We start from the raw sequence: 57671 nt of genomic DNA on the forward strand, positions 1-57671 counted from the left end.
TCCAAGTCGCTGAAAATGGTGATCTTGCAAACTGGCATACCGGTGCACCTGATGCCATCCCTGCTGTGGGTGGTGCAATGGACTTAGCCGTGGGTGCGAAAAAAGTCTTTATTACCACCGATCATGTCACTAAAAAAGGCGAACCTAAAATCGTTGCTGAGCTGACTTATCCTGCGACAGGTTTGAAATGTGTAGACCGCATTTATACGGACCTTTGTGTGATTGATGTGACGGCAGATGGCATGAAAGTCATTGAGAAAGTTGAAGGCTTATCTTTTGAAGAGCTTCAATCGATGACGGGTGCCAAACTCATTGATGCCACTCAGGCTTAAGACTGGTTTTAGGATCTTACACTATGAAAAACGCATACATCATTGATGCCATCCGTACGCCTTTTGGTCGTTATGCCGGTGGTTTAGCCCCTGTCCGTGCGGATGACTTAGGTGCAGTGCCATTAAAAGCGTTAATGGAACGTAATCCTTCTGTGGATTGGAATGTCGTCGATGACGTTTTATTTGGTTGTGCCAACCAAGCCGGTGAAGATAATCGTAACGTCGGTCGTATGTCGGCGCTTTTAGCAGGTATTCCTTATACAGTACCTGCAACCACAGTCAACCGTTTATGTGGTTCATCACTCGATACCGTAGCAATGGCTGCGCGTGCCATTAAAGCTGGTGAAGCTGATGTGATTGTGGCAGGTGGTGTTGAATCTATGTCACGTGCTCCATTTGTGATGGGTAAATCTGAGAGTGCATTTGGTCGTAGTCAAAAGATTGAAGACACCACCATGGGCTGGCGTTTTATCAACCCAAAGCTTAAAGAAATGTATGGTGTTGAAACCATGCCGCAAACGGCTGAAAACGTGGCTGAACAGTTCAATATTAGCCGCGCTGATCAAGACCAATTTGCTTTAACCAGCCAACTACGTACGGCAGCAGCTCAAGCACGTGGTTTCTTTGATCAAGAAATCGTACCTGTGACTATTCCACAGCGTAAAGGTGATGCGGTTGTGGTGGCAAAAGATGAACATCCACGTGCATCAACCACTTTAGAAGCCTTAACCAAGTTAAAACCTGTTGTAAAAGCAGACGGTACAGTAACCGCAGGTAATGCATCAGGCATTAACGATGGTGCTGCTGCGATTCTGATTGCTTCTGATGCAGCTGTAGAAAAATATGGTTTAAAACCTCGTGCCAAAGTGATTGGTGCAACCACTGTTGGGGTTGAACCTCGCATTATGGGCTTTGGTCCTGCACCTGCGATTAAAAAACTGTTAGCACAAACCGGTTTAACACTAGAGCAAATGGATGTGATTGAGCTGAACGAAGCATTTGCAGCACAAGCATTGGCGTGTACACGTGACCTAGGTTTAGCCGACGATGATGCGCGTGTAAACCCAAATGGCGGTGCAATTGCACTGGGTCATCCATTGGGTGCATCAGGTGCGCGTTTGGTGACGACTGCTCTCAACCAACTAGAGGCAACTGGTGGCAAATATGCATTGTGCTCTATGTGTATCGGTGTGGGTCAAGGTATCGCTTTAATTATTGAACGTGTTTAACTATTAAAAACCCCCTCCCTTTTCTCAAGGGAGGTCGGGAGGGATTCTATGCCTACTTTTTCTTCAAATGATGCGCAAATCAATTATCAAACTTTTGGTGATTCAAGCAAGCCTGCTCTTATTTTCTCTAACTCTTTAGGGACAAATTTCAGCATGTGGCAATCACAAATTGAGTTTTTTAAAAGCTCTCATTATGTGATTTGTTATGACACGCGTGGTCATGGTGCATCGGACGCGCCTCAAGGTCCATATACCATTGATCAACTTGGTCAAGATGTGGTGAATTTACTCGACCATTTAAATGTTGAAAAAGCTGCATTATGTGGTATTTCGATGGGTGGTTTGACAGGTCAATGGTTAGCGATCAATCATCCTCAACGCTTTAGTCATGTGATTGTGTGTAATACCGCCGCTAAAATTGGCAATGAAAATGCTTGGAATGATCGTGCCGTATTGGTTCGTGAACAAGGTTTAGCACCGATTGCATCAACGGCTGCAGGTCGTTGGTTTACAGATCCCTTTATCCAAAGCAACCCAGCAGTGATTGAAAAACTTTCAAACGACTTAGGAGCTGGCAGCCCTGAAGGTTATGCAAGCTGCTGTGAAGCTTTGGCTAAGGCGGATGTGCGTGAACAACTCAAACAGATTTCGATTCCTGTATTGATTATTGCAGGTCAACAAGATCCTGTGACCACTGTGGCAGATGGTCAGTTTATGCAAGCAGCGATTGCGGGTAGTCAACTTGTTGAGATTAATGCTTCGCACATTTCGAATGTTGAACAACCACAGGCGTTTAACCAGGCTGTGGCTGAATTTATTCAGGCTTAAGTTCGGAACAACTCAAGCCTGAACTCAGCAAACATCACCTGTCACGGGTGACTCATCTTGACGCTTTGCCAGATTGCTCCACCAGTCTGGCTTTTTTTCACAGTAATTAGACCATGAACAACGACAATTAAATATCAGTCTCGTGATTCCTTAAAACGGCGATAGTTATGTCATAAGTGATTGAAACGATGTCACTCATCATTCTCAAAGATTCAGATGATTCTTCTAATTTTATCTTAAATCAATTGTTTAAGTAAATTTTTAAAGCGTTGTTTTAGAAGCTAAAATCCGCTTAATTGTGCCTATATCATAGTTTCTATTACCCAATTATGATCAACAACGATTAGTCGTTAGTATTTAAATTAAAAACCCATCACCTAGATGATGGGTTAATTGTTGATGTCTAAAGATTTAGATTAATACGCCCACTGGATGAGCAATCGAAATAGACCAGCAATCAATAATAGACTTAAAAAACCACCGAGCCATAAAACAATAAACCACCCTGCTTGATTCAGTTTCATTATCATTCTCCTCAGTGATAACCTTCGTCACCAACACGAACCTTGTCTCTAAATACCCAATAAGATAAAGCGGTATAAAACAATATAATTGGGATTAGAATGAGTGCACCAATGAGAGCAAATAATTGACTACTTTGAGGTGCAGCAGCTTGCCAAATCGTTACACTTGGCGGAATGATATTAGGCCATAAACTAATTAAGAAGCCCGTATACGCAAGAAATACCAAAGCCAATGTATAGATGAAAGGCGCAAACTCCTGACGACGTTTACAAGCTCTGAGCGCTAGGAAAGTGAAAATCAATACCAGTATTGGTACGGGACTGAAATACCACATTTGTGGCTGACTAAACCAACGCTGTGCAATATCGTCATGTACAAGGGGAGTATAAATACTGACAGCGCCAAATATTAGAAATAACGCGATCATAAGCTTAGGCATCAGACGGTACATATGATCTTGTACACGCTCATCCGTTTTAAAAATTAACCATCCGCAACCGAGTGTCGCGTATAAAACAACAACGCCTAAACCTGTAAAGAGTGAAAATGGAGTGAGCCAATCCAGACCACCACCCGTGAACACACCATTGGTGGTCTGTATTCCTTGAATATAAGCGCCTAAAATCACACCTTGTAAAAATGAAGCTAAAATTGAACCCCAAATAAATGCTTGGTCCCAAAGTGCTTTAGTCCGATTAGCCTTAAAACGAAACTCAAAAGCGACTCCACGAAATATAAGCGCGATCACCATTAAGGTAATGGGCATATATAATGCGGACAATACAGTCGAATAAACCAGTGGAAAAGCGGCAAATAAACCAGCTCCACCAAGTACCATCCAAGTCTCATTGCCATCCCATACGGGTGCTACAGTATTCATCATGACATCACGCTCTTGGCGATCTTTCACAAATGGAAATAAAATACCAATTCCCAAATCAAAACCATCAAGAACGACATAAATCAACACACCTAGTGCGATGATCACAATCCAAATCAATGATAAATCAATCATTTCAAATTCTCCTGATCATTCACCTTGTTTGATGCTTCAAGTTGTTGTTCATTATCAATGGTACTCATCGGGCGTTTAGACGCTCGGATCACTTCGCCATCTGAATGTGGTGTTGAATAAATAAATTCTGGTCCTTTCACCATCATTTTCAACATATAAAAGATACCGATACCAAATACGATGCAGTACACCACAACAAAAATAATCAGCGTCAGCCCAACCTGTTCCGCAGAGACAGGAGATAACGCATCTTTCGTACGCATTACGCCATAGATAATCCAAGGTTGACGTCCCACCTCAGTGGTAAACCAGCCTGCCAATAATGCAATAAAACCTGAAGGCCCCATCCACAAAGCAAACTTGTGCAACCATTTAGACTCATAGAATTTGCCTGTCTTACGTAGCCATAGACCAAATACAGCCAGTAAGATCATGAGCATGCCCATACCCACCATGATTCGGAAACTCCAAAAAACAATGGGTGAATTAGGTCGATCCTCAGGTGCGAATTCTTTTAAGCCTTTAACCTCACCATCAAGGGTATGTGTCATGATCAGGCTACCCAGATTTGGAATACCAATCGCATATTTAGTTTCTTCAGCTTCCATATCTGGAATACCAAATAGATACAACGGCATACCATGATCTTTATTGGTTTCCCAATGACCTTCGATTGCAGCTAATTTAGCAGGCTGATGTTCTAAGGTATTCAATCCATGTAAATCACCCACGAACATCTGTAGTGGAGCTAAAGCAAGGATCATCCACATTGCCATCGAGAATGACTTTTTCACCAACGCATCACGACGTCCTTTGAGTAGATGCCATGCAGCAGTTGCGGCAACCAATAAACCTGAAACCAAGAAAGCGGCCAGTGCCATATGCGCTAATCGATAAGGAAAGGATGGGTTAAAGACAATCGCGAACCAATCTTGAGGAACGATTATTCCATTTTCAAATGCAAAGCCTTGAGGTGTTTGCATCCAGCTATTAGATGACAGAATCCAAAACATGGATATACATGTTCCTATTGCCACCATTAAGGTTGCAAAAAAATGCGTCTTTGGTCCAACTCGCCCCCAGCCAAACAACATGATACCGAGGAAACCAGCTTCTAAGAAAAACGCACTGAGCACTTCATAAGTTAGCAATGGTCCAGTGACACTACCAGCTATACGTGAAAATTCACTCCAATTGGTTCCAAACTGATAGCTCATTACCACGCCTGAAACGACACCCATACCAAATGAAAGTGCGAATATTTTTATCCAAAATTTAAACAGATCTCGATAAACAGGATCATTCGTTTTAAGCCAACGCCATTCGAGCACAGCCAAAAAACTTGCCAATCCAATCGAAATTGCTGGAAAGATAATGTGAAATGAAACAGTGAATGCGAATTGAATACGCGCCAATTCGAGCGCTGTTAGTCCTAGATCCATGACGTCACCTTATCGTTGAGTTTTGTGGTGAATGTTGTTCTTCACTGAGTTTAAAACTACAGTTAGAGTTACATTGTAGATGTCATGTATCACTCCGATAACACGCGATTTTAAATTCACTTTTTTGAGGATGAGTGAATACCGTCTGTTGGCTACAGACTGTTTAAAGATTTTTTTCATAATATTGAACTCTACATAAATTGATTAAGATCAAAATGATCCAAGGTTTAAATCAATTAGAGTCCAAAAGGTGGCGCTCGGCCTTGAGGCAGAAGATAGAGCTTCTGTAGAGAAAAATAAACGTGCCAAAAAGAATTGCGGTAGAAACTCAGCTTAACTTGTAAGCGATCAAAAATTTCTTTTACACCAAAATCAAATGGTAAGACGAGGTCTCCATAAACAGTGCAATATTGGCATTGGTGAGTAATTTGATTATGGTCGTGATGATGTTCGTTTTCACTCAAATGGTGGACGAGATCGTGATAAGTCTCATGAACATGCTGATGGCGTTCTGGAGAAAGTAAATTATGCATAATAGACATGCATACCGGAGCGATATGAAATTTCTCCGGTAAGATCGGTTGTAAATAAACCGCTAGTTGTAATAACACCGTTGCAAATGCAATGATGAGTCCACTAGATCTTAGCAAAATTTCCTCTCAACTCTTATCGATAAAGAGTGTTTAGAAACATAGAAAAAAATCAAGTTAATAACCGACTAGGCTGATCAACTTTCATACTTAACTATACGCCTATTGAACTTGTTTTTAAAGCCTTTTTCAATTTTATACATAACATGTATTTATAATATTTATAAAAATAAAAGTAGCTAAACTTTAAGGTTTAAAAAAATTTAAAGGGATTTTCAAATAAGACACTCCATTGTGTTCAATGGGCGGAAATTTGCCACCATTTATATTAATTTGAATGGCTGGTAAAATGAGCTTTGGCATCCCCAATGTTGCGTCACGGCTATTGCGCATTTCCACAAAATCATTCTTTTTTGAATCAATTCGAATGTGTATATTCGATTCTTTTTGCGTTTTTATATCTGTTTGACACATATATTGATGTCGATTTTCTGGTAAATAATCGTGACATAGATATACACGCATATGATCAGGCAGTTGATAAAGCTTCTGAACTGAATCAAATAATTCTGCTGCACTGCCCCGTGGAAAATCACATCGTGCTGTACCATAGTCTGGCATAAATATAGTATCACCCACGAAAACTGCATCACCTATCACATAACTAAGACAAGCAGGTGTATGACCAGGCGTTGGAATGTTGTAGGCTTCAATTTCTCCAATTTTGAAACACTCATGATCTTTAAATAAATAATCGAATGGTTGCTGTGCGTTTATTGCTTTAATATCCAATTGATAAATCGAGCCAAATGTTTCTTGTACAATTCCGATATGATGACTCATGGCAATTTTGCCACCTAGCTTTGATTTTAAATATTGCGCAGCGGTCAAATGATCAGCATGCACATGTGTTTCTAAAATCCACTCAACCTTGTAATGCTGTTCATGTATGTATTGAATAATCTGGTTAGCATGTTCCGTCGTTGTTGTCGCAGAAGCAGCATCAAAATCTAAAACACTATCGATAATGGCACAACTTAATGTCACAGGATCAGCCACGACATAACTAAATGTATTGGTATTTTGATCAAAAAAATCTTTAATTAGCGGCTTGATTTGATCTTGAGTGGCGTCTTTCATCACTAGTTTCATAACTATGCCCCCATCCATTTACGGTGAATTAAAACTCCTATCAACATCGCAATCACAAAATAGAGTGATTGATAATGCCCTAAACCAATCAATGTTAATCCTGGTGCTGGACAGATGCCTGCGATGCCCCAGCCTATCCCAAACAAGCTAGCACCTATAATGAGCTTGTTATCAAGCTGATTGCTCTTTGGTAGATCAATAGTCTCATTGAATAGAGTTAAAGGTTTTTCACTTCTGGTTACGATCTGAAAGGGTATGAATGCCACGACAATGGCACCCATCATGACAAATGCCAAACTTGCATCCCACTCACCGAATAAATCAAGAAAATTAAGAACTTTTTCAGGGTTCGACATTCCAGATAACATGAGCCCCACGGAAAAAAGTGAGCCAAACAAAAAAGCAAAAAGGTTTTTCATTTAGAATGCTCCTGTGACATGTCGAATTAAATAAACCGTTATAAAGCCTGTCAGCATAAAACTTAGTGTTGCCACAATAGATCTTTTGGACAATCTACTTAAACCACAAATGCCATGCCCACTTGTACAGCCAGAACCTAAACGTGTTCCAAATCCAACTAAAATACCTGCCATGATCATCATGAATGGACTTGCTTCGAGTTCAATTTCAGGCTGAACCCAAATACCATAGATAAACGGTGTGATGATGAGACCCATTAAAAACAACAATGCTGGTGTTTTGAAAACTGTATGCGGATTTAGTACTTGACCGATTAAACCACTAATCCCTGCTATTCGACCATTCACATATAAGTATCCAACCACAGATAAACCGAGTAGTGCTCCACCTAAAAAAGCAATCACAAAATCATGCATAACAATTTACTTATTTACAATATATTTTTTTATATTATATTATTTTGAAAAATAATCAAGATGCTTTAACATACGCATCCTTCTGTTTCAAAGGAACATCCAATGCCGTCTGATGTTAAATTCAATCAAATGGATTTTTCACAAGTTGATCAAGTCAGCGATCGACTTAAAGTCCTGTCGAATCCTGATCGATTAAAGATACTTTGTATTTTAGTAGATGGTGAATTGAACGTTCAGGAAATTGAGAATCGAACTCAAATTTTTCAACCCACGCTTTCACAACAGTTAACCGTATTACGTAAAGCTGAAATGGTGGTGACTCGTCGTGAAGGTAAACAAATTTTTTATCAAGTGAGTGATCCTAAAGTCCTCACCATTATGCAAACGCTTTATCGCTTATATTGCGATCCTACTTCATAATCTTGCAATTCTTTCAGTTATGGATATGAGACTCAAATACAATCATATTCTCCATGCAAATGATCATGTATTAAATTTTAAAGTTTTGTATTCAAGAGTACTAAAGACCAAAAAATTCTATTTTTCAAAAACTTCTTGCAAGTCTTTTGCCATTCCTTGCATAGACTTGAACTCTCCTTGTTGATTTTTCCATACCATAGCTGGCGTGGAAAAAAATCCATATTTATCCATGAGTGACTCGTTATAGTCGATTTTTTCATGTAAATATTTTGATATATTTTGTGTAACAACTAATCGCTCTTTACCTTTCTTTTTATTGTAGTCATTAAATACTTTAGCAGGATCACTTGAGTTAAGTATGGTGGCAATTTGCCCTCGACTTTCTTCTCGAATCACACCAACTTGTATATGTCGAAGTTGAACTTTTCCCAAGTTTACCCATGGTCGTGCAGCTTCCCAAAATTGATGGCAATATGGGCAGTTAGGATCTGAAAATACATAAACAACGCTTGCTGCTGTATTTTCACCATCTTGAATCCAAGTCGACTTTTCAATGCTCTTCCATACATCATCTAATACGGCGTCTTTGACATGTGTATTTAATGCTTCAATAGAAATATTTTCACCTTGAGCATTATATAAATCACCCATAATGTAATATTTCTGATCATTAGAAATAAAAACCGTGCCTGGATGTTGGTTCATATGCCCTGCCCATCCTATCATACCTGCTGGTGCTGGAATTTCTTTTACAAACTCAAAGCCCTCTGCTGAAATCTGCTTTTTTAAATCCGCATAACTGACGCTACTTATTAAAAATACGCTAGACAACAATATTAATTTATTTATATCTTTCATAACCTTTAGCTCTACTCAGCTGTCATTTTAATTAAATACTCTTGCAATTTTGCAGCGCTTAACTCACCCATATGTCTATCCACCAATTTACCTTTTTCATCGTAAAACAATGTAGTTGGCAAGCCAAAACTATTGCTCTGCTTGGGCATTTCCCCATTTACATCAAGTCTGACATTTTTAAAGTTGAAGTTGTGTTTTTGTAAATAGTTTTGAACCGTTGTGATATCTTCACCTTGATTGAGCATCACAAAATGAATATTGGAATGAGCCTTTTGTGCTTGAAAAAGTATTGGCATCTCTCTATGACATGGCGGGCACCAACTCGCCCACAAATTTACGACTGTAGGCTGACCCAAAAAATCTGTGAAATACCCTGCATTCTTATTTTCACTATGATCAGTTGGGAGTATCTGAAAACTTAGATCAGGATAAAAACTTTCAACCTTGTATTGAGTTTTTATCATTACGCCAATCGCTACCCAAAATAAAAACACCCCAACTAAAATGATTTTCATTTTTGTTCGTAAGCTTCGATTGAGAATGATATAGCTTAGCCCACCGAAGAATAATCCACTCCATAAGCTAAATCCTTTATCTTGGATTTTGAGTATATCTAAAGGATTTTCAATATAAATCTCCCAATAGAACATAACAAAGATGACTCTAGCGGCAACTGCTCCAATAATGATGCTTGTCCACACTGAATCTTTACTGATTTTGACTTGGGTATCTGTCCATTTATAGTGATGACCTAAAACATTGATCAGGATACTGATGAACAGTATCCCACTGAATAGAATCAATAAAACCCATGGAAACATGAGTGATCCAAGTTGAATCCCATCAAATGAAATCATTACTGAACCATCCCGACAGATTGTTCCTGCAATCGATTTAATAACTGTGTTGCAGTAAAAGTGCCAGTCAAGCGCAGATCACGTATTTCATCATGTTGCGTATTTAAAAAAATAAATGTAGGCGGTCCTAAAATTTGCCATTTTTTTAACAGTTCATCTTGGCTTGGTTCAAAATGAGTGAGATCTAATTTAATTAAAACCAACTCATTGAGTTTGGCTTGAACATCTTCACGCGGAAGTACCTCTTTTTCTATCGGTTGACATGCAACACACCAATCTGCGTAAACATCAATTACTACGGCTTTACCTTGATTTGCTTTCAAAACATTTGAAAGCTGCGCGGCAGATTTGACTTTATGCCATGTATGTAATGTTTTGGCCTGCGTTACAAGGGAGTGCGTATACCCTTGCTGCACATAATTCACTCCTAAAAACATCATGCCAAGACTGAGTAATATGATGATGCTTTTAACCACTATTTTTTCGACATAAGGTCTCATTTTCCAGAGTAAATATACAGCGAATCCAAGAAGTAAAAGACCCATCAGAATTTGATAAATACTGGTTGGAATAAGTGGCCGTACAAAATAAATGGCCACAAGCAACATCACGAAACCAAAACAGACCTTGAGTCGATCCATCCATACCCCAGGTTTAGGTAAAAAATGCGTCCCGAAAACTGCCGCAATAAAAAGCGGCAAACCAATCCCAATGCCCAAAACAAAAAGATAAGTCACCCCTAATAAAGGTTGGTTCATCTGTGAGACAAATATCAATGCTCCAGCCAACGGAGCACTCATGCAGGGTCCAACTATCAGTGCAGAAATCATCCCCATGAGTCCTGCACCGATCAATGTTCCGCCTTTTTGTTTTTGTTGCCAAAGATCTAAGCGTTGTAATATTCCTTGAGGTAAAGAGATTTGAAATGCACCGAAAAGATTAAGGGCAAAAGTAATAAATAGGAGACTAAAAATACTAATGAAGATCGGACTTTGAAACCAACGCTGAAAATTATAGCCCAGTTGAGAAACAACGAATCCCATTAACGCATAAACGATAGCCATCCCTGTGACAAAAATAAAAGCTATTATCGCGGCACGATAACCTTTGTGATTTTGCACAAGAATGCCTGATAAAATCGGAATTAAGGGCAATGAACAAGGCAAGAATGCCAACAATATTCCAAGTCCTAAAAACACCAATAAATTAAGCCATACACTTTGTTGAGAGAGCAAATTTAAAAAAAATTGATCGTTGTTCCATACACTCAAAAAGCTGGCTGGCCTGTTCAGATTTTCTTTAGATAAATTTGCATCTAGCGTGGATTGATCCTCACTGATTAAATTATTTTCCCCAAATTCGGTTTTATCTAGCTCAAGCGCAGTAGCGTTAAAATTTTTACGATCTGCGACTGTATTATTATCCTCTGAAATGAGTTGTTTTTCTGTTTTTGGTGAAGCATTTTCTTGTGCATCTCGAGTATTCACAACTCCATTAGATGCCGCTGAAATTTCTTTGAGATTTAAAACTTTCTTAGCTTGTGTAGTTTGCTGCGCTGGGAATAAACCTGTGCTGTCAGTTGTTATCGTTGTTCTTTGAATCGGATAACATAAACCACTTTCAGCACATCCTTGCCATTGAATCTTAAATTCTTGATTTGGTTTGACTGGAATATTGCTGATTACATCCTGATAATGCACTTGGGTCATACCAAAGTTTGGATCATCTTTCTCTTTTGGGCGTGGTAGAGATAACTTTACAGGACCTTGAATGTCTGAAACTTTGATTTGATCATGATAGAGATAGTAACCATCTGCGATCTTCCATTTTAGTTCAGCTTGATGATGACTGACTGATACTGCCTCAAATTGAAATGCTTGATCTGGTGGTAGAAAATCTGCAAATGCAAAATTACTCACCAAAGAACCAATCAATAAACTACCCTTAAACCACTTATTCATATTTACTGTATCAGTTCCTGTCTAGTCGTTCAAAGTTCAACGAATGAATTAAGAAAGCGTGATAAAACAAATGCCGCTTCAACGCCCATCGTCACTCGAAATCGCTCATACATTTGTACTCGCCCTAACATGAACTTTATATCGCAAAAAATCTCATTATTCCGTTGGAATTCTTTAAATATTTCTGTTTATCACCTTGGCAAAGCGTTTGTGATTAAGATTTTACTCGAACCAAAAAAGAAACCCTCATTTGATTCACCAAGTGCTCCACATCAAGATTAATCCTTTTTTCAAAATACGATGCGATTGAATGACGAGTACTGAAAACTCAAGTTCAGGTTAAACATCTTTGAAATTGAACGAATTGATACTTATATTGACTGAAGACAAAATAAGTTTAGATGAATTTATTTTAAAGTGTTCTGTTGTATCGATTGGCTAGGATAAGCAGCATGCGCATATTAATGATGCTCAGACCTTGTCAAAAATCAAACAGACCTTATAACACTGTGATCAAAAAAATTCGTGGTTTAAAAATCATATAATTAGCCCACCCAAATTTAATTAAAATACCCAACGATAGTATGTGTGAATTAAATCACAAAATACACCAAATCAACATGTAAGAAAAACTTCACAATATAAGAATTAATTTTTAATAACTTTGAATAAAATTCCAAAATATTTCGTTATGAGTTATTTATCAATATTCAACTAAAATAGTGAGAATTTATTCTCATATTAAATTAAATTCAAAAACAGAATCACACTTAAATATTTAAATAAAACAATAATAAAACATAAAATACTGATTTATATATACTATTAATTTTAATAAATATTAATCCAATCACAAATAATATAAAAAAAATATAATAAAATACAAAATATATATAAATAAAATAATTTATCTAAATAACAAAATAACAAATAAAAAAAATATTATTGTGACTCAAATCTCATTATAAACACCATGTTATTAATTCGTTCAAATTAATAATTAAAATAATGTTTGTTTAATTAATCTAAATATTGAACAATAATTGAACACGAAATCTAGCTATTAAAAATCAAGCTAGATCTCAAATAATATCCCATCATTAAGGTGTAATTATGAAATCCTTCGCGTTTGGTATTATAAGTTCAATTGCATTAATCTCGACTGGCTGTGTTTCAACCACATCATTAGGCACTGTAGCTTCCGAACGCAAACAACTCATGATTATTCCGGAATCAGCTTGGAATAAAATTTCAAACCGTAGCTATAATAAATTTGAAAAGAAAGCGAAAACTAAGTCTTTATATCTTGAAGATCCACGATTAAATCAAATTTTGGCACGTTTAATCCCACATGCTAATCAATATTTACGTGAAGGTCGTCAACCAATTCAATGGCGAATTAACGGTGTGCTCAGCAGCAAACCGAATGCCCAATCCTTTCAAAGTGGGCAAATTGTAGTTAATTCGGCTGTATATATGTTTGAAAACTTATCTGATGACGAGTTAGCCACCCTAATTGCGCATGAAATGGCACACATTATCCGTAATCATAGTCGTGAAAAGGCTTCTCGTTTCGCAGCAATGAATTTGGGTCTAATGGGTGCAACCATGGGAACTGGGGCTGCCATCGGGCTTGCAAGTGGTTTATCAGGCAATCAAACCAATATGTCTCATCGCCGTCATCTAGAAGAAGAAGCTGATTTGATTGGTTTAGATTTGATGGTGAGAGCGGGCTACAATCACAATGCAGCACTCTCATTTTGGGATAAATTCGAAGCAAATCTCAACAAACGTAAAATGAATAAAGATCAATCAACTTTGTTTGCAAGTCATCCGAGCAATGACCAACGTAAAGCATTCTTAACTGAACAAGTCATGCAGATCGAGATGTATCAAAAGGATGTCAACCTTACTGCATTACGATAATTTAGTATAAATAATAAAGCCCAACGCTATGTTGGGCTTTCTCATTTATGGATCAACAAATAAATCGACCATCAATTCCTCATCTGATGGCTCAACTCGATATTTTTCGAAATCAGTTTCACCTTTCTCTCTTAATATCTCTTCATCGATCATCATACGACCCGTGATCGAACGTTTCTCACTCGTCAAGATTGCATACGCTGCATCAGCCATGATTGCCGGTGTCCGAGCCTTGCTAAATAACTCACGTCCACCGAGAGAAAATTCTATCGCTGCAGTTGCAATAATGGTTCTAGGCCACAAGGCATTAACACTTATCCCATAACGTTCGAATTCTTGATTCATTCCCATGGTCAACATACTCATGCCATATTTACTGATGGTGTAAGGAGAATGAACCGCAAACCACGATTCTTTTAAATTTAAAGGTGGAGAGAGACTAAGAATATGTGGATTTTGACTTTGTTTTAAATAAGGCAAGGCAGCTTGACTACAGACCATAACGGCGCGAGTATTAACTTGATACATGAGATCAAAACGATTTGGATCAAGCGTTTCAACCCCACTCAAATTAATCGCACCAGCATTATTAATGAGGACATCTATCCCACCAAAATGTTCAGCAGCCTGTTTCATTGCGGCTGCGACAGCATCTTGATCTCGTACATCAAGTTGGATCGCTAATGCTCTCCCACCAGCTGCTTCTATTTCTTTTGCAACAGAATGAATCGTACCACTGAGTTTCGAATGTTCAGTGCTCGTTTTTGCAGCAACCACAATATTTGCACCATCTTTTGCAGCTTTAAGTGCAATCTCACGACCGATACCTCTGCTTGCACCTGTAATGAACAGTGTTTTTCCTTGTAGTGACATAATCCCTCTGTATTATTTTGTTTTTGAGTTTTCAATGTACAAAAAAAAACCACTTATGCAAAATTTCTTTATGAACCTCTAAGTCGTAGAAGCATACATTTTGCAATTACAAAAATAGAATTATTTTGATAGCATGCTAAAAAATATAAATAACATTCTGTTTTTATTAATTTTTCAAAAACCAACTATAGTTGCATTTTGTGCCAAAAAATCAACTTTGATTTTCAATCTTATTTTGTGTGAATTTAAAAAAGTGAAAATCGCGCTCATACGACTATTATTATTCTGAGATAAAAAAAAGCCCAAGGAGGAGTACAATCTTTGGGCTTAGTAAACTGAATATTTACATTAAAATAATATACCTAATTGATATAAAATAGAAAGCACTAATTTATTTTTTTTATATTATTTTAAAAATATTTTTATAATCAACAATATAATTAGATTAACAAGTATAATTTTCTAGGATTTAATCTTGTCTATCTCGTATCAACTGCGTTGATGCAATATTTTCGTAAATCGTTTGCTGCAATTGATCTCTGAATTCAATCAAATCCTGTTCTGTTTTGATATTTGAGATTGATTGTCGTGGTAAAAATTTGAAATAGAATGGGACTCTTTTAGGAATAATATTTTTGGGAATTGAAGGCAAGACATCACCTTGACGGAGTAATTTTCCAATTTTAGGAACAGCTAAAAGCTTTTTAAACCACTTTTTTTCAAGCAAATAATTGGCATCAAGTGCCAAATCGAATACTTCATCACCACCTACAGCTACAAAAGGTGCAATGTCGTAGTCAAATTCTTGAGCTAACTTTAAGAATCCGTAGCGCTCTTTCCATATGAGTTGATATTCTTCCCCTTTGCGCTTTACTACCTCACGCCCACCACCTGGAAACACTAGGATAGAGTATCCTTGTTGCATTGCATCTCTGGCGTATTCTCTTAGACCCTCAATTGCACCCATTTTATGAACCATATCTTTCCAATACGGTATTTTGAAATGAATGTGATCACCTAAACTCACAATTTTAATTTTGTGCTCTGTATATAGATAATCAATCAAAATTGGCGTATCAAATACGCCATAAATTGTATGATTACCCACATACATGGCAGGTCGATCAGCATTGAGATGTTCAACACCAAGAAAGGTCGGTTTAAAATAAAAACGTTGCAACAAACTACCATATCGGATCATTTTAGAATGGTGTTGGATTTGCAACGCTTTATTTTCCATTGAACATCTCTTTATCTAATTAAGCTACTCGCTTCTGAACCAGTATCGAACCAACAGAATAACCCGCACCAAATGAACATAATACACCGTATTCACCATCATTCACTTGATCTGCAGTTCGGTGTAACGCAATGATGACCCCAGCTGAAGAAGTGTTTGCAAACTCGTCTAAAATGATTGGAACTAAGTCTGGATCTGCTTCAGCAACAGCTTTACCCACCACGAGCTTTAAGATTAACTCGTTCATGCTGGCATTGGCTTGATGTAACCAGAAACGTTTAACATTCGTCGGTTCGATTTGGTTTTTCTCAAGTTGCTTTGTAATCATTTTCGCAACCAATGGGCATACTTCTTTAAACACTTTACGACCATCTTGACGGAAGCGTTTATCATCCGCGTTGGTTGTTTCACTTGGATTCAAGAAGCCAAAATTATTACGAATGTTATTAGAGAATTGCGTAAACAATTGCGTATCTAAAATTTCGAATCCAGTTTTAGAATCTGTATCTTCGATAATTGAAGCTGTCGCCACATCACCAAAAATGAAATGACAATCACGTGAACGATAATCTGTATGACCTGATGTGATCTCCACATTGACCAAGAGCACACGACGAGCACCAGACTTAATCGCATCATAAGCTTGTTTTAAGCCAAATGTTGCAGCAGAACAAGCAACATTCATGTCATAAGCATAACCTTGAATGCCTAATGCAGTTTGAATTTCAATAGCAACCGCAGGATATGCACGTTGCATATTTGAACAAGCCAATATTACAACATCAATGTCTTCAGCAGTTACACCGGCATTTTCCATTGCTTGTTTTGAAGCGATCACACCCCACTCAGCTTGAAGTGAAATTTCATCATCTGATCGTTCTGCTAAGTTTGGACGTAAACGATTAGGATCTAATACGCCTTCCTTCTCTACAACATAGCGTGCTTTAACACCTGAAGCCTTCTCAATAAATTCTGCACTTGAACCACGGCGTGCTTCGATTTCACCCGCAGCAATTTTTTCAGCATTCTCTTGATTAAACTTTTCTACATAAGCATTTAAACTTTCAACCAATTCTTCATTGGTGATGACATGTTCAGGATGGAATAAGCCAGTGCCTGTAATACGAATGCCCATGCAAAACTCCTTTTTTGAGTAACTCAATATTTCAAATTAAAGCTATATTAACTGATTCCGAGACGTTCCCATACTTTTTGAATACGGTTTGGCGAAATTGGCATCTTGGTTTTCATCGGTTGAGAGAATAATGAGATTCTCAGCTCTTCAACCATAAAATATAACTCTTTCAATTTCTGATCATTTTTATATTTAAATAATTTATCCATCCAAGGATCGACTTGAGCAATCGCATCATCATCTCGTTTTAGATTATGAGGCAAACGATCAATCCTGATCAATAAAGCTTTAAGATAGCGTGGAAATTCAATCCACACGTCTACAGATTTACTATAAGCAAAATCCGCTAAACTCATTAGATCAAGTTGATCTTCAATATCATCGATATTTTTACCAAATACATTGGCATCAATCATCATCAACTCGCGTCGAATTTGTTGCCATTGTACATAAATGTCATTAAAGGCAGCCAAGACCTTTTGACCATGCGTTAGGAAAGACTGCTTGACAGCCTGCAGAATTATTTGGAAATCTTGCGCATCTACAGGCTCTTTCTCTAAAGCCATTTGCAATGTTGCGTAAACTAACATTTGTTCTAACTGAGCTTTATCACCCAAAGGGGAATAGGCTAATGCGAGTGGTTTAGAAATTTGTTTTTTAAGCTGTCGAATCAAATCACCTAGCTGCATATGAATCAGGCGAATAATACCAGCACGATGATGGCGTATTGCTTCGTGCTGATCATTAAACGTTTGAATGACAACACCTGACTCATCCTTTTGCTCAAGCTTAGAAAATTCCTTGCATGGTACAAGTGCTTGATATTGTTTGACGACGACACCTGTGACTTTTTGCGATGCTTCAAACACAAAATGCTCAGGGAAAGTTTGATACTCACCTTTTAACTGCTTGACTGGACTATGCGTTTCAGTACGACAGCGTGCTTTTAATTCTGATAAATCGCGACCTTGCTCAATCACTCGCCCTTTTTCATCGATGACTTTTATGAGCGGTAAAAGATATTGTTCAATTCGATCTACATTAAAATCTTTATCAGTGATCTGTTCGCCTCTCAATTGAAAAGCTAAAAAACTAAAAATATGCTTTTGTAAATCTTGCGCATCTATTTTGGACATCAGTTTACGCGCAGTATCTGGTATAGGTACCAAGCCACGACGCTTATCTTTTGGAAGAGCTTTTAATAGTGCTTCAATCAAATCAAGACGCCAACCTGGAATGCCCCATGACCATAAGTTTTCATCTACTTGTGGCAGGGCCTGTAGTGGAATCTTGACCGTCGCACCATCTTCATCATGACTTGGATCAAATCGATAACTTGCTGCTAAACGAAGATCCCCATTACGTAAGTAATCAGGGAACTGTTGGGTGGTTGGACGATCGTTAAGCCATAAAGCATCGTCATCGATGAACAAATAACGTGGATTTTGAGGCTCAACAGTCGCACGCCAATCTTCAAAACTGCGCCGACTCGCAACATCTTCAGGCACTTTTGCTGCATAAAACTGATAAATCGTCTCTTCGTCTACAACCAAATCACGACGTCGCAATTTGTCTTCAACTCGCTCAACCTCTTCTAGTTTAAGTAAGTTATGTTTTAAAAATGGCGGCGTAATCCCCAGATGACCCGTCGTTAAAGCATCGCGAAGGAAAATTTCATGCGCCGCAGTTTGATCCACCTTTTCATAATTGATTTGACGCTTAGGCTCAATAATCAAACCAAACAGTGAAATTTGATCATATGCGTTAACCACACCTGCTTTTTTCGACCAATGCGGTTCAAAGTAATGATGTTTGACTAAATCACGTGCGGCTAGCAAAATCCACTCAGGCTCAATTTTTGCCAGTGTTCGTAAATACACCTGCGAGGTTTCTACCATCTCAAATGCCATGACCCATGGTGTATTGGTTTTGTGTAAGGTCGATGCAGGAAATATACGTGCCTTTTGTTGACGCACTGCCATGAATACATTGCGTTCATCTGTTTTATTTGCAATGAATGACAATAGTCCCGTGAGTAAAGCTCTGTGAAGATTTTCGTAACTGGTTTTCTTTTCATTAAAAGAAAGCTTTAAGCCTTGAGCAAGATCAACCAGTTGCTCATGTGTTTTTTTCCATTCTCTCAAGCGTAACCAACTCAAGAAATGATTACGTGCAAATGTGCGACGCTTATTTTCACTCATCTCCCGATTTGCAACCAACGCATCCCATAATTTGAGATAGAACAGAAAGTCAGAGTCGGCTTCACGAAACAAGGCATGCTTCTGATCCGCTTGCATTTGTTTATCAGCAGGACGCTCTCTTGGATCCTGAACAGCTAACGCTGCCACGATAATCAATACTTCATTGAGCGCCCCAAAATGAGCACCCCCCAAAATCATACGTGCGAGTCTTGGATCAATTGGCATTTTTGCCATTTGTTGACCAATTTTGGTAAGAGAATCGCCTTTGCCTTGAAGTCCACCTTTATCTAAAGATGAGGCTGTTTTAGCCACAAGAGAAGGATTACTCTTTTCCGTCATCGCCCCGAGTTCAATCAGCAGTTTACGACCATCATTGACGAGACGATGATCAGGCGGTTCAATAAAGTCAAAATCTTCGAGTGTTCCAAGACCTAAACTCTGCATCTGCAAAATAACAGATGCCAAATTAGTACGTTTGATTTCAGGTTCAGTAAATTCGGGACGACTTAAAAAGTCTTCTTCTGAATACAGTCGAATACACACACCCGGTGCAATACGACCACAACGACCTTTACGCTGATTGGCTGCTGCTTGAGAAATCGCTTCAATCGGTAAACGCTGAACACGCGAACGGTAGTTATAACGAGAGATACGTGCAAAACCACTATCAATGACGTAACGTATGTTTGGAACGGTCAATGCAGTTTCCGCAACGTTGGTGGCAATAATGATACGCCGTCCACCACCTGCAGGATTAAAAATCTTTTGTTGTTCAGATAACGCTAGTCTCGCATACAAAGGTAGAACTTCTGTATGACGAGGTCCATGTTTGATTAAAGTTTCCTGTAGCTCACGAATCTCTTGTTCCGTACTGGCAAAAATCAAAATATCTGCGTGTTCAGGATGACCTTTTTCCTGTGCATCTTTGAAACATTCTTCAACAGCTGATACTACTGCGCGCGGTAGGTTTTCTTCAAAGTCATCAAACTCATCATCATCACTCCCTATAATACTCATTTCAGAGATCGGACGATAACGCACTTCTACAGGAAAACTACGACCTTCAACCTCAAAGATCGGTGCGTTATTGAAGTAACTTGAAAAACGATTAACGTCTAAAGTTGCAGATGTGATGATGACTTTAAGATCTTTACGACGTGGCAAGAGCTGTTTTAAATAGCCCATGATGAAGTCAATATTGAGCGAGCGCTCATGTGCTTCATCAATAATAATGGTGTCATATTTGGTTAAGAAACGATCATGAGCCAATTCAGCCAGCAAAATACCATCTGTCATTAAACGAACGATAGAGTCCTGTGAACCCTGTTCGTTAAACCTTACTTTAAATGAAATAGACTCACCGAGTTTTTCACCCACCTCTTCTGCAATACGTTGCGATACACTGCGCGCAGCTAATCGTCGTGGCTGGGTATGACCAATTAACCCTGTTAAACCACGCCCCGCAAGCATGGCTATCTGAGGAAGCTGAGTTGTTTTACCTGAACCTGTTTCACCCGCAACGATAATGACCTGATGTTTTTGAATGGCCTCAATCAATTTGTCTGCATATTGGGTAACAGGTAAATCTTGATTAAGTTTGATATTAGGAATGCGTTGAATACGCTGTTGTACTTTTAAATTTGATTTTTCAAAAAGTTCTTGATATTGCTTTTCATTGGCATCTTTTCCTTTGCGTAGTCGATTTAAACGATGAAGATCTCGTGCCATCACCATTTGTTCTACATTTAACCCAATCGTTGCCAAGTTTTAGCCCTATATCAATTACGAAACGCTTTATTCTACTCATTTTCAAAAATTATCCCAAATCTGAATCGGACTATTTTTTTAGATTAAATGAGAATATAAAGCTTAAAATGATCTTATGTTGAAATAGAAACATGTCAGCCGTGTTATGTGACAATTCATACAATTTTTGAAATTTTCATGTAGCTTTTTATATTTTTGAAAAACTAAATCCAAAATAATGATGATTTTTTTAATATTTACCCTTGAATTTTCACTTCAGTGTCTTCATGTTGGTAGGCATGTGAAATTTTCTCATCCTGTCACGAATACATCATTTTGATGTGTTACAAGGAAGACAGATGACAAACTTAAATGGCAATCAATTTACATAATTCGGTTTTTCCGATTTTTGTAATGTAAAAATACCATTTCAGCACAGAACGAAAGTTCGATACTCTAATTGAAAATTAAAGACTAACCTCAATCATGGAGACAATGATGAGCTTAATTAATACTGAAGTTAAACCATTCGCAGCTACAGCTTACCACAACGGTCAATTTGTAGACGTGACTGAAGCTGATCTTAAAGGCAAATGGTCTGTAGTATTTTTCTACCCTGCTGACTTCACTTTCGTTTGCCCAACTGAACTTGGTGACCTTGCTGACAACTACGCTGAATTCCAAAAATTAGGCGTGGAAATCTACGGTGTTTCTACTGACACTCACTTCACTCACAAAGCTTGGCACGACACTTCTGACGTAATTGGTAAAATCCAATACCCATTAATCGGCGATCCAACTTGGACTCTTTCTAAAAACTTCGAAGTTCTAATCGAATCTGCTGGTCTTGCTGACCGCGGTACTTTCGTAATCGACCCAGAAGGTAAAATCCAAATCGTTGAAATCAACGCTGGCGGTATCGGTCGTGATGCTCAAGAACTTCTTCGTAAAGTTAAAGCAGCTCAATACGTTCACGCTCACCCAGGCGAAGTTTGCCCTGCTAAATGGAAAGAAGGCGATGCAACTCTTGCTCCTTCAATCGATCTAGTTGGTAAAATCTAATTTATTAGATAGCACTAAAAAAACCACGCTTTGCGTGGTTTTTTTGTGTTCAGTCCATCAAATTCTCAATCACCATCAATTCCGCGTAATCATCAATAATCCACACCCAATATTCAGCGTCATCGTGCAAAAATCTGGATCAGCTTTAACATCCTTTAAAAAACTTTGTATTTCAGCGGCGTGGGAAATCACTTTATCTACAAGTATTAGGCCATGTTCAGGATGTAGTACCTTTTTTAAATATTGCCAATAATCAGGATATGCATGTCGATTCGCATCTAAGATAATTAAGTCATACACATCGCCTTCATTAATTAATAAATCAATTGCATCACTGCTGATAAAATCAATAAGGTGATCTAAACTAAACTGTTTGGCGTACTGAGTCGCAAGTGCTGTTCTTTCTGAGTTTATATCAACCGTAGTCACTCGACCCTGATGCTCCGAAACCGCCTCCGCCATCCATAATGTTAAATATCCTGTCGAAGTTCCTATTTCAAGAATTCGTTTAGAGGTCTGGATCTTAATAAGCATCGAAATATAATGGGCAGATTCTGGTTTTATATTTCGATATCTCAGATCGCGATCAGTTTGATATGCATCATGTTGAATTAACTGCTGATATAAACTTTGCATTTGACTTAGAAATTCAGCATTCATGACATATTCTCATTGAATCGATTTCTATAAACTAATCAAAGATAAAGTCTTTACTATGACAATCATCATAATTTTTGAATCAATTTAAAACGTTCAATTTCACGATCATCATCTTCTAGATAAATACTTTCCGTAAACATCGTTAATGGCCTTACCCATATTGAATAATCTCCATAAAGGCATTGATAGACCACAAGCTTTTCTTGAGTTTCACTATGCGTCGCTACATCAAGAACCTGATAAAGTTGTCCTTTATAGTGTTTATAAATACCTCTTTCTAAGGTCATAATTGGTCCTCGCTCATATCTATTACAATAATTTCAATGTATATATCTGAATTTAAATTGCTTTTATACTTGAAAATTCAAGTTTTAACTCAATATTTTCATACATCTACACCAATGATCCTGATAAAATTTATTTTTCCGATTGAATTTATAAAAACAAACTGTTTTATCTATTCAATCAATTATCTTAGTATACCTGTATCGAATGAATTATTACTCCTTTGGAGACGTTAGCAATGTTAGATCAAAATACTTCAGCTCAATTAAAAACGCTTTTAGAACGCCTTGAAGGTCCAATCGAATTGGTTGCGACTTTAAATGATTCAGACAAATCTGCAAAAATCAAAGAACTCGTGGAAGAAGTGGCTGCACTTTCTCCATTAGTCACAGCTCGTTTTGATGGTCAAAATAAACGTGCGCCGAGCTTTGGTATTGCTAAAGCGGGTGAAGAACCGCGTGTCTTCTTCGCAGGTTTACCAATGGGTCATGAGTTCACTTCTTTGATTTTGGCATTGCTACAAACTTCTGGTTATGCACCAAAAGTATCTGATGAAGTATTGGCATCCATCAAAGCATTAGAAATCAAATCTGACTTTGATGTATTCGTATCTTTAAGCTGTCATAACTGTCCAGATGTGGTTCAAGCACTAAACTTGATCGCAATCTACAACCCTGGCACAACAGCAACCATGATTGATGGTGCATTCTTCCAAGACGAAGTTGAAGAACGCAAAATCATGGCAGTTCCAATGGTGTTCCAAGACAATGAACATATCGGTCAAGGTCGTATGACATTGGAAGAGATTGTTGCGAAGCTCGATACTAATTCTGCTGCGAAAGATGCTGAAAAGCTCAATGCCAAAGATGCATTTGACGTGCTTGTGATCGGTGGTGGTCCTGCAGGTAACACATCTGCAATCTATGCGGCTCGTAAAGGTATCCGTACAGGAATCGTTGCTGAACGCATGGGTGGTCAGGTCATGGATACGATGGACATTGAAAACTTTACATCAGTGCAAAAGACGCAAGGTCCTAAGTTTGCAGCTGAAATGGAAGCACATGTTCGTGAATACGGTGTCGACATCATGAACTTACAACGTGTGTCTGACATCAAAGGTGCGGATGAAACTGCCAACGGTTTAGTTGAAGTGACTTTAGAGAATGGTGCAAAACTTGAATCGAAAACGGTCATCCTGTCTACAGGTGCACGTTGGAGAGAAATGAATGTACCAGGTGAGCAAGAATACAAAACACATGGTGTTGCGTACTGCCCACACTGTGATGGTCCATTGTTCAAAGGCAAACGTGTGGCTGTGATCGGTGGTGGTAACTCTGGTGTTGAAGCTGCGATTGACCTTGCAGGTATTGTTGAGCATGTCACTTTAGTTGAGTTTGATACCAAACTGCGTGCTGACCAAGTCCTTCAAGACAAGTTAACCAGTCTTCCAAACACGACTGTCATCAAAAATGCGTTGTCTACAGAAGTCGTTGGTGATGGCAAACAAGTCACTGCACTGAAATACAAAGAACGTGCGACGGATGAAGAACACACTGTCGAATTGGCGGGGATCTTCGTACAAATCGGTTTGTTACCCAACACGGATTTCTTAAAAGAAACTCAAGTTGAATTAACCAACCGTGGTGAGATTGTGATTAACGATCGCAACGAAACCAATGTAAAAGGTGTATTTGCTGCGGGTGACTGTACAACAGTACCTTATAAGCAAATCATCATTGCCACTGGTGAAGGCGCGAAAGCATCACTGTCAGCGTTTGATTACATCATTCGTTCTGGACAGTAATTTAAGCCTTAACATACCACACTAAAGTGTAGCCCTGAGAAAACTCTTTCTCGGGGCTCTTTTATAAGCCAATATTATCTTTACAATTTTTGAATAAAACTTTATTTAAAATCTGCTTATATTGTTCTCATCCATGCTACTTGGATACTCATTGAATTAAAAAAGGAAGATAAAATGAATAAGATTCTTGTTGCTTTAGGTCTTGCTGCTACAGTTGCTTTGGTTGGGTGTAATAAGGATAAAGCTCCTGAAACTGGCGCGACAACTGGTGAACATTTAGAAAATGCTGCTGAACAAGCAGGTGCAGATATTCAAAATGCGACTGAAGATGCAGCTCAATCAACTGCAACTGCAGTCGACAATGCTGCTGATGCGACAGCACAAGCTGCAGATAATGCTGCTGCACATGCTGAAAACGCTGCGCACAACGCTTCAGAAGCGGCTAAAGAAGCAACTGCTAATGCTGCGGCAGCTGTAGAAGAAGGTGCAGCGAATGTAAAAGAAAAAGCTCAACAATAATTTGATTTTTACCAATTAAAGCCTCTTTAGGGGCTTTAATTTTTTCTCTAACAGAGCAATTATACAGCCCCAAAATACGAATCAAGCCTATACTGTATGAATAACAACTCATTTTTGAATAACATTTTCAGATAATAAGACAAAATCCTATGAGCTATTCGCACCATACAGAACCACATTATATACATCGCACAGGTTGGTTAAGAGCTGCTGTTCTTGGTGCCAACGACGGTATAATTTCAGTCACTAGTTTAATCATGGGGATGGCAGCAAGTGGCGCGAATCAACATACCCTTTTAATCACTTGTATTGCTGGTTTGATTGCAGGCGCAACGTCCATGGCAGCTGGTGAATATATTTCAGTAAAATCTCAGTCTGATATTGAAGAAGCTGATCTAAAGTTTGAAGCAAGTGAGTTAGCACGCAATCCACAAATAGAACTGAAAGAATTAACGCATATTTATATACAAAGAGGACTATCACCCGAACTTGCTCATCAAGTTGCTATACAACTGAGCGAGCATGATGCGTTAGCTGCACATGCACGTGATGAAATTGGTATCCATGAAAATACAACAGCTCAACCTTTTCAAGCCGCTTGGTCTTCTGCCACCGCCTTTTCAATAGGTGCAGCTTGCCCTATGATCGCTATACTGATCAGTCCTCCTGCATATTTAGAATACAGTGTTGCCTTTTTTTGCATTTTAGCGTTATTTATTCTAGGGGCTTTATCTGGATATTTTGCTGGAACGTCTAAAGTAAAATCTGCATTGCGAATTACGCTTTGGGGAATCGCAGCGATGGCATTTTCAAGTTGGATTGGCTCACTGTTTAATGTACATGTCGGCTAACATATAAGAATTACAAATATATAAAATCAATATTACTCAGCAGCATTTAATGCATAAATGCAGTGTAGGACTATCAACCCACAATCAATCAATTAAAATACTGATGTGTTTTATCAGCTTTTCTTATCTTCATGTCCATTATTGCAGCTCAATCTGACCGATCACAGTCATCGGTCTGGATCGCTATTGTTTTATTGATTGTAGGCACCTTTGGTGCTTATCAAATTGTGGGAATTAATCAAGCCCTGTTATTCCTTATTGGTGGTGCGCTTGGTATGACGCTCTACCATGCATCATTTGGTTTTACATCGAGCTGGCGCGTTTTTATTAAAGAACGCAAAGGTCGTGGTTTACGTGCACAAATGATTATGCTCGCACTGGCAGTACTGCTCTTCTTCCCAGCTTTAGGTGCAGGTGAGTTATTTGGTCAACCCGTTAAAGGCAACGTCAATCCCGTATCGATGTCCGTGATGATTGGTGCATTTATTTTCGGAATTGGCATGCAACTGGGTGGTGGTTGCGCATCTGGGACACTCTATACAGTCGGTGGTGGTAGCTCACGTATGCTGATCACTCTATTCTTTTTCTGTTTAGGCTCACTGATCGCTACTTCACATATTGAATGGTGGTTTGCACTGCCACATTTAGCCCCTATTTCAGTAGTACAAAGCTTTGGTGTTATTCCAGCGCTAATACTCAATTTCGTGCTATTTGGTTTGATCGCATTGGCAACAGTCTACTTCGAGAAAAAACGCCACGGTCAGCTTGAACAAGAACCTGTTGCAGCTCATCAAGGCTGGAAACGTTTCCTAAAGGGACCATGGCCTTTGATTTGGGGTGGTATTATTCTCACCCTGCTTAATTTCGCCACGCTTGCATTGGCTGGTCGCCCATGGGGTGTCACATCTGCACTCGCAGTATGGGCAGCGAAAGGTGCAACATTAGTCGGAATTGATGTAACAGCTTGGGACTATTGGCAACAACCTGGAAATGCTAAAGCTGTAGCAAATTCGTTGTGGTTTGATATCACCTCTATGATGAATTTTGGCATCATGCTCGGCGCTTTACTTGCAGCAGGTCTCGCTGGAAAATTTGCACCGAGTCTCAATATCCCTAAACGCTCAATTCTAGCAGCAGTCATTGGGGGGATCATGTTGGGTTATGGCGCTCGATTAGCATACGGTTGTAACATCGGTGCTTATTTCAGCGGCATTGCATCAGGCAGTCTACATGGGTGGTTATGGCTGATTTTCGCTTTTATTGGTAATGGTATAGGTGTGAAACTTCGTCCACTATTTTTCCCGAATGAAAAGCCTCAGCCTGAAAAACTTACAGGTTGCTAATCAGCAAATATCGATATTTAAGAACGCCTAATTTCAATTGGGCGTTTTTTTATCTTTCTATAGTGCAATTACAACCATTCAAGAGGATAAGAAAGAAAAAGAAAGGAGTATTAAATTTTTAGCCGATTGAAATCAGCTACGCCACCAAAGTTTGTTCTTATAATAAATCTGAATGCGCTTACTCTGAGTTTGTTAAATGCTGCATCATCTATATAAAAAACCCATCCGAAGATGGGCTTAAGATGTTAAAAGTGAAGTCAAGCCTCTGCTTTCTTTTTCAAAGTTGCATCTAATTGTTCTTTATCTAATGCATTATCCCAACGTGCTACAACAATTGCTGCACAAGCATTCCCAACAAGGTTAGTTAATGCGCGGCATTCAGACATAAAACGGTCGATACCTAAAATAAGCGCCATCCCTGCAACAGGTAATGCAGGAACAACGGATAATGTAGCTGCCAGAGTAATAAAGCCCGCACCCGTTACACCTGCAGCCCCTTTTGAACTAATCATCGCTACCAACAAAATTGTGATCTGTTCCCAAATGGTCAAATCGATATTACAGGCTTGAGCAATAAAAAGAGCAGCCATCGTCATATAGATATTTGTACCATCTAAATTAAATGAATATCCAGTTGGAATGACCAAACCAACGACCGACTTTTCACAACCCGCTTTTTCCATTTTATTCATTAGCGTTGGCAGTGCAGCTTCAGAAGAACTCGTGCCTAATACTAACCATAATTCATCTTTGATATAGCGGATGAGATCAATGATTGAAAATCCATTGTAACGTGCAACTGCTCCCAGAATAAGCAGAACAAATAAAAGTGAAGTAATATAGAATGTTACGATTAATAATAGTAAATTTCCAATACTTGAAATACCGAAAGCACCAATCGTATACGCCATTGCACCAAATGCACCAATTGGAGCTAGTTTCATTAACATACCAACAAGGTAAAATACCGGAGCGGTCAGTGTCGTTAAGAAATCTGTAATTGGTTTCCCTTTTTCACCCACCGCTGCAAGCGCTAAACCAAATAGCACAGCAACAAATAAAACCTGAAGAATATCCCCACCCGCCAAAGGACTGATTAAAGTCTTTGGTATGATATTCATGAAGAAGTCAACAATAGAGGCATCCTGAGCTTTTTCAACATAAGTTGAAACTTTGTCACCTTCTAAAGCAGCAGGATCGATATTAAGACCTTTACCCGGCTGAATAAGATTGGCAACAATCATGCCCACAATCAGCGCAAGCGTAGAGAAAGTTAAAAAGTAAGCCATTGCTTTACCCGTCACTCGCCCCACTGCGCCCATATTCGTCATACCAGCAATACCCGTGACCACAGTCAAGAAAATAACGGGTGCAATGATCATTTTGACGATTTTAATAAAAGCATCGCCAAGAGGTTTTAAACTTGCCCCCAACTCAGGCATAAAATGTCCAAGTGTGACACCCGCAATAATTGCAAAGATGACTTGAACATATAAAATTTGATAAAACTTTTGCTTCTTAGGTGGTTGAGATTGCTCATCAACGTGAATATCCATGGAAGACCCTTCTAATTCAAAAAGTGAATCCATTGTTAAATGCAATAAATTTCACACTCAAAAACGAATTGCGCGTTAAATAGTTTCAAAGGTCGAAATTCTAGTGATATTCACTTTTTGAATGAATAAATTGGGCTTAACTATTAGTCTAAGAAAAAAAAATTTACAAAGTCCAATTGAACTGAGATGGCTAAATATGAATCGTTATCAAAATTAACTCGTATAAAATTAAGTTTTGATATTTTTAGAAAAAAAATTGAAATTAAAAATTTATAAGTTAATTTTGAATATTAAACATACAAAAAATTTTATTTTATGACCCAATATATATCTATAAAGTATAATTAAATTTTTATGCAATCTAATAATTATATATATAAATATATAATTCAATAACTTACACAATTAACCCTTAAATAAATATAACAAAAAAATATTAAAAATTTTAGCTGTATAAATTTAAAACACTCATATATAATCGTTTTTATTATATTTTATTAAATAAATTCAACAACTTATTTTTAAAAAATCATACTAAACCTGTTTTTCATTCATATATCTCCAATACCTTTTAGGTACGTATTGAACATGCAACTTAGGATTATCACGTGCCACTATATTTACACTCTTAAAATAATCCTTCCAAAGTTGATCATATAGCTCTTCTTGATCATCGAGTTCAATCATGAATGATTGACTAGAACCTATATAGATATTTTGATCGATTTCGACTGCATTCAAATTAACTTGATGGACTTGCTTCAAATCATAGTAAATTCCGTAGCGTCGCTTTTCATCATAAATTAACCAACGCTGGTCTTGATAACGTGCTTTGAAATGCTTAGAGATTAAAGGCAGAACATTAAAATCTGGTCTTACTAATGATAAAAATAAACCATCCTTACACTTTTTAAAGCGAACAAATGCCTCCATTCGGTGCTTTTCACGACCAACTTGTTTAGCCCATTGTGCAAGCGCTAAAACATCACGATGACCGAAATTTTTTTCAACGGCATATCGGTGCTTAAAGATATAAATGGAATAATCAAATAGATGTTGGTATGCCACTTCCTGCTCAGACAAAAAAGTAAAATACCAATTACGCAAACTTGAAGCAGAAATTTTAGATTTTAAACCTTGCCAGACTCGTTCAGCTTGCTTTTCTTCACTGTAAACTCGGACTGACTCATCAAATAAATTCTGGTGAGCGTTTCCTTCAGTTTGAACTTTTACGTCGAACTCTTTGAATTGAAAAGCTCTAAAAACACAGCACAGCAACCCAGTCATGGTACCATCAAAAACATACACAGCCATTTAAAACCCAAATCCTAGTTGAGGTGACAGTTGTTTCACATATTTTGATTGTCCGCTTTGTAAAATTTGCTGGCGGATCTGATGAGCGTGTTGTTCTCTTTTAAATTTGGGTGTGTCAGCACATCGAATAAAATGTTGAGCACGATTATAAGCAACGCCTAAGCGCTTTAACTGATCGATATGAATTTTTCCAAATCGACGAGCCTGTACAATTTTCTTAGCAGACCTCACACCAATGCCAGGAACACGCAAAATCATTTTATATTCAGCAGTATTAATATCCACCGGAAACTGCTCTGGATGTCTTAAAGCCCAACCTAATTTAGGATCAACCTCTAAATCTAAATTGGGATGTGCTTCATCCACAATTTCGTTGGCTTCAAATCCATAAAAACGCATTAACCAATCTGATTGATATAAGCGATTTTCTCGCAATAACGGCGGTGCAGAACCTACAGCAGGTAAAGCAGACTCTTCTGGATTGATAGGTATATATCCTGAGTAATACACCCGTTTTAATTTAAAATCTTTATAGTGCTTGTCAGCCATCAAGATTACATCACGATCTGTTTCGTGATGCGCACCGACCACCATTTGTGTTGTCTGACCAGCAGGCACAAATTTAGGAACCGACTTGATTAGTTTTCTCTCATCTTTCAATTCAATCAAACGGTCTCTCACAATACCTAAATCTTTCTGCACTTCTGCATGCGACTTTTCAGGTGCAAATTTCACCAAGCCTTCTTCTGTCGGCATTTCTAAGTTAATGCTCATCCGATCGACATACAGTCCAGCCTCATGAATAATTTCTTGCGAAGCACCCGGAATAGTTTTGAGATGAATGTACCCATTAAAATTTTCTTCCAGTCTTAATTTTTTTACGACTTGAAGCATTCTCTCCATGGTGTAATCCGCGGATTTAAAAATTCCTGAACTTAAAAATAACCCTTCTATATAGTTTCGACGATAAAAATTAATGGTCAGATCTACCACTTCTTGGACGGTAAATGCTGCTCGCTTTACGTCATTTGAACGGCGAGAGACACAATACGCACAATCATAAATACAGACATTTGAGAATAAAATTTTTAATAATGAAACACAGCGACCATCTTCGGTATAACTATGGCAAATTCCGGAACCTGTATTACCAAGACCTTTATCTTTGTTCTTGCGGTTACTACCACTTGAGGAACAAGACACATCATATTTGGCAGCATCAGCTAAAATCTGTAATTTTTCACGGATACGATCAAACATATATGTATGGGGAAGCAATGAGATTTCGAATATTATAATTGTTTATTTATTCTACCAAATGTCAGTGATCACTCATGCGACACAGTTTGACGCTTTGCATTTTCACACTAAATAATGAATATAATTTGATTCTCTGACCATGATTGTGCAAAGTGAAATTGAATCATGGAGCTTGATTATGTCTTTACTCGAACAATTATCCATTCAGCACCCCATTTTTTTAGCGCCAATGGCTGGGGTATCCACACCAGAACTGGCAGCTGAAGTATCCAATCAAGGTGGATTGGGGTCTCTTGGTTTAGGTGCTGCCAGTATCCAAAATGCTCGACAACAAATAGTTGCAACTCAAAAATTAACAGATTTACCCTTTCAGGTGAATTTCTTTTGCCACAAACCAACTGAACTTGATTCTGAACGGAATCTAAATTGGATAAATTATCTAAAACCCCACTTTGATAACTTTAATACTGAACCCCCCAAAGAATTAAAATGTATTTACCCTAGTTTTTTAGATAATGATGATTTTTTAGATTTAGTCTTAGAAACTCGACCTAAGGCGGTGAGTTTTCACTTTGGGATACCTCATGCACATCAAATATCTGCCCTCAAAGAGGCTGGTATTATTACGATGGTATCAGCAACGAACTTAGCGGAAGCTAGAGCAATTGAAGACGCTGGCATTGATATCATCATTGCACAAGGTATTGAAGCGGGAGGACACCGTGGTATTTTTAATGAGCATTTTGACAGTGCAATCAAAACAGCAGATTTAATAAAATTACTTGTTCCTGCCTGCAAGATACCTGTCGTAGCAGCTGGTGGAATCATGAATGGATTTCAAGCTAAATATATGATGAATCTCGGAGCTTCGGCCGTACAACTCGGTACTGCATTTGTACAATGCAAGAGTTCAGCTGCTAATGCAGCTTATCGTAATGCATTATTAAGCAAGCCTTTAACTCAAATCACTTCAAGCATCTCTGGGCGACCAGCGAGAGGGATAATCAACAGTTGGTCAACTCTCGTAGATTTACCTCAGCGTGAGTTAGTTGCTCCCTACCCTTATGCATATGATTTAGGTAAACAACTTAATGCAACAGCATTAACCAATAATGATGAAAGCTTCGGTGCATTCTGGGCAGGAAGTAATGTAAATCAAATCAGAGCTTTAGAAGCGCCTGATTTAATCAATCAAATCATATTAGAAATTGATCAATATGATGCTTAAATAATCGATAAAACCCATATCGAGCTGTAGTTTTTTAATTTACAATGAATTGTTAAATTATGTAGCGAAAAGTATGGGTTTTGTATTATTAGCACTTGTGGCGATTGGATTCGGAATAGACACCTATTCACATGCTCAAGATAAAGATCAGTCCACTCAACATAATGTTGAGCAGCTAGATGCTCAAAATTTAAATCAAGATCAATCACCTTCTTCTGAAGAGAAAAAATCAGATTCTCAAGTAAATTTACAACCTCTTGAATCTCAACAGTAGAATGTATGAATAACTTATCTCAGTTGAGTGCTGACATATAGAAACTCAACCTGATTTTAATGAATCCACAGATTCCACTTGAACATCACTCATAATTTGCCCTTCTGACAAAAGTAAATCGAAATAATTGGCTACGACCTTGGCTTGTTCCGCTGTACTTTCTACTTTGTACATATTCTGACGAAATTCATTACTTGAGTGGAGACCTTTGGTGTACCACGCGATATGTTTACGTGCAATGCGACAGCCTGAATACTCACCGTAAAATTCATATAGCTCATTCAGATGACCCAATAGAACTTCTTTTACTTCAGCAATCGATGGCGCTGCAAGTGGCTGTCCCGTTTTTAAATAATGAGCAATTTCTCTAAAAATCCATGGACGACCTTGTGCTGCTCGGCCAATCATCACGGCATCAGCACCAGTATGATCTAATACATACTTGGCTTTCTCTGGACTATCAATATCTCCATTTGCAATGACTGGAATAGAGATATTTTGCTTCACTTCTTTAATTAGATCATAACGTGCAGTATTTAAATACATATCTTCCCGTGTACGACCATGCAATGCTAAAGCTGCGATACCCGCTTGTTCTGCGCGCTTCGACACACGCATAATATTTTCATGTCCGTTTAAAAATCCTAAGCGCGTTTTAAGTGTTACAGGGACATCTACTGCCTCGACCACCGCATCTAAAATTCTAGCTACCAAGTCTTCATCCTGTAGTAGTGCAGAACCTGCTAATTTATTGCACACCTTTTTCGCTGGACAACCCATATTGATGTCAACGATTTGAGCACCGTTTGACACTTGATATCGTGCAGCTTCAGCTAAATCCCGTGGGTCTGATCCTGCTATTTGTGCTGAAATTGGAGCAATTTCCCCATCAAAGTTGGCACGGTAAAGACTTTTCTTACTCATACGCAGCGTTTTGTCAGAAGTCATCATTTCACTAACTGCATGTCCTGCACCAAAATATTTACACAACGTTCTAAATGGTCGATCCGTTACACCTGCCATGGGTGCTACAAAAACAGGAGTTGTTTTTTCGCGATCAAATAAATCACGGATCACAGGATGTTGAGACATGAATAATACCAATGATGATGAAACAGTTTCAGAATGCTTAACTTTTTAAATCTGCACTCATTGAGAGATTGAAATTGGATACAAGCATTAAATTATATAACGTTTGAAACTAAAAATATGTTTTATCTCATTTTGCTTGAATGTTAATGGATGAACTTAAGCTCAAAACTTAGATTTTGATTTGAAGCATGCTGCCATCATCTTGTATACATATAAGTTCTCACAAATCGTGAATGAAATAGTATACTTCGCTAGAATCTTTATCCCTGATACTTTGCATTTATGAAAAATAGCTTTCGCTCTAATGTAATTTTTAAAGCCTGTAGTGTTGCTACATTAAGTTTATTCATGAGTGCTTGTGGTGACTCATCATGGTGGAATACACAAGATAAAACGATTGATGCAGAACAAATCTCAAAACTCATTCCTGGCCGCGTCAATAATCGTGGTTCATGGGCCGAGGATATTTATAAAATAACCGAGCAACTCGGTATACCCCAAACGAAAGAAAATGTGTGTACCATTATTGCTGTAGTCGATCAAGAATCTAATTTTGTTGCAGATCCCCATGTACCCGGACTAGGTGCCAAAGCAGTTAAAGAAATTGAAGATCGTTTAGATGAAAAATTTAAAGATAAATTAGGGGATAGTATCGGAGGCACAGTTGCGGGCTATTTCCAAGAGGTCTTAAAAAATCAGCCAACCCCTGAAGACAACTATCTGAAACAAATGCGGAAAGTGTCTACCGAACGAGAAGTAGATGAATTGTATCGTGAGATTTTTGCTCACATGGCAAAACACTACCATGTCAGTGCACTCACTGGTGCAGCTAAACTCGTTGGTCAAGATATTGGTGAAAAACTAAATCCCATTACTACTCTAGGCTCTATGCAAGTTCATATTAGCTATGCAAAAGATCATAAGCGCCAAGGTGGAAGTATCGCAGATCTAAGATCAGACCTTTATAGTCAATATGGTGGACTCTATTATGGTATTCACCGCCTGATGATGTATCCAGCAGATTATGATCAACCCATCTATCGCTTTGCAGACTACAATTCAGGTATGTATTCAAGTCGTAACGCCGCTTTCCAAAGCATGCTCAATGAATTAACAGCAGCGGAGTTAACGCTTGATGGCGACTTATTACTGTACAATAAAAATGGCAATCCAAAAGCGGAAAAGAGTCAATCTGAACAAGAACTTATCAATGTATTTGCCGCAAATAATGTATTTATTACACCTCGTCAAATTCGAGCTGATTTAAAGAAAGAAAAAGAGAAAAAGTTTGAAGATACGCAAACCTATAAAGCTGTGACTGAGCTTTACGAAAAGAAAATCGGAAAAGAAAAATTTTATGCCATTATGCCTGAAGTGGTTATTTCAGGTCCTAAGCTAAGTCGCGACTACAACACCAATTGGTTTGCTACGCGCGTTAACGGTCGATATCAAACATGTATGCAGAAAGCAAAAAGAATCAAAACCTAGCCTTATTCGATTTTGATGGAACACTGTGTGATAAAGATAGTTTTACTAGTTTTATCTTTTATGCTTTATCAAAACGCCATATTGTTAAGCAAGGACTAAAAACCCTGCCTTGGATTCAAGCCTATTTTTTAAATATTTACCCCGCGCATGCAATGCGCCCTAAGCTATTCAAGGCAATGTTTGCTGGATTCTCTAAATCTGATGCTGACTCGATTGCACTTGAATATGCCTATTCATTACAACAACATTTAAACTCACCCATTTATGAACAACTGATAAAGCATCAACTCCGTAGTGACCGCATTGCGATTGTCTCTGCATCCATTGATATTTATTTAAAACCTATTTCGCAGATTTTAAATGTAGATTTGATTTGTACTGAAACTGAAGTGCTCAATCAATTTTATACGGGTCATTATTCTTCTCCTGATTGTAGTGGTGAAGAAAAAAGACAGCGCATACTCAAGCAATATGATGTAAACCAATTTCAATCAATTTATGCTTATGGAAATTCTTATGAGGATCAAGCGATGTTGGATATGGCTGATTATCCTTATATGGTCGGATCATCTCATCAATTACCCGATATTGATCCACAAAAAAAGCTCGCCTAAGCGAGCTTTTATTAAATAAGAAATTAATAGATCGCCATATGATTGCGATGGATCATTTCTAATGAACGTGCTTCACCTAGAACTTGGTGTACCTTATCTGAGGGTAAGCCTTTGACAATTTCAGCGCTACGTGAACTAAAGTTGACACGACCAACTGCAACGCGATGCCGTTGCTGATCCACACACTCTACCACATCACCACGCTCGAAATGCCCTTCAACTGCTTTAACACCTACAGGCAATAAACTCCGATGATTTTCTTTGATCGCTTTCACAGCACCATCATCAATCACCAATCGCCCTGCAGTTTGCAAATGCGCAGCTAACCATTGTTGGTGAGCAGTGATTCGATCATTATCAGTGATAAACAACGTACCTAGCATCTCACCCGACATTAATCGAGTTAACACATGATTACTGTCTCCACTGGCAATCAGTGTAGGACATCCTGATTTCGCAGCTAAACGAGCAGCACGTACTTTGGTCAGCATTCCACCTCGACCAAACTTACCACCACCACCTGCCATATCAAACAAACTTTCATCTAATGCGCGAACTGTATGAAACAACTTCGCATTAGGATTTGAGCGAGGATCTGAATCAAACATCCCCTCTTGGTCTGTCAAAATAATCAATAAATCAGCATGAACTTGGCCTGCAACCATTGCAGCTAAAGTATCATTGTCTCCGAATCGAATCTCATCAGTAGATACAGTGTCATTTTCATTAATCACTGGAATCACTTTCCAATCAATTAAATGTTGTAAAGCATCACAAGAATTCAAATAACGGCGACGGTCAGCCAAGTCATCATGAGTCAATAAAACTTGAGCAGATTGAATATTGTGATTCAACAATACACTTGACCAAGTTTGTATCAGCCCCATTTGACCAATGGCAGCACAAGCTTGAAGACTGGGTAGATCCGTGGGTCGATTCTCAAGTTTCATTCGAACCATACCTTCAGCCACAGCACCGGAAGACACGAGAATAATCTCATGCCCTGCATTGTGTAGATCTGCAATTTGCCCCGCCCAATGCGAGATTGCATCTATATCTAAACCTTTTCCGTTTGCTGTGAGTAAAGATGATCCGATTTTAACAACGATTCTTTTGCAACCCTTGAGCTGACGTTGCCCACCTACCACTTCTATCATCTTGTCCTCTGTCTCTTATATAAAGAGATTAACGTACGTAGTACACTTCCATTTCGCCATCATCTTCATCATCGTCAAAATCGTCATCCTCTTGACTGGCAAGACGTTGTTTACGACGCATTTCACGATAAGCCTCTTTAGCGGCAATGGTTTGTTCACGTGTTTCAGCTTCAAGCTGATCACGGAATGCTTGCATTTCTGCTGCATACTCTGGATCTTCAACTTCGCGTTCGCGCTGTTGTTCAATTTGATCCATTAAATAATAAACGACTTCTTTGGTTCCCTCAGACATCAAGCCTGAAGTCTTAAATACTGGACCCTCCCATTTCAACTCTTCAAGGATGTGATTGCACCACTCATCTCTTGAGTCTTCAGGCAACTGATCTACTTTATTTAAAACCAACACCACTGGGAGTTTTGACAATGTTGGAGAGAACTTTAAAAGTTCATTTAAAATTGCCTTAGCATTATAAGCTGGATCTGATCCATCAATTGGCTGTACATCCACGATATGTAGAAGAATACGAGTACGCGCCAAATGTTTTAAGAAGCGAATACCAAGACCTGCACCTTCTGCAGCACCTTCGATCAAACCTGGAATATCAGCCATTACAAATGAACGGTGACGATCTGCATCTACAACACCAAGATTAGGTACCATAGTTGTAAATGGGTAATCTGCTACTTTTGGTTTTGCTGCAGAGACAGCACGAATAAATGTTGATTTGCCCGCATTTGGCATACCTAATAAGCCAACATCTGCCAAAACTTTCAGCTCTAGGCGAATTTCGCGGAACTCACCTTTGTTACCATGTGTACATTTACGTGGAGCACGGTTCGTTGATGACTTAAAGTGAGTGTTACCTAAACCACCGTCACCACCTTGAGCAACAAGAACACGTTGACCATTTTCAATTAAATCACCAATGATGTCGCCAGACTCAGTATCTACAATTGTTGTTCCTACTGGAACATATAGTGTTACGGATTCACCACCGCGACCTGCACAGTTTGCGCCAGCACCATTTTTACCACGTTCAGCACGAAATCTACGGGTATAACGATAATCTACAAGCGTACTGGTGTTGTCATCAGCTTGAATATATACGCTGCCACCACGACCACCATCACCACCATCTGGACCACCAAATGGTACGAATTTTTCACGGCGAAAACTGGCTACGCCATTGCCACCGTCGCCAGCCTCTACGGTAATGACTGCTTCATCAACAAAGCGCATAATGCCAATCCTCTAAAAACTTTAAAACCGCCTATTCTGCCATATTTTAAAGTATTTCTCGACTATATTTATGCAGGTTGAGAATAAGTTAGCGACTTTTTTCATAAATTGAGTCTTTAATATTTTGGTGTATCACTGCATTAAATTTGATTTATTCATTACTCATTGTTTTATCAAATGACATCATTGGTTTTATTTATTTCTGAAACCACAAAATAATGCCTATAGTGCATTAAATTGTACTCTAAGATTTTGACATGAATCGCTCTGCTACCCCTTTATCCTCACAATTCGTGCTTATTATGGCTTTGGCCTGTGGTGTCTGTGCAGGTTCAGCCTATTTCAATCAACCACTGATTTATTCAATCGAAAGAAGTTTAGAAATTTCGACCAGCCAAGCTGGATTTACCGTGGTTATCGCTCAAGTGGGTTATATGCTCGGACTCATGCTTTTGGTACCCCTTGGAGATTTTTTTAATAAACGAAAACTCATTGTGAGTTTAATGATATTTGCGGCAATTTCGCAGATCCTTTTGTCTTTCAGCTCAGATATTAGCACTTTATATATCTTTACCCTTTGTGCAACATTTGGAGCCATATCAGCACAAGTATTAATTCCATTTGCTTCTTCCATTAGCCCACCGGAATTAAGCTCGGCAGTTGTAGGTAAACTCATGAGCGGATTGGTCATGGGGATTATTTTATCTAGGACATTTGCCGGCTTTGTTTCAACTTATTGGTCTTGGGAAGGCGTTTATTTCAGTAGTGGTATTTTGACTTTATGTTTAGCATGTTTAATGTGGAAAAAACTCCCCAACACTCAACCTGCTTCGCATTTACAAGTCACCGATATTTACAAATCACTTTGGAGCATCGCAAAGCATAATCCGCATCTCATACGCCGTGCCTGCGCGGGTGCCCTAGGATTTGGCATTCTCTCAATGGTGTTTACATCGATGACTTTTGTTTTAGGGAGTGCCCCATATCAATTTACTGATTTTCAAATTGGTCTATTTGGTCTGTTAGGTATTATCGGAATTTATTCCTCGAGTTGGTCTGGTAAAACAGTTGGCAAAGGGAAAGAAGAATTTGTCGCTCAATTATGTATCACCTTGATGCTGTTCTCTTGTATTCCATTATATTTCGCGCAACAGAACATCTTCATTTATGCACTTGGCGTATTGATGAGCTATTTTGGTCTCACCGCATTTCATGTTTTGAATCAAAATCTAGTCTATCGTATTGATGGTCAAGCACGCTCACGAATTAATGCTGTGTATATGACCATTTACTTTTCAGGCGCTGCACTAGGTTCTTTAGGTGCTGTCTATGCTTGGGAACATTATGCATGGATTGGTTGCGTTGCTTTGGGACTGTTTTTCTCAATTTTAATTTTATGTATTGATCGTTATGATTTTAAGATCATGAAATCTATATAAACATCTCGCTCAGTACACACTTTAAACTGAGCGATAACAAAATGATGAAGTATAACTATCGCGTAATAAGTGCCTTACTTTCCAAAATTTCGGGTAAATTTCGCTCAATCCAATGGATCAACTCATTTAATTTCATCGCTGCATTTGAACCCAATACAGTGAGTTGATACTCCACCTTTGGAGGAACTACTGGATAAACAGTGCGCAAAATAAAACCATCTTTTTCTAAGGTTTTTAGTGTCTGAGCCAACATTTTTTCGCTCACCCCCTCAATTCTTTGTTTTAGCTCACTAAAACGATGCACACCATCACTCAAGCAACGTAGGACGAGAACTGACCATTTACTGGTGAGATGCTCCAAAATTTCACGAGAAGGACATTCACTGGATAAAACTTGACCTAATAAATCACTATGCGCATATGTATTCATCATTTTTCTCTTAACAGTTAACAACTTACTTTTAGGTATGTACTTTCATTAAGTAAGTTAACAGATTAATATGCCTGCATCAAGTTTATTTTTTAGCCACATTAAGAGGAAATTAAAATGAAAATTGCGATTACAGGTGCAACTGGTGAATTAGGTCGTTTAGTTGTTCAAGAACTTAAAAAACTTCATAGCGAGCATGAAATTATTGCTTTGGTTCGCAACCCAGAAAAAGCTAAAATTTTATTTTCTGAAGATATTCAAGTACGCAAATTTGATTATGATCAGCCAGATAATCTCGCAAATTCCCTTCAGGACGTTAATAAACTCCTGCTCATTTCTGCCAATGAGATTGGTCGTCGCACTCCACAACACAAGGCTGTTATTGATGCTGCGATTCAAGCTAGAGTTCCTCACCTAACATATACCAGCTTACTGAATGCAGATCACTCTCCGCTTGGCTTAGCCAATGAACATCGAGAAACAGAAAAACTAATACGAGAAAGTTCCATTACCTACACCTTTTTAAGAAATAATTGGTATAGCGAAAACTATTTATCTGCCCTCACCCATCAAATCGAAACAGGCATAGTATACGGAGCTGCTCAAGATGGTTTAATTAGTTCAGCTTCTCGTTTGGATTATGCCACTGCTGCAGCTCAAATATTAAATGATGAATCAGCTCAACATTTGAACAAAATTTACGAGCTTGCTGGTAGCGAAAGCTTTAGCTTAAATGATTTTGCGACCCTTCTTTCTGAGTTTTCACAACAGCCTGTGAAATATCAAAACTTATCTCTAGAAGATTATCGTCAAGGATTAATTCAAGCTGGTTTACCACTAGGTCTCATTGACGTCATTGTAGATGCAGATCTTCACACCGCCCATGGTGCGATGTACAGTGTACGCAAAGATCTTGAACATTTAATTGGTCGAAAAACCACATCGATTCGTGAAAGCATTCAGCAAGCCCTGAATGCTTAGAGAATAGACTCCCCTTAAAGGGGAGTTTTTACTTTTTAATATTGCGCAGAGGTAAATCCAAGTTCATATCTAAATTTGCTTTTGTTTCACGCTCCAAGTTGTACATTGTTGCTCTAAAACTAGATACATCCTTCATCAAAATTGGATCATTTAAATGTAATACAGGTTTGAAAACATGATCAATATCCACATCAAGCTGCTCATGCAAATCTAAATACACAGGACCATCAAAATCAATCGTAATCGGAACCTGATAAGTACGCTTTAAATGAAATGGAACTTCAAGCTGAATAGGCAAATCTAAATTTAACGGAAATTTAGGTAAAAATCGTGTTTTATACACCAAATCTGTTGTTGCACTAATTGGAATCGTTTGATCAATTTTTACTTTGGTTTGATAATCCGCACTCACAGAAACAGGGACTTCGACTTTAAACTTGAGATTGGTTTTGTATTTACCCTGCAAATCTAAATCAATATTTTCCTGCACTTTAATTTCTGTATTTAATGCGCCAATCGCTTGTACCTCAAGATAATTCCCAACATCAATTTTGGTCGGCAATGATTCTGACAACTGTACACTTGCATTCTTCGCACTGACATGAACAGATGCTTGAATATTGAGATATAGCCAAAAACCTACGGCGACAATGCTTGCCACGACAATAAATAAGAGCGAACCATATCCCACGATTTTTTTAGCACTCATGCTTCTCGAGCTCACTGGGCTTTCACCGATTCAGCAGATTGATCATCCTTCTGAACTTTAATGGGTGATGCTGCTTCCACTTTTTGATTTTTTTGTAATGTTAAGGTATTGAGTGGGATAACCAACTCACCTTTTTGTATTTTAATTGGCAAAGTATTTTGTACGTTGACTGAAGCCTCTAACGCAGTTTTAATTGGTGCATTCAAATGACCTTCTACTGGTATATCCACATCTAAATCCGTTTTTAATGGGATGCGTAGATTCTCTTTTAAATCCGCTTGAACAGGTGCTTGAAATTTCAAGTGAACCATTTGATCTAAGGGAACATCCATTTCAACAGGTACATCAAGTTTAATTGGAATCATCCCTTTCAATGGCAATGTAATATCTTTGCCTAAAATGCGAACCTTAACTTTAGTATCCACTGCTAAATTTTGATCCACAATCAAATTTTCACGGACTGGAATGACCGTTTTAATTGGTACTTGATTGTCGAAATGAACCATAGGATTCAATGTTTGTTGTACAGGAATAGAAAGATTTTCATGTATAGGAATGGTCGTTTTCACACGACCTGTCACATTTACATCCAAAGCATCATGGATTTGAACTTTCGCTTGCAATGGCTCCTGAAGATCAATATTCACGGCTTGATCTTCTAGTGGAATGTAAATTTTAAAATGTTGAAAAACCCATAAGGCAATTGCTATACCACTCGCGGCAGCCAAAGCAATCAGCACGAAGCCAATGACAAGATATTTGATGCGCAAAAATATAATCCTTTAACATTTATTTTTTTAATCACCTGCTCACAATCCATATTTTATGTGAACAAATACGCAATTTTTTCAATATTAAACCACTTATTTTGAAGAAACCATATTGCTCTAAAGTCTTAATTACGTAAATTTAGGCAAATAAAAAAGAGCCTCGAAAGAGGCTCTTTTTATGCTTTACAAATTATGCATTTGTTTCAGCAGGTACTTTTGGATAGCTTACGCCACCCATTTGTTCAGCGATACGCAGAACTTGGCAGCTATAACCTACTTCGTTGTCGTACCATACATATGCTGTTAAACGGTTACCAGACGTAATTGTTGCTTGCGCATCAAAAACACCTGCAGTGCGTGAACCGATAAAGTCAGATGATACAACTTCAGTAGAATTTGTATAACCAATTTGACCTTGAAGATTAGAGTTGATAGAAATTTGACGAATATATTCGTTCACTTCATCACGATCAACTTCTTTATCTAGAGTCAGGTTAAGGATTGCTAAAGACACGTTAGGTGTTGGAACACGTACAGAGTTACCAGTTAATTTGCCTTTAAGCGCTGGAAGTGCTTTAGCAACTGCTTTAGCAGCACCCGTTTCAGTGATCACCATGTTCAACGTTGCAGCACGGCCACGACGGTCAGCTTTATGATAGTTGTCGATCAAGTTTTGGTCGTTCGTGAACGAGTGAACTGTTTCGACGTGACCATTAATCACTGTATATTTGTCATGAAGTACTTTCAACGTCGGTGTGATCGCGTTAGTAGTACAGCTTGCAGCAGAGATGATTGTGTCTTCATCAAGAATGTCAGCTTGGTTTACACCAAACACAACGTTCTTCATGTCACCTTTACCAGGTGCAGTTAAGATTACACGTGCAGCGCCTGGGCATTTAAGGTGCTGAGCAAGACCTTCAGCATCACGCCATTTACCAGTGTTATCAATCACCAATGCATTTTCGATACCATATGCAGTGTAATCCACTTCTGATGGGTTCGATGCATAAATCACTTTGATGAATTGACCATTCGCAATAATTGCTTCGTTCTCTTCATCTACAGAAATCGTACCTGCAAATGGACCATGAATAGAGTCACGACGAAGTAAAGAAGCGCGTTTCTCTAAATCACCATCAGATGATTTACGAACAACAATCGCTTTAAGGTTTAGACCACGACCAAGACCAGACTGACCAATCATAAGACGTGCAAGGATACGACCAATACGCCCAAAACCATAAAGCACAACATCTTTATGCTCAACAGATGCAGCATTTCCTTGTAGTGATTTAACAGCGTCAGCAACGAATGCATCTACATCGCCACCTTTTGCTTTAAATTCTACAGCAAGTTTGCCTAAATCGATTTCAGCTGTGCCGATATTTTGTACTTTAACCAATGCTTCAAGGATTGGGAAAGTATCTACAGCAGAAAGTTCAACGTCTAAAACACGTGTACGACGGTGAGCTTTAAGAATTTGGATAACCGAGCGGTTAATTAAAGAGCGACCGTATACTGTAGCTACGATGTTTTTTTCACGGTATAACTGACCAACAAGGGCAATCATACGTTCCGCGAGTTCTTCACGGTTTTTCCAGCGACCTTGGTGCTCTGCATGTAGGGCAACGATAGTGTCTTTGCTCACAGATACGTCCTCTAATTAATTGTAAATCTAAGCATAAATTTCAAAACCCCATAATTGTAAAGGAATTAGCTCAGAGTTGAAATGAAAACTCGGTTTATTTTTTACTAAAGCAATATTCTCTTTATAAAAAATATATTTTAGCCATTGAATTACAATATAATTTTCTGGGTAAATGATTTCATTTAGATATCAAATACTGATCATTAAGCCTACAAATCCAATTTCGTCACTGAGTTGCAGTCAGTTCAACTCAATACTGGGGAAGCTGAAATATCCTGACTCAACATCATATTTAAATCTTCTAAATTAAAATCTTCTAAGTTTTCTGGGAGTTTGACCAATACTGGAAGCTTAGTTAAACCATTTTGCCCCGAAGGGAATGCATAATGTCGTTCAAAATCACTTGTAGCTGAAAAACTTTCAAATTCAATAAATACACTATATTTTCGATAGTTTTTAGGCACACTTAAAATATCTAGATAAGCCTGCTTCTTGATTTTCACCATGGCCAATGAAGTTTGTTGAAGTTCTTTTTCTAACTTTTCTCCAGCCACCATTCTTTTTAAAAATGAGCCTTGAACTTCAGCATAATCTCGTTTCAAACGCATCGTATGAGACAGCATTTCTCGGTAATCTTGAATATGTTGGCTTAAATCTTCTTGTAATGCATTTAACGGTTTCTTGGAGCGCTCATGCATGACTCCACGCTCATACATATTCAATGGTACAAATATTTCATCTTTACGCTTTTCAAGTAGTTTTAAATAGGCTAACAACTTGTATTCAAACAATTGGACTGATGAATTAAAAAATAATGAAGGCTGTTGTTTAAAATCTTTATAATTCGCCAGAATATCTGAAAATATGCGATGCACACTTTTAAACAGATGCTCATATTCTTCAATATGTGATAAATGCTGTTCTAAAGCCACCACAAGAGGTTGTAGCAATTCGACAGTCAATGCTTGCTCTATCTTACGTAAATGCTGTTTGGCTACAAAATCACTATTACTTCCAGCCATCCCTAAATTTTGTGTCAAAAGCGGTAATATCTTTTGTTCAGCAACATCTTCAAATTCTTGCACAATTTGAATAACATCTTTATGCACTTGATGCTGAATAGTAACCATCATCTGCACGTGTTCCATAAACTGTTTGATATACCCCTCTTCATTGTAACGGCGCATATCCAAAACCAACCCATTGAGATAAATTTGCTGGTTGTATTCCATTCGATCTTCAAATAAAAAACGACGGATCGAAAATGGATTTTGTTCAAACTGACTGGTTGGTGCGATGACGAATAGAAATTCAGAGGTTTTAACAATATCAAAGTGTCGAATGGACTGTTCTTTCAGCAACCATTGTGCAAAAAAAGGATGCTCCAGGATCGATGAGCTTCTAGGTAGAAGCGGTTTAAACCAATACCCCAGTAATTGTTGCTTAATAAATACTTCTATCATAAAGCTCTTAATCTGAGCTGAAGTTAACTGACGAGTTCCAACTGGTGTTTCAAGATTTAATTCACGAATTAACTTAGCAACATCTTGCAAAAAAACCCGACGCATTAACATTTTTTCGCGTTGTAATTTTAAATTGTCCTCAACAGCAATCTGGTCAATTTGATACAGCGCATTTTCCAAATAGTCCGCCACTTGTACGCAATCCGTCATCTCCTTCAACCATTGGATAGATTGACATAACTTTGCTGCAATGGAGCGCATTCTTTCACTAGAAAAACTGTGCTTTAAAATTCCCAGCGACGTCGTGACTTTATATTCGAACGTGTTATTCACACGATTCCAAAATATATCTTTAGGTTTGAGAATTTGACGATCAATTTCTTCGCGAACATCACTATCAGAATGTTGAAATATACGCTCTAAGAGTCTTTGCCAGTTTAAATCCAGACTAGGCTCCAGCTGTAATAATGCTGCTCTTGTTTGGTACTGAATCATGATTGTTAAATTAGAATTATTATTGATTTAACAAATTTATCACATTTTTATGTTTTAGTTAATTGTGTCACAAATATTTTTAAAGAATAAGTAATTATTCTTATCATTCAGTCAAAAACTCTTATGTATAACTCATCCTTATGTAATGATATGAAACTTAGTGCTCATCTTTTTGGGCTAGACGCGATTATAGTTTCTTATGTTGATATTGAAGTAACTTTTCAGTTCTTCTTTGACGATAGAGATAAATTGTACCTTCCAAAATAAGGAGCAATACAGCAAACCAAATTGGAATATAAGTCAACCATTCTCCTGCTTCCACGCGTTCACCCATTGCTATTGATGCTCCTGCCAACAAAATTGGCTCTAAATAACTCAATAACCCAAAAATCACAAATGGAAGATATCTGCTCGCCAAGATGTAACTTCCAAGCCCTAAGGCACTTAAGCAACCTAGACCTAGTACGGCTAAAATGAGATATTTAAACTCAATAATCAGGGGCAATGTGTTTGAATAAAAAAATGCTAGAAAAATAGCAACTGGAATCACCAGCAATAAATCCCACCAGAATCCACCTAAATGATCTGTTCCAAATTTTCTTCTTAAAAAAAAGTAGATCGGATAAGCCACAGCAACATATATGGTCTCCCATGCCACAGTACCGATGCGCCAGATTTCATGGCTGACACCAAGAATTGCAAAAAACACTGCTGCAATTTGCCACTTTGAGAGCTTTTCTTTGTAAAGAACGCAACCAAAGAGAACCATCACCAGAGGCAACAAAAAATATCCTAAAGAAACCTCAAGCCCCCGACCATTGATTGGTCCCCACAAAAATAACCAGAGTTGAGTTGTACACAAAAACGAACTGATCAAGAGCCAAATTAAAATAGATGGTTGTTTGTAAATTTTATTATAAATTTCTCTAACATATTTTAGATCACCCGACCACCACATAAACAGCGTTAAAAAAGGTAATGTTGCTAACATTCGCCAAGCAAAGGTCTGCTCACTGTCTAGTGGTCTAAGAAAATACGTATAAAAATATAGCACCCCAAATGTCACTGATGCCATAACTGACAATGCTATACCTTTTAACATATCTGAACCTAATTTTTACCAAACGATATTATAGCTATAATTCATATCAATAGATGTCGATGCATAAAAAAACCACGCTTTAGCGTGGTTCTCATCATTTTCAACATTATTTTGTTGAACCAGGTTGTTGACCCGTTTGCTTTGTACGTATCACATCACTTAAGTCATAACCAACAGATTTAGCATAATCAAGATACTCATTCACGACTGCTTGATCAGGATTATGCGTGCGAGAAAGTACCCACATATACTTACGTTTAGGCTCACCCACGAGTACAGTTTGATAATCCTCATCCAGTTTCAGCACCCAGTAGTCGCCACGACCAACTGGTAACCATCGAATAGCACTCGGCAAAAAACTGACTTTCAATTTTGTATTAAATGGCTGATTTTGTACAAATGCCTCACCCACTGACTGGGTAACTTTACCGTCAGCGGTAAAACAACGGTTATCAACAGTCACATTACCATTTTCATTTAATGTATATGTCGCAGTTACATCACGATCACACTTGTTTTGGAAATAAAGTGGCTTACGTGCTACTTCATACCAAACACCTAAGTATTTATCGAGTTCAACTTTTTCAACAGTATTGAGTGGCTTGTCCTGAGCATAAACCATCGTTGCTGCCCCTAAACCAACCAATAAGGCACCACCCAATACAATCTTGCTAACATTGAAACCAGCAGATGGGAGACTCTTGATCATCTAAATAACCCCTATTTATTGAATTTGTTTGTGAGTATTCATTTACTCTTCTACAATAATGGTTATTTTTCGGCTTAATGTTACGTTATGTGATGATTTTACAGTGTTTTCTGTAAATTAAATCACTGAATTAACTGTGCTTTTAAACGCACGATCTCATCACGGAAACGCGCTGCTTGCTCAAACTGAAGCTCTTTCGAAGCTTTGAGCATTTCTTTCTCTAATTTAGCCAAATGTTTTGCCAATAGTTTTGGATCGGAAACTATATGGCGCTCATCCGCACTTAATGCACGTGCTTGTCCCGATACACTCTCATCAATTGACTCATCATCATACACTTCACCAGTATCAATCTCTTTGATGACTTGGCGGACTGCTGAACGCGGAGTGATGCCATGTTCTAAGTTAAAATTAATTTGTTTGGTACGGCGACGCTCCGTTTCATCAATCGCTTTTTGCATTGAATCCGTAATCCGATCCGCATATAAAATAGCCTTTCCTTCAACATTTCGAGCAGCACGACCAATGGTTTGGATAAGTGAACGTTCTGAGCGTAAAAAGCCTTCTTTATCGGCATCTAATATTGCAACTAAAGATACCTCAGGCATGTCTAAACCTTCACGGAGTAAGTTAATTCCAATCAATGCATCGTAGACACCTGTTCGTAATTCATGAATGATCTTCACACGTTCAACAGTATCGATATCAGAGTGCAGATAAGCCACTTTGATCCCGTACTCTTTTAAATATGACGTCAAATCTTCAGCCATGCGTTTGGTTAACGTTGTGACCAAGACACGTTCATTTTTGTCTTTACGTTGATTAATCTCCGAAAGGACATCGTCCACCTGAGTCAATACTGGACGAATTTCAATGACGGGGTCAATCAACCCTGTTGGACGCACCACCTGCTCAGCAATTTGTTCTGATTTTTCTAATTCATAATTGGCAGGCGTCGCACTGACATAAATTGTAGTAGGAATAATACGTTCCCACTCTTCAAACTTCATTGGTCGATTATCCAATGCACTTGGCAAGCGGAAACCATAATTCACTAGATTTTCTTTACGTGAACGATCGCCTTTATACATCGCACCAATTTGAGGAACCGTAACATGCGATTCATCAATAATAAGTAATGCATCCTCAGGCAGGTAGTCGAAAAGCGTTGGCGGGGCCTCTCCAGCTGGTCGACCTGATAAATGTCTCGAGTAATTCTCAATACCATTGGTATAACCAAGCTGTTGCATCATCTCAAGGTCATATCGAGTACGCTGTTCAATACGTTGAGCTTCAAGCAATTTATCTTCAGCTCTGAAATATGCCAAGCGCTCTTTGAGTTCTTCACGAATCGTTTCGATGGCACGCTGCAAGTTATCTTTAGGCGTCACATAGTGACTTTTTGGATAAATCGTAATTCGTGGGACTTTACGAATCATTTTTCCAGTCAAGGGATCAAACCAGCGGATCGAATCCACTTCATCATCAAATAGCTCAATCCGCACTGCATTTTGTTCTGACTCTGCGGGGAAAATATCAAGAATTTCTCCACGAATTCGATAAGTACCTCGTAAAAATTCGAGTTCATTACGCGTATATTGCATTTCTACCAATCGACGAATCAACTCATCACGGCTGACTCGATCACCTGTCACAATATGTAGGAGCATATTCATATATGCATTAGGATCACCTAAACCATAAATGGCGGATACCGAAGCAACGATAATAGCATCCTTACGCTCAAGCAAAGCACGCGTTGCAGACAACCGCATCTGATCGATGTGATCATTAATAGCAGAATCCTTTTCAATAAAAGTATCAGATGACGGTACGTATGCTTCTGGCTGATAGTAATCGTAATAACTTACAAAATACTCAACAGCATTATGTGGAAAAAATGCTTTAAATTCTCCATAGAGTTGAGCCGCAAGGGTTTTGTTATGTGCCATTACAATAGTAGGACGTTGTAATTGCATAATCACATTCGCCATCGTATAGGTCTTACCAGAGCCTGTTACCCCTAGTAGCAATTGATCCTTAAAACCTTGTTGTACTCCTTTAACAAGTTTCTCAATCGCTTGAGGTTGATCTCCTGCAGGCTCGTAATTAGTTACTAATTCAAATGGACGACTGTCACTCACTCGATAATTCTCGCTATACAGATGATGAAAATATGCAATAACACTGGTAATGCATGGCTTGCTTGCTCAAATCTTTATGATTTACTCATCTGATGATGAGGGTGAAAACCATAAATTCAATCAATTTTACTTGACCCTTACAGCAATCAATTGCACCATGAACTTAAATTGCATGTTGATGTAAAAAACTATGACTTACCAATATCACGATGAAACGATTATCAACAGTTTAAATGAAGATACAGTATTTGTATTTGGTAGTAATTTAGCAGGCACGCATGCAGGTGGTGCTGCAAAAATTGCACTTCAACATTTCGGTGCGATTAAAGGTGCTGGCCGCGGCTGGGCTGGACAGAGCTATGCAATACCCACCATGAATGAGCATTTGCAACAAATGCCTCTATCTCAGATTGAACACTACATCAATGATTTTAAAATCTATACAAAAAACCACCCCAAGATTAAGTATTTTATTACAGCCGTTGGTTGTGGTGTAGCAGGTTACAAAGTTGCTGAAATAGCCCCCATGTTCAAAGGTATATCAAAAAATGTAATTTTCCCGATTTCGTTTAAACCTTTCGTTGAACGCACCTTTCCTAAATTAAACCAACCTTTATTACATGCCATTTTTTCTTCTGAACTGCTGTTCGCGGATTCTTTAGAAACGGCATTTGAGCAACTTAATTTAAATGAATCTGAAAAGAAACTAGCCAATATTTTGATCGAAACGCCGATGTTCCCCGTGGACAGTAATGGACGTGAACGCATATTTGAAATCGAAGATATCCTCTATCATCTAAAAGATCAAACCTTCCAATATGAACCGAAGTCCGATCGTGCATTCATGATGGGTGGTGTGGTATTGGCTTTACTTGAACTCTACCAAATGAATGAACAAGATTTTGTTGATGTTTGGCAAGGGCTTAAGTCAATTTCTGCGCCAAAACCTGAGCATCGAGCAAAAAAATCAGTTTAATAAGATGTTGATTTTATAAGATTCATTCACTTATATTGTATAAATGAATGAATTTTAAACACCAAGGCTCGCATCTATGGATCATTTAGATCTGACCATCTTTGATTTATCTCCAATTGCGATGTGGCTACAAGACTTCAGCGGTGTTAAACAAATTTTTGAACAATGGACTGCTGAAGGTATTGAAGATATTGAAGCATATTTGATGGAGGATCACAGTCGTCTCCACCTTTGCTTGAGTACGATTCATACCTTACGTGTTAACCAAAGTACGCTTAAACTGTATGAAGCAAAAAACTTAGAAGAAATTTTAGAAAGTTTTCAGAAGTTCCTTCATCCTGAAGTCAGCACTTTCCAAATCCAATTTTTTGTATCACTTTGGAAGAATACTGAACATCATATTCCAGTGATCAATTATACGACCAATGGAAAGCGTTTAGACGTTCAATTACGCGGTATGAAATTAAAAGGTTATGAGCATAATTGGAAATGCCTACTCATGACCACCGAAGATATTTCCCAATATCAAAAAGCACGTCATTTTGCCGAATCTTTATTTACTTATAATCCAACAGCACTATGGATCATGGATTTTAGCCAAATTAAAAAAAGATTTGAGCTGCTCCGTTTGCAAAACATTGAGAATTTAGACCAACACATTCATCAACATCCAGAATTTGTTGTGGAATGCTTTGAGCAAATAAATTTCATTGATGTCAATGAAGCGGCGCTCAAACTTTTTGCTGTGAAAGATAAATCTCAATTTTTACATCATTCTCATGATTTATTTGATATTAAACGTTTGGAAAATTTTAAAAGCCAGTTACTACAATTGTGGAATCATGAAGAATATCAACAGCGAGAAAGTAGTTTCTACAACGCGAATGGAGAACAAATCTTCGTTTTAGAACAGTTAAATATTTTTCCACATAATTTAGATGATTGGGCGGTGATACAAGTCGCCCTTACAGATATCACTGAGCGAAAAAAATTAGAAAATCACTTACATTATTTGGGTCAACATGACATTTTAACTGATTTACATAACAGAACTTATTTTAATGAAGAAATTGAACGGATTGAGCAACTTGATCTCTATCCGGTGTCTTGTATTTACATTGACATGAACGGTTTAAAAATCATCAATGATCAGTTCGGACATGATGTCGGTGATCAGTATCTAAAAAACTTTGCCGAAATTCTTCAATTTGTCACTCACAAAAAAGATTTTTCAATTTCTAGAATAGGTGGCGATGAATTTGTATTATTGATGCCTCATGCCGATGTTGAGCAAGTTAAAATCCTTGTTCATGATCTTGAAACTCAAATACATCAACATAATCTAGATCACCCTCATCTTTCTATCAGCGTTTCACTCGGACATGCCACAAGACTTAAAGGCGAAACCTTGGAAGATATGTTACGCCGTGCAGATAAATGCATGTACATTAACAAGCATCATTTTTATCAAAATAAAAATCTAACGAATTGAGCATAGGATTTAGCTCAACGTTAGCTTAGCTTAAAAAAGTGTCTTAAATCACGTAAATAATAAAAAATTTGAATTTTATATCAAAATAATTTAGTGCTATATTATCCACAATTTATTGTTTTAAAAGAAAAGTTCAAGGATAGTTATGGAGATACTTGATTCATCAATTTTTGATTTATCTCCTATCCCAATGTGGTTGGAAGATTTTAGTGCCATTCAAACCATCTTTAACCAATGGCGTAGTGATGGGGTTACTGATTTAGCTTTACATCTTCAGCAAAATCCAGATCTTGTGACTTTATGCGCACATCAAATTAAGATTGTTAAAGTAAATCAAAAAACACTCGATCTTTTTGAAGCACAAAGCCTTAAACATCTCACCCAAAATTTAAGCACCATTTTCCAACATCAAATGTTTGATGCACATGTAGCGGAATTAGTTGCACTTTGGAAGGGTGAATTAGAGTTTACAAGTACAACCACTAATTTCACCTTGAGTGGTCAACCCTTAGACATAAAACTGCGAGCTGTCGTTTTACCTGGTTCAGAACAAAGTTTAGACCGTATTTTGCTTACTACAGAAGATATTAGTGGTTATATGCAAGCTCGGCGTTTAGAAGAGAAAAATCGTCGATTAGCTGAAGCAAGATTTAGTTATTCACCCACATCATTATGGGTTGAAGACTTTAGTCGCATTAAATTAAGACTCGATCATCTTAAATCAATTGGTATTGATGATTTCAGAACTTTTTTAGATGTGCATCAAGATTTCGTACAACAATGCATTGAAGACATTGTATTACTAGACGTCAACCAAGCAACATTGGATTTATTCAAGGCATCGACGAAATCTGATTTATTTCAAAATCTAAAAAAGGTTTTCTCAAAAGAAATGCATCAAACTTTTAAGGAACAATTGATCGAACTATGGAATGGGAAAATTCATCATAGTCGTGAAGCGATTAACTATGCTTTGGATGGTTCAATTCGCTATGTTCTACTTCAATTCACTGTGTTTCCAGGTTATGAAGAAGATTGGGGGCTTGTACAACTTGCCCTAACGGACATTACAGCGCGAAAAAAAGCTGAGAGCTATTTAGAATATTTAGGTAAACACGACGTTTTAACAAAACTCAAAAATCGCTCGTTCTACACTGAAGAAATCCATCGATTGGAACGCGCACTTATTCGCCCAGTTTCTGCAATTTTTCTAGATATGAATGGCCTTAAACCGATTAATGATCAATTTGGTCATGATGCAGGTGATGAGATTTTACGCAGAATGGGTAACATCTTAAGTAGAACGATTCACAATACTAGTTATACAGCCTCTCGAATTGGAGGTGATGAATTTGTTATCCTGATGCAAGGTGCAAATGAAACTACCGTTCAGTCGACGATTTTGACCATTCAAGAATTATTGAATATCGATAATCAATATTATTCTAACCATATCATCAGTGCATCAATGGGATTTGCTACAAGCCTTGAGAATGAAACAATTGAGGATATGTTAAAGCGTGCAGATCAATCCATGTATGATCATAAGAGACAATACTACAAATATTTATCCAATAAAAATCAATAGTTTATAATATTTATATTTTTAGATCATACATTTTATTTGCTCTTGAAACACTAGTCATTGCACTGGTGTTTTTTTTGAAAAAAATCAATCTTATTCAGTTCTCATATAACCTTTACTATATTTTTCATTAAATTATGACAAAAAATTTATGATCTTGTCTAACAAAAGCAATTGATTTTAAACTAATAAAATGTGATTTTAATCACACTTTAATCACTAACAATGATTAAAAACACTTTATTTTTATAAGAGACTATAACAATGGCTTTGTTCAATTATAAATCATTCGATTACTTACCTAACTTTAAATTAAGTTCAGTTCTCTCAATTCCAGCTCAACTCGTTGGTAATGGTCTAATCGCTGCTACCAATGCTGTGAATACTGTTCTTGATGTAGTTTCTCCTATTGGTTTAGCAGGTAATGCTTTACTTGGCAAACCTTTCGAAGCAGTGCACGAACTTGGTGATAAAATTATTGATGCAGCTTCAGATGCAGTGAATTCAGTGGGTAAAGCACTTGGTGCAACCATCGAACCGAATGACACTCATCATAAAAATGAGTGGGAAGACAAAGAACTCAGCTTAGATAATATTTTAAGCCTTCCTGAGGATTTAATTGGAAACACCATTATTGGTGCAACCAATATTGCCAATGATATTCTTGATGCTGCTGCACCGATTGCTATTGCAGGAAATGCGCTTATCCCTGGTTTTGATGTTGTTCATAAAGCAGGTGATACGATTATTGATGCTGTCTCTGATGTGGCTCATGACATTGGCTCAGCGATTGGCGGGACAATTGAACCTAAAGATACGCATTATGATAATGAATGGTCTCAAGAGCTTCCATCAGCCACTGAAAATCTAAAATCAATTGTGAATACAGTTGCAAATCAAGTTGAAAATACACTTGAACCTATTTTCGATTATGTTCCTGATTTCAAATTTAGCTCAGTACTTTCTATTCCAGCTCAGTTACTAGGTAATGGTTTAGTCACGACAGCAAATTTAGTCAATACAGTTTTAGATGTGGCTTCACCTATTGGCCTAGCAGGTAATGCTCTACTTGGTAAACCATTTGAAGTTGTTCATGAGTTAGGTGACCGCATTATCGATGCAGCATCGAATTTACTCAGTGGTGCTGGTGAAGCCCTCGGCTCAAATGTGGAAGCAAAAGATACACACCACAAAAATGAATGGAAAGATGGCGAACTTAGCCTTGATTCAATTTTAAAAATTCCAAGTGAGCTGGTTGGAAATTTGATTATCGGCAAAGATGGCATCGTGAATGATTTATTAGATAGCGTTGCGCCATTGGTTAAAGTTGGTGATAAATTCATTCCTGGTTTTGAAGAAATTCATAAAGCCGGCGATGCGATTATCGATCAAATTTCAGACATTATCGTAAATATTGGTAAGGATATTGGTGCCACTCTTCCACCTTCAGACTCACATTTTGATCGAGAATGGGGTCAACCAAAACAACCAGATCAATCTAATCCATCAGATGACGGTCGTCCTAAATTCTACAAAATTGACAATCAATTTAGTTACCGCGTAAGTGAATCTGCATTTAAACAAGTTCAAGAACTATATAACAAGTTTATGTCAACTGGTTCTTTACAAGGTAAAAACTTCTGGCGCCCTATTTATACCGTGATCAAAGAAGATTTAGCATCAAACGATGCAGTGGATCAAGGTACTAAAAACTGGTTAAAAGTTGCTGAAGCTGTTGCAACAGCTGATCCTCAGAACTTCCTTTATCAATATGTTCGTTTAGGAACAGGTAAATCACTTGCAGATAAAGGCATCTATATTACGGATGAACAATTCTGGCAAGCATCAAATGTATTGATCAAAACTTTAGCTGACAATTTCTTGAATGGCGTTAAAAATGCTGATGGCGAGACTATTGTTCCAGCAGGATATTTACCAAGCTCTGATGGTAAGTTTGGATTGGTACTTATGGATGCATCGCAAGCTCTTGAAAACTTGGGTGGCGAGCTAGGTGATTGGACAGGCATCACACCATTAAGTATTCTTGATCACTATTTAGGTGTTGATACTTCACAATTGAATGGTGGTGATAGCCGTCCGTTTACTTGGTATTTAGAGCTATTAGGTGATGTGGTTAAAGCGAACTTAAAAGCTGGTGCGAGTATCTTTGATGTTGTGAATCAAATCGTGACTGAGGGCTTAAACTTCGTTGGACAATTCATCAAAGGTGAAGTACTTGACGATGGCTTCTCTTCACGTGATCAACTTGTGAATACATTGACTCAACTTGCTTATGCATATGCAGGTGATTTGGCTGGCTCTGTAGCAGTAGCGACAAACTTATTTAACCCTAATACCAACATTATCAGCACTTACTCTGTTTTCGGACGTACCTTAAACGGTAAAGATGGTAATGACATCATTAAAGGCGGTGTCGGCAACGATACGCTTGTAGGTGGTAAAGGTGATGATCTGCTCTTTGGTGGTTGGGGCAATGACATTCTAAAAGGTGGTGAAGGCATCAATGTCCTCGTAGGTGGTCGTGGTGACGATACCTATTATGTTCAATCAAAATATGACTTCGTACTTGAACACAACTATGAAGGTACAGACACTGTCATTAGTTCTGCAGATCAGTATCAATTAACCGAAAATGTTGAAAACCTTACGCTGATCAATCCAATCAAAGAACTTTTGATTGCTGGATCAGAAATTCAACAAAGTGGTACGGGTAACCAATCTGACAACATTATCACAGGTAGCAAATTCGTAAATAACGAATTAAAAGGCCTCGCTGGAGATGACACCTTAATCG

At 38.0% G+C, this 57671-nt stretch carries 50 protein-coding genes (1 of these 50 running past the window's edge); 20 read left to right on the plus strand and 30 right to left on the minus strand.

Annotated elements, in window-relative coordinates; genetic code table 11:
- From AC1M84_RS06325 to pcaD, 3 genes are all read left to right on the plus strand, one after another.
- A partial coding sequence (locus AC1M84_RS06325; protein ID WP_481594661.1) for a CoA-transferase occupies window positions 1–332 on the plus strand: 332 nt, incomplete at its 5' end.
- A 23-nt stretch (window positions 333–355) separates the two neighbouring features.
- Complete coding sequence (gene pcaF / locus AC1M84_RS06330; protein ID WP_035270775.1) at window positions 356–1561, plus strand: 3-oxoadipyl-CoA thiolase; 1206 nt, start codon at window positions 356–358, stop codon at window positions 1559–1561.
- Window positions 1562–1609: 48 nt separating this feature from the next.
- On the plus strand, window positions 1610–2389 hold the full coding sequence (gene pcaD, locus AC1M84_RS06335) for a 3-oxoadipate enol-lactonase (protein ID WP_481594662.1): 780 nt from the start codon (window positions 1610–1612) through the stop codon (window positions 2387–2389).
- A 416-nt stretch (window positions 2390–2805) separates the two neighbouring features.
- Here pcaD and AC1M84_RS06340 read toward each other — a convergent pair whose 3' ends face one another.
- From AC1M84_RS06340 to AC1M84_RS06370, 7 genes are all read right to left on the minus strand, one after another.
- Window positions 2806–2913, minus strand: coding sequence for a DUF2474 family protein (locus AC1M84_RS06340; protein WP_155757002.1), 108 nt, complete (start codon window positions 2911–2913; stop codon window positions 2806–2808).
- An 11-nt stretch (window positions 2914–2924) separates the two neighbouring features.
- Entirely contained in the window at window positions 2925–3929 is a 1005-nt protein-coding gene (cydB, locus tag AC1M84_RS06345) for a cytochrome d ubiquinol oxidase subunit II (RefSeq protein ID WP_180028990.1), read from the minus strand.
- Window positions 3926–5371: a cytochrome ubiquinol oxidase subunit I gene (locus tag AC1M84_RS06350; protein WP_481593419.1), complete on the minus strand. Its 1446-nt coding sequence runs from the start codon at window positions 5369–5371 to the stop codon at window positions 3926–3928. The genes cydB and AC1M84_RS06350 overlap by 4 nt, the downstream gene beginning before the upstream one ends.
- 236 nt (window positions 5372–5607) lie before the next feature.
- Window positions 5608–6021, minus strand: a complete 414-nt coding sequence (locus tag AC1M84_RS06355; protein ID WP_481592452.1) for a DUF2946 domain-containing protein — start codon at window positions 6019–6021, stop codon at window positions 5608–5610.
- A gap of 186 nt (window positions 6022–6207) precedes the next feature.
- Window positions 6208–7101, minus strand: a complete 894-nt coding sequence (locus AC1M84_RS06360; RefSeq protein WP_481594742.1) for an MBL fold metallo-hydrolase — start codon at window positions 7099–7101, stop codon at window positions 6208–6210.
- Between the two features lie 14 nt (window positions 7102–7115).
- Window positions 7116–7532, minus strand: a complete 417-nt coding sequence (locus AC1M84_RS06365; RefSeq protein ID WP_179997938.1) for a DUF6691 family protein — start codon at window positions 7530–7532, stop codon at window positions 7116–7118.
- Window positions 7533–7949 carry a YeeE/YedE family protein gene (locus AC1M84_RS06370; RefSeq protein WP_481594663.1) on the minus strand — a complete coding sequence of 139 codons (417 nt, stop codon included), beginning with the start codon at window positions 7947–7949 and terminating at the stop codon, window positions 7533–7535.
- Between the two features lie 102 nt (window positions 7950–8051).
- Here AC1M84_RS06370 and AC1M84_RS06375 point away from each other — a divergent pair, with 102 nt between their 5' ends.
- Entirely contained in the window at window positions 8052–8369 is a 318-nt protein-coding gene (locus AC1M84_RS06375; protein ID WP_481594664.1) for a metalloregulator ArsR/SmtB family transcription factor, read from the plus strand.
- A 117-nt stretch (window positions 8370–8486) separates the two neighbouring features.
- On the opposite strand, the gene dsbG is transcribed toward AC1M84_RS06375, so the two are convergent.
- The 3 genes from dsbG to dsbD are packed head-to-tail and all read right to left on the minus strand — an operon-like array spanning window position 8487 to window position 12045.
- The gene (gene dsbG, locus AC1M84_RS06380; protein WP_481594743.1) at window positions 8487–9218 is read right to left on the minus strand and encodes a thiol:disulfide interchange protein DsbG; all 732 of its coding nucleotides are present in this window, start codon (window positions 9216–9218) and stop codon (window positions 8487–8489) included.
- Window positions 9219–9238: 20 nt separating this feature from the next.
- Window positions 9239–10084: a prolipoprotein diacylglyceryl transferase family protein gene (locus AC1M84_RS06385; RefSeq protein WP_481594665.1), complete on the minus strand. Its 846-nt coding sequence runs from the start codon at window positions 10082–10084 to the stop codon at window positions 9239–9241.
- A complete protein-coding gene (dsbD, locus tag AC1M84_RS06390) occupies window positions 10084–12045 on the minus strand; it encodes a protein-disulfide reductase DsbD (RefSeq protein ID WP_481594666.1) in 1962 nt (653 codons plus the stop codon). Before dsbD ends, AC1M84_RS06385 begins: the two co-directional genes overlap by 1 nt.
- Before the next feature lie 1113 nt (window positions 12046–13158).
- On the opposite strand from dsbD, the gene AC1M84_RS06395 reads away from it, so the two are divergent.
- Window positions 13159–13971 (plus strand): M48 family metallopeptidase, encoded by an 813-nt coding sequence (locus AC1M84_RS06395; protein ID WP_180028996.1) that lies wholly within the window; start codon window positions 13159–13161, stop codon window positions 13969–13971.
- A gap of 45 nt (window positions 13972–14016) precedes the next feature.
- Here the strand turns inward: AC1M84_RS06395 and AC1M84_RS06400 are convergent, their stop codons facing one another.
- The 4 genes from AC1M84_RS06400 to hrpA all read right to left on the minus strand — a co-directional run bounded on the left by AC1M84_RS06400 (window position 14017) and on the right by hrpA (window position 21154).
- Window positions 14017–14844 carry an SDR family oxidoreductase gene (locus tag AC1M84_RS06400; protein WP_481589608.1) on the minus strand — a complete coding sequence of 276 codons (828 nt, stop codon included), beginning with the start codon at window positions 14842–14844 and terminating at the stop codon, window positions 14017–14019.
- Window positions 14845–15313: 469 nt separating this feature from the next.
- Entirely contained in the window at window positions 15314–16084 is a 771-nt protein-coding gene (locus tag AC1M84_RS06405; protein ID WP_092768833.1) for a lysophospholipid acyltransferase family protein, read from the minus strand.
- A gap of 19 nt (window positions 16085–16103) precedes the next feature.
- Entirely contained in the window at window positions 16104–17219 is a 1116-nt protein-coding gene (locus AC1M84_RS06410; RefSeq protein WP_481590326.1) for a beta-ketoacyl-ACP synthase III, read from the minus strand.
- Between the two features lie 47 nt (window positions 17220–17266).
- Window positions 17267–21154 carry an ATP-dependent RNA helicase HrpA gene (gene hrpA, locus AC1M84_RS06415; RefSeq protein WP_481594744.1) on the minus strand — a complete coding sequence of 1296 codons (3888 nt, stop codon included), beginning with the start codon at window positions 21152–21154 and terminating at the stop codon, window positions 17267–17269.
- A 510-nt stretch (window positions 21155–21664) separates the two neighbouring features.
- Between hrpA and ahpC the strand changes: the two genes are divergently transcribed.
- Window positions 21665–22228 (plus strand): alkyl hydroperoxide reductase subunit C, encoded by a 564-nt coding sequence (ahpC, locus tag AC1M84_RS06420; protein ID WP_035270191.1) that lies wholly within the window; start codon window positions 21665–21667, stop codon window positions 22226–22228.
- Between the two features lie 75 nt (window positions 22229–22303).
- Here the strand turns inward: ahpC and AC1M84_RS06425 are convergent, their stop codons facing one another.
- Together AC1M84_RS06425 and AC1M84_RS06430 are read right to left on the minus strand one after the other, a co-directional pair.
- A complete protein-coding gene (locus tag AC1M84_RS06425; protein WP_481593424.1) occupies window positions 22304–22888 on the minus strand; it encodes an O-methyltransferase in 585 nt (194 codons plus the stop codon).
- A 65-nt stretch (window positions 22889–22953) separates the two neighbouring features.
- Window positions 22954–23175, minus strand: a complete 222-nt coding sequence (locus AC1M84_RS06430; protein WP_481594667.1) for a DUF1653 domain-containing protein — start codon at window positions 23173–23175, stop codon at window positions 22954–22956.
- A gap of 236 nt (window positions 23176–23411) precedes the next feature.
- Between AC1M84_RS06430 and ahpF the strand changes: the two genes are divergently transcribed.
- The 4 genes from ahpF (at window position 23412) to AC1M84_RS06450 (ending at window position 27690) form a co-directional block, all read left to right on the plus strand.
- Entirely contained in the window at window positions 23412–24977 is a 1566-nt protein-coding gene (ahpF, locus tag AC1M84_RS06435) for an alkyl hydroperoxide reductase subunit F (RefSeq protein WP_481594668.1), read from the plus strand.
- A gap of 174 nt (window positions 24978–25151) precedes the next feature.
- Complete coding sequence (locus tag AC1M84_RS06440) at window positions 25152–25496, plus strand: hypothetical protein (protein WP_035265393.1); 345 nt, start codon at window positions 25152–25154, stop codon at window positions 25494–25496.
- A 149-nt stretch (window positions 25497–25645) separates the two neighbouring features.
- On the plus strand, window positions 25646–26347 hold the full coding sequence (locus AC1M84_RS06445; RefSeq protein WP_035265394.1) for a VIT1/CCC1 transporter family protein: 702 nt from the start codon (window positions 25646–25648) through the stop codon (window positions 26345–26347).
- Between the two features lie 131 nt (window positions 26348–26478).
- Window positions 26479–27690, plus strand: coding sequence for a YeeE/YedE family protein (locus AC1M84_RS06450; RefSeq protein WP_481593425.1), 1212 nt, complete (start codon window positions 26479–26481; stop codon window positions 27688–27690).
- Between the two features lie 257 nt (window positions 27691–27947).
- On the opposite strand, the gene AC1M84_RS06455 is transcribed toward AC1M84_RS06450, so the two are convergent.
- The 3 genes from AC1M84_RS06455 to AC1M84_RS06465 all read right to left on the minus strand — a co-directional run bounded on the left by AC1M84_RS06455 (window position 27948) and on the right by AC1M84_RS06465 (window position 31820).
- Window positions 27948–29246, minus strand: a complete 1299-nt coding sequence (locus AC1M84_RS06455; protein ID WP_481593426.1) for a dicarboxylate/amino acid:cation symporter — start codon at window positions 29244–29246, stop codon at window positions 27948–27950.
- A gap of 534 nt (window positions 29247–29780) precedes the next feature.
- Window positions 29781–30560 (minus strand): TIGR03915 family putative DNA repair protein, encoded by a 780-nt coding sequence (locus tag AC1M84_RS06460; RefSeq protein ID WP_481593427.1) that lies wholly within the window; start codon window positions 30558–30560, stop codon window positions 29781–29783.
- A complete protein-coding gene (locus AC1M84_RS06465; RefSeq protein ID WP_481594669.1) occupies window positions 30561–31820 on the minus strand; it encodes a putative DNA modification/repair radical SAM protein in 1260 nt (419 codons plus the stop codon).
- A gap of 178 nt (window positions 31821–31998) precedes the next feature.
- On the opposite strand from AC1M84_RS06465, the gene AC1M84_RS06470 reads away from it, so the two are divergent.
- Together AC1M84_RS06470 and AC1M84_RS06475 are read left to right on the plus strand one after the other, a co-directional pair.
- A complete protein-coding gene (locus AC1M84_RS06470) occupies window positions 31999–33048 on the plus strand; it encodes an NAD(P)H-dependent flavin oxidoreductase (protein ID WP_481593429.1) in 1050 nt (349 codons plus the stop codon).
- Between the two features lie 73 nt (window positions 33049–33121).
- The gene (locus AC1M84_RS06475) at window positions 33122–33322 is read left to right on the plus strand and encodes a hypothetical protein (protein ID WP_481594670.1); all 201 of its coding nucleotides are present in this window, start codon (window positions 33122–33124) and stop codon (window positions 33320–33322) included.
- A 45-nt stretch (window positions 33323–33367) separates the two neighbouring features.
- On the opposite strand, the gene dusB is transcribed toward AC1M84_RS06475, so the two are convergent.
- Window positions 33368–34414 carry a tRNA dihydrouridine synthase DusB gene (gene dusB / locus AC1M84_RS06480; RefSeq protein ID WP_481594671.1) on the minus strand — a complete coding sequence of 349 codons (1047 nt, stop codon included), beginning with the start codon at window positions 34412–34414 and terminating at the stop codon, window positions 33368–33370.
- A 282-nt stretch (window positions 34415–34696) separates the two neighbouring features.
- Between dusB and AC1M84_RS06485 the strand changes: the two genes are divergently transcribed.
- Together AC1M84_RS06485 and AC1M84_RS06490 are read left to right on the plus strand one after the other, a co-directional pair.
- Window positions 34697–35902, plus strand: coding sequence for a DUF1615 domain-containing protein (locus AC1M84_RS06485; RefSeq protein ID WP_481594672.1), 1206 nt, complete (start codon window positions 34697–34699; stop codon window positions 35900–35902).
- The gene (locus tag AC1M84_RS06490) at window positions 35869–36516 is read left to right on the plus strand and encodes an HAD-IB family phosphatase (protein WP_481594673.1); all 648 of its coding nucleotides are present in this window, start codon (window positions 35869–35871) and stop codon (window positions 36514–36516) included. The genes AC1M84_RS06485 and AC1M84_RS06490 overlap by 34 nt, the downstream gene beginning before the upstream one ends.
- Window positions 36517–36539: 23 nt before the next feature.
- Here AC1M84_RS06490 and proB read toward each other — a convergent pair whose 3' ends face one another.
- Window positions 36540–37673: a glutamate 5-kinase gene (proB, locus tag AC1M84_RS06495; protein WP_481594674.1), complete on the minus strand. Its 1134-nt coding sequence runs from the start codon at window positions 37671–37673 to the stop codon at window positions 36540–36542.
- 28 nt (window positions 37674–37701) lie between these two features.
- Entirely contained in the window at window positions 37702–38913 is a 1212-nt protein-coding gene (cgtA, locus tag AC1M84_RS06500) for an Obg family GTPase CgtA (protein ID WP_092767039.1), read from the minus strand.
- 257 nt (window positions 38914–39170) lie between these two features.
- On the opposite strand from cgtA, the gene AC1M84_RS06505 reads away from it, so the two are divergent.
- Entirely contained in the window at window positions 39171–40352 is a 1182-nt protein-coding gene (locus tag AC1M84_RS06505; protein WP_481593433.1) for an MFS transporter, read from the plus strand.
- Window positions 40353–40407: 55 nt separating this feature from the next.
- Here AC1M84_RS06505 and AC1M84_RS06510 read toward each other — a convergent pair whose 3' ends face one another.
- The gene (locus AC1M84_RS06510; RefSeq protein WP_481593495.1) at window positions 40408–40782 is read right to left on the minus strand and encodes a winged helix-turn-helix transcriptional regulator; all 375 of its coding nucleotides are present in this window, start codon (window positions 40780–40782) and stop codon (window positions 40408–40410) included.
- Between the two features lie 117 nt (window positions 40783–40899).
- Between AC1M84_RS06510 and AC1M84_RS06515 the strand changes: the two genes are divergently transcribed.
- Entirely contained in the window at window positions 40900–41763 is an 864-nt protein-coding gene (locus tag AC1M84_RS06515) for an SDR family oxidoreductase (protein ID WP_481593434.1), read from the plus strand.
- A 28-nt stretch (window positions 41764–41791) separates the two neighbouring features.
- On the opposite strand, the gene AC1M84_RS06520 is transcribed toward AC1M84_RS06515, so the two are convergent.
- The 7 genes from AC1M84_RS06520 to uvrB all read right to left on the minus strand — a co-directional run bounded on the left by AC1M84_RS06520 (window position 41792) and on the right by uvrB (window position 50803).
- The gene (locus AC1M84_RS06520; protein WP_481594675.1) at window positions 41792–42472 is read right to left on the minus strand and encodes a hypothetical protein; all 681 of its coding nucleotides are present in this window, start codon (window positions 42470–42472) and stop codon (window positions 41792–41794) included.
- Window positions 42473–42483: 11 nt separating this feature from the next.
- On the minus strand, window positions 42484–43242 hold the full coding sequence (locus AC1M84_RS06525; RefSeq protein WP_481593436.1) for an MFS transporter: 759 nt from the start codon (window positions 43240–43242) through the stop codon (window positions 42484–42486).
- A gap of 190 nt (window positions 43243–43432) precedes the next feature.
- On the minus strand, window positions 43433–44890 hold the full coding sequence (locus AC1M84_RS06530; protein WP_180028420.1) for a glyceraldehyde-3-phosphate dehydrogenase: 1458 nt from the start codon (window positions 44888–44890) through the stop codon (window positions 43433–43435).
- A 245-nt stretch (window positions 44891–45135) separates the two neighbouring features.
- Entirely contained in the window at window positions 45136–46848 is a 1713-nt protein-coding gene (locus AC1M84_RS06535) for a hypothetical protein (RefSeq protein ID WP_481594676.1), read from the minus strand.
- A gap of 187 nt (window positions 46849–47035) precedes the next feature.
- Window positions 47036–47950 (minus strand): EamA family transporter RarD, encoded by a 915-nt coding sequence (gene rarD, locus AC1M84_RS06540; RefSeq protein WP_481594677.1) that lies wholly within the window; start codon window positions 47948–47950, stop codon window positions 47036–47038.
- Between the two features lie 106 nt (window positions 47951–48056).
- Complete coding sequence (locus tag AC1M84_RS06545) at window positions 48057–48659, minus strand: lipocalin family protein (RefSeq protein WP_035265500.1); 603 nt, start codon at window positions 48657–48659, stop codon at window positions 48057–48059.
- Between the two features lie 122 nt (window positions 48660–48781).
- Window positions 48782–50803, minus strand: a complete 2022-nt coding sequence (gene uvrB / locus AC1M84_RS06550) for an excinuclease ABC subunit UvrB (RefSeq protein ID WP_179997909.1) — start codon at window positions 50801–50803, stop codon at window positions 48782–48784.
- Window positions 50804–50993: 190 nt separating this feature from the next.
- Between uvrB and AC1M84_RS06555 the strand changes: the two genes are divergently transcribed.
- The 4 genes from AC1M84_RS06555 to AC1M84_RS06570 form a co-directional block, all read left to right on the plus strand.
- Window positions 50994–51779, plus strand: coding sequence for an A1S_2505 family phage non-structural protein (locus AC1M84_RS06555; RefSeq protein ID WP_481590310.1), 786 nt, complete (start codon window positions 50994–50996; stop codon window positions 51777–51779).
- A 76-nt stretch (window positions 51780–51855) separates the two neighbouring features.
- Window positions 51856–53271 (plus strand): diguanylate cyclase, encoded by a 1416-nt coding sequence (locus AC1M84_RS06560; RefSeq protein ID WP_481594678.1) that lies wholly within the window; start codon window positions 51856–51858, stop codon window positions 53269–53271.
- A 145-nt stretch (window positions 53272–53416) separates the two neighbouring features.
- Window positions 53417–54859 (plus strand): sensor domain-containing diguanylate cyclase, encoded by a 1443-nt coding sequence (locus AC1M84_RS06565; RefSeq protein ID WP_481594679.1) that lies wholly within the window; start codon window positions 53417–53419, stop codon window positions 54857–54859.
- A 261-nt stretch (window positions 54860–55120) separates the two neighbouring features.
- Window positions 55121–57671, plus strand: partial view of a calcium-binding protein gene (locus AC1M84_RS06570; protein WP_481594680.1) — the 5' portion only. It continues 344 nt past the right edge of the window; the window shows 2551 of its 2895 coding nt (coding positions 1–2551); the start codon lies at window positions 55121–55123; its stop codon lies off the right edge, out of view.

Source organism: Acinetobacter sp. 24-47-66 (assembly GCF_056779755.1).

Excerpts from the sequence above, each read along its gene's own strand:
- pcaF (WP_035270775.1), top strand. The coding sequence starts at position 356 with ATGAAAAACGCATACATCATTGATGCCATCCGTACGCCTTTTGGTCGT.
- pcaD (WP_481594662.1), top strand. The coding sequence starts at position 1,610 with ATGCCTACTTTTTCTTCAAATGATGCGCAAATCAATTATCAAACTTTT.
- AC1M84_RS06340 (WP_155757002.1), bottom strand. The coding sequence starts at position 2,913 with ATGAAACTGAATCAAGCAGGGTGGTTTATTGTTTTATGGCTCGGTGGT.
- cydB (WP_180028990.1), bottom strand. The coding sequence starts at position 3,929 with ATGATTGATTTATCATTGATTTGGATTGTGATCATCGCACTAGGTGTG.
- AC1M84_RS06350 (WP_481593419.1), bottom strand. The coding sequence starts at position 5,371 with ATGGATCTAGGACTAACAGCGCTCGAATTGGCGCGTATTCAATTCGCA.
- AC1M84_RS06360 (WP_481594742.1), bottom strand. The coding sequence starts at position 7,101 with ATGAAAGACGCCACTCAAGATCAAATCAAGCCGCTAATTAAAGATTTT.
- AC1M84_RS06365 (WP_179997938.1), bottom strand. The coding sequence starts at position 7,532 with ATGAAAAACCTTTTTGCTTTTTTGTTTGGCTCACTTTTTTCCGTGGGG.
- AC1M84_RS06370 (WP_481594663.1), bottom strand. The coding sequence starts at position 7,949 with ATGCATGATTTTGTGATTGCTTTTTTAGGTGGAGCACTACTCGGTTTA.
- AC1M84_RS06375 (WP_481594664.1), top strand. The coding sequence starts at position 8,052 with ATGCCGTCTGATGTTAAATTCAATCAAATGGATTTTTCACAAGTTGAT.
- AC1M84_RS06385 (WP_481594665.1), bottom strand. The coding sequence starts at position 10,084 with ATGATTTCATTTGATGGGATTCAACTTGGATCACTCATGTTTCCATGG.
- dsbD (WP_481594666.1), bottom strand. The coding sequence starts at position 12,045 with ATGAATAAGTGGTTTAAGGGTAGTTTATTGATTGGTTCTTTGGTGAGT.
- AC1M84_RS06395 (WP_180028996.1), top strand. The coding sequence starts at position 13,159 with ATGAAATCCTTCGCGTTTGGTATTATAAGTTCAATTGCATTAATCTCG.
- AC1M84_RS06400 (WP_481589608.1), bottom strand. The coding sequence starts at position 14,844 with ATGTCACTACAAGGAAAAACACTGTTCATTACAGGTGCAAGCAGAGGT.
- AC1M84_RS06405 (WP_092768833.1), bottom strand. The coding sequence starts at position 16,084 with ATGGAAAATAAAGCGTTGCAAATCCAACACCATTCTAAAATGATCCGA.
- AC1M84_RS06410 (WP_481590326.1), bottom strand. The coding sequence starts at position 17,219 with ATGGGCATTCGTATTACAGGCACTGGCTTATTCCATCCTGAACATGTC.
- hrpA (WP_481594744.1), bottom strand. The coding sequence starts at position 21,154 with ATGGTGATGGCACGAGATCTTCATCGTTTAAATCGACTACGCAAAGGA.
- ahpC (WP_035270191.1), top strand. The coding sequence starts at position 21,665 with ATGAGCTTAATTAATACTGAAGTTAAACCATTCGCAGCTACAGCTTAC.
- AC1M84_RS06425 (WP_481593424.1), bottom strand. The coding sequence starts at position 22,888 with ATGAATGCTGAATTTCTAAGTCAAATGCAAAGTTTATATCAGCAGTTA.
- AC1M84_RS06430 (WP_481594667.1), bottom strand. The coding sequence starts at position 23,175 with ATGACCTTAGAAAGAGGTATTTATAAACACTATAAAGGACAACTTTAT.
- ahpF (WP_481594668.1), top strand. The coding sequence starts at position 23,412 with ATGTTAGATCAAAATACTTCAGCTCAATTAAAAACGCTTTTAGAACGC.
- AC1M84_RS06440 (WP_035265393.1), top strand. The coding sequence starts at position 25,152 with ATGAATAAGATTCTTGTTGCTTTAGGTCTTGCTGCTACAGTTGCTTTG.
- AC1M84_RS06445 (WP_035265394.1), top strand. The coding sequence starts at position 25,646 with ATGAGCTATTCGCACCATACAGAACCACATTATATACATCGCACAGGT.
- AC1M84_RS06450 (WP_481593425.1), top strand. The coding sequence starts at position 26,479 with ATGTCCATTATTGCAGCTCAATCTGACCGATCACAGTCATCGGTCTGG.
- AC1M84_RS06455 (WP_481593426.1), bottom strand. The coding sequence starts at position 29,246 with ATGGATATTCACGTTGATGAGCAATCTCAACCACCTAAGAAGCAAAAG.
- AC1M84_RS06460 (WP_481593427.1), bottom strand. The coding sequence starts at position 30,560 with ATGGCTGTGTATGTTTTTGATGGTACCATGACTGGGTTGCTGTGCTGT.
- AC1M84_RS06465 (WP_481594669.1), bottom strand. The coding sequence starts at position 31,820 with ATGTTTGATCGTATCCGTGAAAAATTACAGATTTTAGCTGATGCTGCC.
- AC1M84_RS06470 (WP_481593429.1), top strand. The coding sequence starts at position 31,999 with ATGTCTTTACTCGAACAATTATCCATTCAGCACCCCATTTTTTTAGCG.
- AC1M84_RS06475 (WP_481594670.1), top strand. The coding sequence starts at position 33,122 with ATGGGTTTTGTATTATTAGCACTTGTGGCGATTGGATTCGGAATAGAC.
- dusB (WP_481594671.1), bottom strand. The coding sequence starts at position 34,414 with ATGTCTCAACATCCTGTGATCCGTGATTTATTTGATCGCGAAAAAACA.
- AC1M84_RS06485 (WP_481594672.1), top strand. The coding sequence starts at position 34,697 with ATGAAAAATAGCTTTCGCTCTAATGTAATTTTTAAAGCCTGTAGTGTT.
- AC1M84_RS06490 (WP_481594673.1), top strand. The coding sequence starts at position 35,869 with ATGTATGCAGAAAGCAAAAAGAATCAAAACCTAGCCTTATTCGATTTT.
- proB (WP_481594674.1), bottom strand. The coding sequence starts at position 37,673 with ATGATAGAAGTGGTAGGTGGGCAACGTCAGCTCAAGGGTTGCAAAAGA.
- cgtA (WP_092767039.1), bottom strand. The coding sequence starts at position 38,913 with ATGCGCTTTGTTGATGAAGCAGTCATTACCGTAGAGGCTGGCGACGGT.
- AC1M84_RS06505 (WP_481593433.1), top strand. The coding sequence starts at position 39,171 with ATGAATCGCTCTGCTACCCCTTTATCCTCACAATTCGTGCTTATTATG.
- AC1M84_RS06510 (WP_481593495.1), bottom strand. The coding sequence starts at position 40,782 with ATGAATACATATGCGCATAGTGATTTATTAGGTCAAGTTTTATCCAGT.
- AC1M84_RS06515 (WP_481593434.1), top strand. The coding sequence starts at position 40,900 with ATGAAAATTGCGATTACAGGTGCAACTGGTGAATTAGGTCGTTTAGTT.
- AC1M84_RS06520 (WP_481594675.1), bottom strand. The coding sequence starts at position 42,472 with ATGAGTGCTAAAAAAATCGTGGGATATGGTTCGCTCTTATTTATTGTC.
- AC1M84_RS06535 (WP_481594676.1), bottom strand. The coding sequence starts at position 46,848 with ATGATTCAGTACCAAACAAGAGCAGCATTATTACAGCTGGAGCCTAGT.
- rarD (WP_481594677.1), bottom strand. The coding sequence starts at position 47,950 with ATGTTAAAAGGTATAGCATTGTCAGTTATGGCATCAGTGACATTTGGG.
- AC1M84_RS06545 (WP_035265500.1), bottom strand. The coding sequence starts at position 48,659 with ATGATCAAGAGTCTCCCATCTGCTGGTTTCAATGTTAGCAAGATTGTA.
- AC1M84_RS06555 (WP_481590310.1), top strand. The coding sequence starts at position 50,994 with ATGACTTACCAATATCACGATGAAACGATTATCAACAGTTTAAATGAA.
- AC1M84_RS06560 (WP_481594678.1), top strand. The coding sequence starts at position 51,856 with ATGGATCATTTAGATCTGACCATCTTTGATTTATCTCCAATTGCGATG.
- AC1M84_RS06565 (WP_481594679.1), top strand. The coding sequence starts at position 53,417 with ATGGAGATACTTGATTCATCAATTTTTGATTTATCTCCTATCCCAATG.